Raw genomic sequence first — 56,211 nt, forward strand, 5'->3', positions numbered from 1 at the left:
ATTCCCCCGGTAAGACGGTACGACGGACGCGCCGTGTCGCGCCGGGTGACCCGACACGCGCGTTCCGTGCGACCGTCGTACACACCGAAACCGCACGACGTGAGAGGGCTATCCCACGCGGCCCCGGTCTGTAAGACGACCGTCTTACGCGACCGTAATCACAGACTGACGGGTTATAAAGATTACGGCGGTCGTAAGACAATCGTCCGATTCCGGCGTTTGCGGACGTTTCGAGACTGTTTACGACCGTTCTAGCACGTCGGCCGCCGGCGTCCGGCGGCCACACCCCGGGCAGAAGGCCCAGTCAGAGCGCAGTTCGTCGCCGCAGTCACAGAAGACTCGGTGGGTCGCCTTCTCGCCGCAGTTCGGGCAGTAGACGTGCTCTGCACCCATGTTTTCGCCACACTGCCCACACGTCTTACGCGCCGATTCGGGGTCGTTCTTCGGCCGCTCGTCGTCGTTTGCAGGACGTGTCTTACGCGACTCGGCGTCGGTCGTCTGCTCGACGGACGCGTCGGCGTTCTGTGCGGAGACGCCGTCGAGCGAGACGTTTACTGTGAACTCAGGGCTCTGCCGCGCCGGGTGACCGACCGGAGCCTCCCGCGCGTCCAGTCGCTCGGCGAGCAGTTCGTCGATACGGTCGGACAGCACCGCGTCGAGACTGCCCGGGTGTGGCTCCTCGGCAGTGGTCGCGTCGGTCGTCCCGGGCGTGCCGGTCCCACCGGTCGTGTCGGTCGGAGTCGACTCGCTCGGGCCACGCTCCGCGTCGAGGTACGCGCGCAGTGCCTCGCGCATCACCTCGCTCTTGGAGGCGTCGAACTCCTCCAGACGGCGGACGAGGTCGTCGTCCGCTCGGAACGTGATCTTGCTCATCGTCCGACGCATCTGCGTCTGGGTATTTTAATCTTCCTGCCGTGTCTGACGCCTGTCTGTCGAACCGTCGCCGAGGTGGGCTGGCTCCGGTGAGTCGGCCCACGGCGGGAGTGTCACACCGAACCACGCCGACGGCGAAGGGAAATTCTTAAACACACATCGTGTCCTACGTAGGAGTGCGACCGGGTTTAGCTCAGCCTGGCAGAGCAGCCGACTGTAGATCGGCTTGCCCCCCGTTCAAATCGGGGAACCCGGACTCGCGGTGTCACACGCACCGTCTTCTCCCGATTTCCCCCACCACGACCGCAGAGACCGTGGTGTATCGTTTCACGGAACTGCTTTACGGCTCCCCCGCCCAGTCGGCGTATGGACTACGAAGCGAGCCTCGACAGGGCGCTCGACGAGGTGCCGGACCTCGGCGGTTCAGACGAGCGTCTCGTCGTCCCCGACGCTCAGGCACAGAAAGACGGCGCGTTCACACGACTGACGAACCTCTCGGCCATCGCCGACGCACTGGCCCGCGATCCCGAACACCTCCACCGGTCGATCCAGCGCGAACTCGGGACGAACGGCCAGTACGAGGACGGTCGTGCGCGCTACAACGGGAACTTCTCCGGGAGCGACTTCGACGCCACCGTCCGGAGCTACATGGACGAGTACGTCCTCTGTTCGGAGTGTGGCCTGCCGGACACCCGCCTCGTCACCGAGGGGCGCAACCAGATGCTCCGGTGTGACGCCTGCGGGGCGTTCCGCCCGGTCGCCAAGCGCAGTTCCAGCAGCCAGCGCACCGAGCGCCCGGACGTCGAGGAGGGGCGCACCTACGAGGTCAAGATCACCGGCACCGGCCGCAAGGGCGACGGTGTCGCCGAGAAGGGCAAGTACACCATCTTCGTCCCCGGCGCACAGGAGGGCGACGTGGTACAGATCTACATCGAGAACATCTCCGGCACGCTCGCGTTCGCCAAACTCGTCTGATCCGGTTCTCGCAGGCTGTTTTCGCGGAGCGACCACGTCCGACAGCGACGCCTCACCCCCCGACGCGACCGACCGTCACCTCGAACGGGACGACCTCGACGCGGCGGTAGTCGCCGTCGGCCATCTGTCCGACGACCTCGCGGCCCATCTCCCGCCACTCCCGACGGAGGGCGTCGAACTCCGACGACGTGAGCTGTCGCCGGAGTTCGGTCTCGTGGCGATCCAACCCCTCGCCGGTCGCCTTCTGTCTCGCGCTCTCGACGTGGTGTTCGTCGTAGGGTGGCTCGACACGCTTCTCGTGGTAGTAGGTGCGCGTCCGCACGTCCGACAGCCCTGTCTCACGGAAGCGTCGGGCGACCGTCTCGCCGAGTGCCACGTCGGTCTCGACGCCCGCGAGGTACGCCTCGCGGACCTGCGACTCCAGCGTGACCTCCCTGTCGACCGTCGAGTCGACACCCACCTCGGCGTTGTTCGGTTCGACGGCCGCGACGAGATCACTGGAGACGCGGGCGAACTCCCGGAGTGCTGGAGTCGGATCGGGCAGGTTGACCAACAGTGCCTGACAGACGACGAGGTCGGCACAGTCGTCGCGGAGTGGGAGGCGCGTCGCGTCGCCCGCGACCGGGGAGAAGTCCGGCGAGTCGGCACCTCCGAATTCGTCGTCGCTCTCGTCGTCACCCCCACCGAGTTCCTCGCGCGCGACGGCCAGCAGGTCGGTGTCGGCGTCGACGCCGACGACCTCGGCCTCCGACTCCTCGCGCAACACACCGGAGAGTTCGCCGGTGCCACAGCCGACGTCGACGATCCGGTCTCGGCTATCGAGCGCGAGATCGGCGAGCGCCGCGCGGGAGTCGGCCCACATCCCCGCGCGGGTGCGGGCGAGATACTCGGCCGAGAATCTGCGCATCTAGGCGTGCCACTCGCGGACGCGGTCGATGTTCCACGCGAAACTCTTACCGTCCTCGGTCGGCGTCTCCAGGACGAGCGGAACGTCCACGAGGTCCGGATGCGTGAGGAACGCGCGCATCCCGTCCTCGCCGATCAATCCCTCGCCGATGTGGGCGTGTTCGTCCTTGTTGGTGCCACAGGCGTGTTTCGAGTCGTTCAGGTGGATGCACTCGAGGTGGTCGAGGCCGACGACCTCGTCGAACGCCCGGACCGTCTCCTCGACACCCTCCGGGGTCGAGAGGTCGTAGCCCGCCGCGAAGGCGTGGGCCGTGTCGAGACAGACGTCGAGATCCTGCTGGCTCTCCTCGAGGACGGTGGCGAGATGTTCGAAGTCGCCGCCGAGTTTCGTCCCACTGCCGGCGTCGGACTCGATCAGGACGGTCACGCCGTCCGGCACGTCGAGTTCGTCCAGCGCGGAGACGGCGTTCGACAGGCCACCCTCGACGCCCGCGCCGGTGTGTGCGCCGAGGTGGACGTTGACGTAGCTGATGTCGAGTTTGTCGGCGGCGTCGACCTCCTGCTGCATCGAGTCGATCGACTTCTCGCGCAGGCCGTCTTTCGGCGTACAGAGGTTGACGAGGTACGACGAGTGGATGACCCACGGCCCGTCGAGCGAGTCGGCGGTGCCCTCGCGGAAGCGCTCGGCCTCCTCGTCGCCGATGTTCGGGTCCTGCCAGACCTGCGGTGAGTGGGTGAATATCTGTCCGCAGTTCCCGCCCACGTCGAGTTGGTTCTCGACCGCGTTGTCGACCCCGCCAGCGATGGATACGTGTGCTCCGACGCGCATACCGGGGGAATGTGGGTGGTCGGCAAAGGCGCTTCGCTCTCGGGCGTGTCGGCATCGGGTCGGTGTGGCTCGATCGCCGCGCAGTCGGTGTAATACGCCGGTACGCCGCCGAGACGTATCAGTTCGACTTCCGTGTCAGGTGTCGTCGTGTGTCGTGGCCGTATCCGTGGTATCGAGTATCACACGCTCGGCACATCAGCGTCCAAACACATATTATCGCGCCGACCGAGGTGGGAGTATGACCGAGTCAGCCGGCCTCGCGGTCGGTGAGACCGCACCGGAGTTCACCGCCCCGCTGGTGCACCCGGACGGCACGACCACCGACACCCCGCTCTCGGAGTTGCTCGCGGAGCGGCCCGTCCTGTTGTCGTTCTACACCGTCGACTTCAGCCCGGACTGCATCGAGGAGTGGTGTTCGTTCCGCGACTTCGACTGGTTCGCCAGCGGCGAGCAGGTGTCGGTCGTGGGCATCAGCAAGTCCGGTCCACGGCTCCACCGCTCCTTTATCGACCGCCTCGATCTGGGCTTCCCGCTGTACTCCGATCCGAACCTCGACGTGGCGAAGGCCTTCGGCGTGGACTACCGCGCGTTCAAACTGTTCTCGCGGTCGCGCCGGTCCTGCTTCCTGATCGACACCGACCGGACGATCCGCTACCGCTGGGTCGGCGAGCACTGGCTCGACCCGACGCGGGACACCCCGCCCGTGGGCGAGATTCACGACGCCATCCGCGAGGAACTGGGCGACCCCGACACCGAGCAGTTCGGCATGGGTGGCTTCTGACGTTGCTCGTCTCGGCGGGCGGACCACCTCGGCAAGAGGCCGAGGTGTCCGTTCAGACCACCCCGGCATGAGGCCGAGGTGTCCGTTCAGACCACCCCGGCATGAGGCCGAGGTGTCCTCTCAGACCACCCCGGTAAGAGGCCGGGCTGTCCTCTCAGACCACCCCGGCATGAGGCCGGGCTGTCCTCTCAGACCACGTCGCCTCTGACGGTCGTCCCGGTCTGTTCGGCGCGGTAGGCGCGCATCGCGTCGGCCGCGTCGCTCGCCTCGCCTTCCTCGACGCCGAGCATCTCCAGTGCGCCCGAGAGCGTCGGGAACGGGAGTTCGCCGCCGCGTAGTTTCTCGAAGGACTCCTCGGCGACCTGTCCGTCGGCCCAGAGTTGGACGCCACGGGGATCGAGAATCTGCTCGTAGCGGTCGCGGGTCAGCGCGCCCTTCAGTCGCTGGGTCACGTTGTCGTCGAAACTCGCGTTGCAGACTTCGAGGTGGATCGGTTCGTCCTCGTCCAGCAGGTGCGCGGCGAGACAGCGCTCGGGTGCGGCGTGGCCGTTGTCGTTCGCCCGGACGTACTCGGGGTACTGCTCGGCCCACTCGGCGCGGACCGACCGACCGACGCCCTTCACGCCGAGTTCGCGCTCGAAGCGCTCGGCCGCCTCGCCGTCGCCTCGCAGGAGGATGTCTTTGGTGACGTACACGTCGAGGCGGTCGATGGGATCGAGGCCGAGTGCCACGTCGCCGTAGACCCACACCTCGCGGATCGGGACCGGCAGGGTGTCGGACTCGACGGTCTCGATCAACTGCGCTACGCGGTCGAGGGCGGCGTCACGGTCCATACGGGTGGTGGGTGGTGGGTGGGGAAAACGGTTTCCGACGATACTCGGAGGGATACGTTTTCGATGTGGATTCTGGTGGCTCGGTCGTCGGCACGAACTCGGTCGAATCGGTCGTGGAGAAATCGGTCGAATCGGTCGTGAACAACTCAGTCGAATCGGTTACAGACAACGAGGGGTGAAAGCCCCCGACCGCTCGACCCGCCGCGACTTGGTGCGCGCTTCCCTCACGAGGGCGCGTCGCTTCGCTCCGCGCCCTCGTTCAGTCCAGTGCTACCGGCGTCGGGGCGGGGTCGAGCGGTCGGCCCCTTTCAGTCCCACCCGGAATTTGGCGACCCATCGTGTCGTCACTAGTCGTCACCCGGAATCACGTCGAGATTTGGAACCCGGTTCTCTCGTAGTCCCCACACCTCCCCGACTGCTGAGCGACCGACCTGCGAGCAGGCCCTCGCTGTCGCTCGGACACTGCTCGGTGTCGGTCGCCACCAGATCGCGTCCTGTCGGGGTTCCGGAATCGGCCGGAACGGGTGACGAACGGGCTGTCTGTGAGTGGGATAAAAGTGTCCGAGTTTTTTATAAACCCCGAGTTGCATGCGATTCGGCTCACAAATCGGCGCGCGCGAGGAACGTGCGCGAGGGAGGGGACCGGGCAGTGCGGAGAGGTCCCCGAGGCTGGGGAGGATCGAGGTGCGGTGCTGTCGCGGATGCGGTGGCGGGTGCGGTGCGGGGCTGTGCTGTCGCGGTCGTCTCGTCGGTGTGCTAGCAATCGTAGCGGTGCTGGTGCTGTCGCGGTTCACGGTGCGGTTCCCTGCGCTAGCAATCGTCGCGGTGCTGTCGCGGTCTGCGGTACTGTCGACGTAGCAGTCAGAGTCACAGTCCCAGCCAGCAGTCACCCCACCACGATCCCACCACACCGAGTATCACGAGTATCACGAGTATCACGAATCACGCCGAACGTACAGCGTCTTCTCGCAGGTCGCGTGCACAACACCATCCTCGTCGACCACCTCCACCTCGTACACCCGGTCCATCGACTCCCCGCGATCCAGCGAGGTCCGAATCTCCCGAATCTCGCTCGTCGTCAGTCGAAAGTCGGCGTACAGCGTCGACTCGCCGGGCTTCCGGAACTCGATCTCGGCGGACTTGTCCCAGACGGTGAACGCCGACCCCAGCCGACGCTTCAGCATCACCATGTAGATCGGATCGACCGCGCCGTAGATGCTCCCGCCGAAGGTGGTGCCGACGAGGTTCCGGGTGCGCCAGTTGCGCGGGATCACGACCTGCACGCGCGACCAGTCCTCGGCGATGTACCGGACGCGAGCGCCGGTGCCGCGATAGGCCGGAAAGCGGTTGAAGACGTGTCGCCAGAGGCGGGTCCGGAGGGATTCCATGCGGGCACTGCTCGCGGTCGCCGGAAAACCACACCGATCTGTCGAAGGCGAAACCGTCATGCCCGCCGGCGGGCAACGCCGGGGTGATGGAGTGCGACAAGTGCGGCCGCGACGCGGTGATGCACGCCGGCTACTCCGGGGCACACCTCTGTGGCGACCACTTCTGTGCCACCGTCGAGAAGCGTGTCCGCCGACGAATCCGCGAGGACTCGCTCCTCCCGGACGACGCCACGCCCGACGACCCGGTGACGTGGGTGATCGGCCTCTCCGGCGGGAAGGACAGCGTCGTCCTCACCGAGATTCTGGCGGACACCTTCGGCCGAGACCCCTGCGTCGAACTGATCGCGCTGTCGATCCACGAGGGTATCGAGGGCTACCGCGACGAGTCGCTCGACGCCTCGAAGGAACTCACGGCCGATCTGGACATCCACCACGAGGTCGTCACCTACGAGGAGGACCTGGGCGTCCGGATGGACGACGTGGTGGAGAAGGACCCCGAGAACATGGCCGCCTGCGCCTACTGCGGCGTCTTCCGCCGGGACCTCTTGGAGAGCTACGCCGAGGAACTCGGCGCGGACCTCCTGCTCACGGGTCACAACCTCGACGACGAGGCCGAGACCGCGCTGATGAACGTACTGGAGGGCGACGTGAAACAGATCGCCAAGCACTTCGACGCGAGTCTCGGCCCGATGGACGAACGCGCCGAGACCGAGCACTTCGTCCCGCGGGCCAAGCCCCTGCGGGACGTGCCGGAGAAGGAGGTGGCGCTGTTCGCCCACCTGCAGGATCTGCCGGCCCACATCACCGAGTGTCCCCACGCCAGCGAAGCGTATCGCGGCGAGGTGCAGGAGGTGATGCTCGGGTTGGAGGAGAACCATCCCGGCACGCGCCACTCGATCATGGCCGGCTACGAGGAACTGGCCGAACTGGCGGCGAGTCGGTACGGCGAAGATTCCGACGGGAGCGACCTCGGTGAGTGTGAACGCTGTGGCTCGACGACGGGGCGGGACGTCTGTCGGAAGTGTCGGCTGATCGAAGCTGTCGAAGCTGTGTGAGACGTGTTGGTTTTTGATCGGGAGACGGTCGGTGGATGCTGTCGAACCGTCGACTGCGACTGAGACTGCGACTGCACCGCGAACCGCGACCGTGACTGCTACGTCGACAGCACCGCAGACAGCGACAGCACCGCGACGATTGCTAGCGCGGGGAACCGCACCCGCACCGCGACTGTTAGTAGCGCATCTACCAGCGGAACCGCGACCGCACCCGCACAGCACCGCAATCGCACGAGCCACGAACCCCCAACCGACTGCGTGACTCACGGGAGCGCGCCCACGAGGGGCGCGCTCGGTTGCGTTACTCGTCCCTCGCGTGCGCGTCGGGGTCGCGCACGCGCCGACCGCACCGCAACAGCACTGCCAACTCTCCACCACAACTCACGACACACTTACCAGTCGCATGGGCTGGCGCGACCTCTGTGTCGCGCCGACGGTCGCAGGGAGGCGTTCACGCTGAAACCGACTGGTCCACCGGGAGTTGCGTGCGCCTTCACAAACTCGGGTGGGACTGAAAGGGGCCGGCGGTCTCGTGAGGGAACCGAACGAGACGTTGGAGAGCTTTGCTCTCCAGTACTCTCGACTGGTCCCCGACGCCGGTAGCAGAGCGAGACCTCCGGTCTCGCCAGCAGTCGGGCGACTCCCGTGTCGCCCGACGACACGGGACTGAACGAGGGCGCGGAGCGAAGCGACGCGCCCTCGTGAGGGAAGCGCGTGGTTCGAGAGACGCCGAGGGCGTCTCTCGTCATCACGAGAGAGCTTCGCTCTCTCGAACGACACCAAGTCGCGGACCATCGAGAGCGCGGGGGCTTTCACCTCTCGTTGTCCGCGACTCACTCAGCAGAAATTGCGTCTCACGGGGGCTTTCACCCCACGTTGTCAACAACTATCTCGACCGAGTTCACCGGAGAGTCGTGTTTTCCGACTCCAGAGACTCGAAAGTCCTAGTCGTCCGCCAAAGCTTCCACACTGTCGACATCCAACAACCCGTCCGCATCCAACCGCGCCACCGTCGCAAGTCGAAGCGCGTGCGGCCAGCCCAGCGGGGTCGCGCTGTCCGGCGTCCCGTCGTCGAAGAACTGCTCGGGGAGATACCCCCCGGCGGTCGAGAGCGCCCCGCCGACCGACACGAGCGAGAGCAGGTGGCGAGCGCGCTCGGCGAATCGCTCGGCACGCGGGTCGTCGTGTTCGGCCAACAATCCAGCGAGCTCTGCGGCCGCGTTCGCACCCCACGCGGTCGAGACGGTCCAGACCTTCTCCCGACCCTGCGTGCGAGTCCGCCAGTCGTCGCCCTCGAACCGGATCAGGCCTTCTATCTCTGGGGTCTCGCGGTGCAGACCCTCGATGGTCGTCTCGACGTGCGAGACGAGTCGGTCCAGTCGCTCTGAATCCACACTACGCGTCGCGTCCGACTCGTCGTACGCCCGGTGCGCACCGACCAGCGCGAGCGTCGAGGAGTCCAGCCTGTCGTCGAGCGCGGACTCGTCGTCCGCACCGGCGGTCGCGTGGTCCTGATCCGGCGGGGCCTCGGGGTCGTGTTCCCGGAGGGCGAAGACGCCGCGTTCCGGCACCCACAGGTCGTCGACCGCGTCGTACACCGACTCCGCACTCTCGGTAGCCTGCTCACGCGCTGCTCCCGAGACCGGCGCGTCGGCCAGTCGGGCGTAGGCGTCGAGGAACGTCGCGGTCGTGTGGGCGAACCGACCGGTCATGTTCTCCCAGGCGTTCTGGCAGGTGATCGGCCGGCCGTCCTCGGCGAGCGTCTCGTCCAAGCCAGCCAGCGCGTCGGCGAGCGTCTCCCGAATCTCGCCGTCGAGGTCGGCGTCGAGATCGTCACCCCGCTCCGCGAGCAGTTCCGCGAGGAAGCCCACCACGCTGCCGGTCTGGTCCGCCTGGTAGTCCACGTCGTCGCCGGCCTCCAGCCGACCGTGTGCCCACCCCGGCGCGAGACGCCCGTCCCGTGCCCAGACGCGGTGGGGCCACGAGCCGTCTGCACACTGCGTTCGGCAGTACATCCGGGCGCTCCGGGCGTGCCAGTCCGCCAGGGCGAGGTCGTAGGTCGCGTCCGCCGAGAGCAGGAACCGGGAGATCTCGCCGTCGTCGCGGAACCAGGTGTAGCCGTAGCCGCCGGAGTAGACGTAGAAGGGGTCGAAGTCCGGCCCGGCGATGCGGAGACCGGTCTCGGCAGAGAGCAGCGAGACGACCCGCAGATCCGGGACGGCGGTGTCCGGGACGTCGTCCTCGCTCGCCCGCCGGAGTACGTCGCTCCGGGCGTTCTCGGCGGCGGTGACCAGCGCGTCCGTGTCGTGGTGCGCGTCGGCCAGCGCGGTCAGTCGACCCAGCGCGGCCTCCCGACCCGTCTCGGTCGCGTCGGTCGGGAGCGTGACCAGCGTGGCACCGCCCGACTCGACTGGGACCTCGCCGACCAGATCACCACTCAGCCGACCCTCCTCGTAGCGACCCTCGGTCAGCGGTCGTGGGAGGTCGACGGCGTCCGGTCCCAGCACCTCCTCGAACCGGATCGGCACGCGCCCCTGCAGATCGGCGAAGCCGGTCGCACTCCCGAAGAAGTCGTGTTCGTCGGCGTGGAACACCTCGCACGCGTCGTCGTGTCGGAGCTGACCCAACTGGGTCTCCTGTCGGTCCGGCGCGAAGCCGACGTAGGCGATCAGCGTCGGCTTGGTCCCGTCGTCGCCGGCCGTCAGTCCGTCGCAGTCGAAGTGTGTCAGGTGCGCGTCGTCGAGCGTCAGATCGTACTGGACGACCTCGCCGTCGCCCGCGCGGTGGCGCGTGACGACCATCGCGGTGTCGGCGTGGTACGACTGCTCGACCGTCTCCCAGTCGTCGAGCCACGTCACGTGCGGGTCGTCGGAGTCCGCCTCGCCCGGGTCGGCATCGCTCGTCTCGACTGGCTCACTCGAATCCGCGACACACAGCCCGAACCGGGAGCGTTCGATCCCGTTCAGCCCGGAGAGTGGATAGCCGAAGTCCCGCACCCGCCCGTCGGAGTCGACGTGGACCAGTCGCCCCGCGTCGCCCGCGAACAACCCCCGTGTCGTCCGCCGCTCGCCGGGGAACCGTGCCGCCTCCCCACGATGGCGTTTGTAGTCGTTCAACGCGTCGCGCAGTTGCATTGCCTGTGGCGATGAATCGCCCCGTCATAAAATTTGGTGTAATTGTAGTTCACAGCTCGCCGGAAGGGGAAGCGTCAAGCCGGTCGCCCGTGGCAACCCGGTATGCACCACCCCGGCCCGCCCCGGTTCACCTCGGTCGGCCGACCGGTCGAACTCGCGCCCCGTGCTCCCGAGCAGTCGGTGACAGCCGTCGAGTTCGACGATCCGACCGACCCTGCCGAACTGGCCCACCGCATCGACGGCGACGCCTTCGCGTGGACGCTCGTTGACACGCCCACCGAGAGCGACGTGACCCTCGGCGACGGGCCGGTCGTCCACCTCACGCCGGACGAGTCTGGCGTCTACCGGTGCCGACTCACGGCACCAGATGGAGACCACACGGTCGTCGTCCGCGCGTTCCCCGACGAGCGCAGACCGGCAGCGTTCGCCGTGCCGGTCGCGGACCTTCCCACACCCGCACACCGCATCGACCGCGTCTCGCTCGTGGGGCCGTTCAACGAGCACCGACCCGGACGGGACCGGCCCGAACTGGTCGACGGCGAGTACGTCGCCGAGACGCGACTGCTCCCCGGCGTCCACCGGTACAGCCTGCTGGTCAACGACGACTACGAGGAGGCGTACCACGACGAACTCGTCGTGCCGGGACCGGGCCGTCCCCGCGTCGGTCTCGACGCCGAGGTCGATTCGGACGAGGTCGTCGTCACCGCCGACGCCGAGCGCCCGCCGACTCGCATCGGTGGCGGTGCCGGGCGGTCGACCGACTCGGCGTCGGTAGCGGGCGACGACGAGTCGGTCTCGGAGACACCACTCTCGGTCGAGTTCCACCTCGACACGCGCGACGGCCTGACGCGCGAGAACGTGACCGTCGAGGGCGAGACACTCCGGATTCCACGGTCGGCACTGCCGGGGGACGCGGAGTCGGACACGGCCGACGCGAGCGACGCAGTCGACGAACCCGTCAGAGTCCACGCGGTCGCAGTCGGTCAGCGCCACAGCGTGGCCGACACGGTGGCGATCACGGCGGACGACGGGGGTGAGTCGGCGGCAGACGACGGGAGCGACGACCGGTCGACCGACGACACCGACACGGCTCTCCCCACGGTCCACCGGCCGAACGACCCGCCCGAGTGGGGCGAGTCGCCGACCATCTACGAGATCTTCGTCCGGACCTTCGCGGGCGGGACCCTCGACACCACCTTCGCGGAACTCGAACGCAGAGTACCGTATCTCGACTCACTCCACGTCGACGCGGTGTGGCTCACGCCGGTCGTCGCCAGTCCGACCCGGCACGGCTACCACGTCACCGACTACTTCGACACCGCCGCGGACCTCGGCTCTCGCGCCGAGTTCGAGTCGTTCGTCGCCGCCTGCCACGACCACGACATTCAGGTGATCTTCGACCTCGTGGTCAACCACACCTCGCGGGACCACCCCGCGTTCCAACTCCACTCGGCGGGGGTGCCGAACTACGAGAATCTCTACGACCGGGTCGACGAGACACCCTTCGCGCCGAACGGGGCGACCGTCCCGAGCGAGGACCGCGACCCCGACTGGGCCGGACCGGGCGCGCCGGACTTCTACTTCAACTGGACGCGCATCCCGAACGTGAACTACGACTCGCTGGCGGTCCGGGCGTGGATGCTCGCGGTGATCGACGAGTGGGCCGCGGTCGTGGACGGCTTCCGGTGTGACGTGGCGTGGGGCGTCCCCCACGGCTTCTGGAAGGAGGTCGCCGACCGACTGCCCGACGACTTCCTGCTCTTGGACGAGACCATCCCGGCGGATCCCGCCTACCACGAGTCGGAGTTCGACGTCCACTACGACACGCGGCTCTACCACACCCTGCGCGAGATCGGCGACGGCGACCGCCCCGCGACTGCCGTCTTCGACGCGCTGGACCGCGTCGCGAGCGACGGCTTCCCGCGCTCTGCCGTCCAGATGCGCTACGTCGAGAACCACGACGAAACCAGATATCTGACCGACTGCGGCCGGAGTCAACTCGCGGCCGCGACCGCGATCACGTTCACCCTGCCGGGTGCGCCGATGCTCTACGCCGGGCAGGAGCGCGGCGTCCCGGGCCAGCGCGGCCGGATGCGGTGGCACGACGGCGACGACGACCTCACCGCGTTCCACCGGGCGTGTGCCCGCCTCCGTCGGGAGTTCCCCGAACTCGGCACCGCCGACGACGAGTCGGTCGAACAGGTGGCGCTGTCGCCCGCGCCGGACCACCTCGTCGCGTTCCGGCGCGAGGTCGGCGGGAGGGGAGACGCCGGCGACAGTAGCGAGGACGCGGACGCACTGGTGGTCGTCTGCAACTTCGACGACGATCCGGAGACGACGACCGTCGTGGACGCGACGGTCGGCGAGACCGACCTGCTGTCGGGCGAGTCGGTCGTCGTGGAGGGCGTCGTGCAGGTCGAGCGTGCGGTGGTCCTGCGAGCGGTCTGACTCCGACGGCCACCGCGGCCATCACGTGGGTCGCGTCGTCGACACGACGCCCGTCGAGTGTCTCGCGTCACCGAATCTCACCGAGCGATGTAAGTAGACCCGTGAGACAACACGTCGTATGGACGATTCGTCGCTGGCCGACCTCCTCTCGCAGTTCGGCCTCTCCGACAAGGAGATCGACACCTACCTCACCCTCCTCGATCACGGCGAGGCGAAGGCGAGCACGGTCGCCGACGACGCCGGCGTCTCGAAGCGGTACGTCTACAGCATCAGCGAGAAACTGGAGGAACGCGGCTTCGTCACGGTCGACGACCACGTCGTCCCGACGACCATCCGCGCGAACCCACCGGAGGAAGTCATCGACACGCTCTCTCGCAACTTAGACGAGATGGAACCCGCACTCGCCGACCGGTACACCCGGACCGCACCGGCCGACGCCCGGTTCGAGGTCGTCAAGTCCCGCGTCACGGTGCTGAAGCGCGCCGCGGAACTGATCGCCAACGCCGACGAGGAGGTCACGCTCTCTATCCCCCACGACCGCCTGCCGGAACTCGCCGACGAACTCCGGGCCGCACTCGATCGCGGTGTCCTCGTTCTCTTGGTCGTCTCCGGCGTCGAACCCGGTCCCGACCTCGGACTGGACGGACTGGCGAGTGTCGCCCGCGCGTGGAGTCAGCCGATGCCGACGATGCTGACCGCCGACCGGCAGTCGGGGCTGGTCGCGCCGACCGAGATGATCACCCGGTCGAACGCCGGGAAGGAGGCCATCGCGTTCGGGCAACAGCAACTGGGGCCGATCCTCGTCGGGTCGTTCCTCGGGAACTACTGGCCGATGGCCGAGGAGGTGTACGCCGCCGAACCGACCGCCCTCCCCGCGACCTACCGCGACTTCCGGCACGCCGTCCTCGAAGCGGAACTCCACCGCCGCGCCGGCACACCGATCCGCGCTCGCGTTCGCGGGCGACTCGTCGGCGGCGAGGAGGAGAGCTTCGAGGAGTTCGTCGGCCGCGTGACCGACGTGCGACAGGGGCTGCTCGCGCCGGGGAACAACTCCTTCCCGGTCGAGAACTCCTTCGACATCGAGACCGAGGAGGGTGTCCACCTCGCGGTCGGCGGTCTCGGCGCGTTCGTCGAGGACGTGGAGGCCAGCGAGGTGACGCTGGAACTGATCGAGTGACGACGCGAGACGGGTGACGTCTCGGAGAGACGAGTGACAGCGGACTGGACCGCGAGGCCGACGGCGACGTCGAGCCACACTCGATCGAGGGCGAGATCGACCGGAGGCCAGCGGCGGCCACGGTCGCTGTCGGGGGGTGGGCTCCGTCCGTCTCGTCCGATCTCGGCGGCGACGGTCGCCGGATTCCGTCGCCCTGTATCGGTCACAGTACATCGAAGCCTTGGTACGGGAGGAAATCAACTACTCCGGTAACGCGAACACCACACGCCGGCGTGGTCGGCCGCACTGGCCGGTCGTGTGGGAAAACCCAACGCGGCACCACGTGATTCCCATGACCGAACACTACGATGTCGTCGTCGCCGGGGCGGGTCCTGCCGGCGCGCAGTGCGCGCGGGACCTCGCCGAACGCGGCTACGACACAGTCGTCCTCGAAACGGAGAGCGAGGCGGAGTTCCCCCGCCAGAGCAACAAGTCGACCGCCGGGACGTTCCCGTCCACGATGGGGTCGTTCAACATCCCCGACGACGTGGTGATGAACTACACCGACGAGGTCGTCATCGAGTCGCCGAACGACGCCTACGGCCGCACCCAGTCGGGCGCGGTCCTGGAGTTCGCAGACTTCAAACGCTGGCTGGTCGCCGAGGGCCGCGACAACGGCGCGGAGTACATCTTCGACGCGCGTGTCACCAACCCGATCACCGAGAACGGGGAGATAATCGGCGTCGAGTACAATCGCGACGAGGAGGTCTACGGCGACATCGTCGTGGACGCGACCGGTCCGAACGCACCGCTGGCGAAGAAACTCGGCGTCGTCGACCTCGAACGGGAGAACCAAGCCATCGGGATCGAGTACGAGTTGGAGGGCATCGAGATCGACCACCCGGACTACGCGGACCTGACGGACGCGATGATGCTCCGACTGGACCACGACCTCGCGCCCGGCGGCTACTCCTGGATCTTCCACACCGGCGGCGACACCGCGAAGGTCGGCATCTGCTACATCCAGAACACGGCACACCAGGAGTACGCCCGCGACGGCTTCACGGTGGACGACTACCTCCAGTACTGGCTCGACACCGACCCCCGATTCGCGGACGCCGAGCGCATCGAGGGGAAACAACACCGTGGCTCTGCACACATCCAACTCCCCGAGGGACTGAGCGCCGCGAACTTCATGGCGGTCGGCGACACCGTGCCGACGATCGACCCCCTCTGGGGCGAGGGCATCGGGAAGGGCCTCCAGTCGGGCCGCGCCGCCGCGATCACGGCCGACAACTGTCTGATGGCCGGACTCGACGACACCTCCGCCGAGGCGATGTCCACCTACGACCGCCTCTGGCACGAGACGGTCGCACCGAACGTGAAGAAACGACTCCACATGACGCAACTGCTGTACCGCGGGACGAACGAGCGCTACGACAAACTCGTCCGCGATCTGAACAGTATCGGTGGTGACACCCTCCAGCGCGCCAACGGCGGGGATATTCGCGCACTCCTCCGGATCGTCAAGTCCGAAGACGTGCCGGTGATCGCCCGGTACGCGAAAGAACAGTTCTTCGGGCGGTAGCTACTCCGTCTCGTCGAGTCGCACGAGCAGACTCACCCCGACGCGCTCGAAGCCGAGTCGTTCTGCGAGCGCCACCGACGACGACCACTCCTCCAGCGTCCGGTACTCCGGCACCAGCCCCGCGTCCAGCGCGTGGGCCGTCGCCGCAGAGACAGCGCGCGTCGCGTTCCCCTCGCCACGATACGCCGGACGCGAGACGACCGCGATGCCGGCGGTTCCGTGCGCGATTGAGTACTGTGTCGCCGCGACCACCTGTCCGTCACGTTCGACTGCGAAGGCCGGTCCGTCGTCGTCGGTCCGCACACCCGACCGGTCCCACTCGTCGGTGGGTGTCGCATCGCGTAGCGAGGTGAGTGACTCGGGTTCGATCAGTCCGACGGGAGACTGCTCGTCGTGGACCGGCGTGAACGTCGAGTCGTCACAGTAGCCGACGAACTGCGGCCCGAGTACCTCGGCGACTGCGGGGTCGTCGCTATCGACCAACCCACTGGCGGCAGCCTCGACCACATCCCGTGCCTCGGTCGTGGTGGGGGCGACAGAACGTTGTGAGAGGGCCGACCGCAGTTCGTCGGTGAGTGCTGGTGGCGCGGAGACGACCACACCTTCTGGATGGACGAGGATGGCGACCGACCCGGTATCGCTCGCCACGACCGACGCGCCGAACGTGAAGACGCTCGCAGGCTCACAGTCCAAGAGTGCCGCCCAGTGGTCGCTGATCGTCTCGTGGGTCGCGTGCTTCACACCGCTGGTCTCGACAGGCACGGATGAAAGCGTACCGCCGGTGTGAGACGGAGCCACGAGTCGTCGCTGAACCGACTGTATCGGTTTTGATATAGCACCATACAATTTATTGCGGCTCACAGCGACTCGACTCGGTCGCAGACGGGACCCGCAGAATCGGTCGAAGAGACGTCCTCGTGGCTACTCACGGAGATATTGGCAGAAATCGGACGAGAAACGCGTGAGTCCTCAGTCGTCGATCTCGCGGATCGACGTGAACTCGGCGGCGGCGATGGACTCGGCGACGGTCCGGGCGGTCGGTGTCTCGGGGATGTCGCTCGGATACTTCCGGCGGAACCAGCCGAGCAGGTTCTCCACGTCGCGTTCGAGCAGTTCGTTGGCGTTCTCGTGGTCGGTCGCCACTGCCTGGGGCCAGTCGAAGATGGTGATGCCGTCCTCGTCGACGAAGACGTTGTACTCGCTCATGTCGGCGTGGACGTAGCCCGCGTCGTAGGCTCCGGCGACCTCCCGGAGGATCAGATCGAGGACGCCGACGACCTGCCCCGAGTCGAAGCGGGCGCGGGCGAGTTCGACACCGGGGAGTTTCTCCATCACGATGGCGTGGCGGTTCTGGTCGATGGGACGCGGAACCGAGACATCGGGGTAGAGCGTCTCCAGCACCTCGTGTTCGCGCTCGGCCGCTTTCCGGGCGGTGTAGAGCCACGAGACGTGGTTCTTGTCCGAAGTGTAGTCGCGTTCCTTGTTCACCGCCCGGAAGTTCGTGTACCCCTCGCGGTGGAACTTCAGCGCCATCGGCTTGTACGACTGGACCTCGTAGACGTCCGACTCCTTGCCCACCCCGAGCGAGGAGCCGACGCCTTCGACCGTGTCTCGCTGGGCGAACGTCCGCAAGGCGAGCGCGTCGTACCCCTCGAAGGTGAGCTGGTAGCCCTCGTACTGGATCGTCTTCCGCTGGATCAGTTCGCGTTGCATACAGCGATCCAGCCGGTAGTCGACGTTCTCCGGCGTCAGATCGGAGTAGTCGGGCAGTTTCTCGCGGTTCACCCATCGGCTGAACCGCATCCCCTGCTCGACGCCCGACAGGAGATAGAAGTCGCCGGGTTCGAGGTCGGCCATCACGGCCGCGATGTTCCGCACCATGGCTCTCCGTCGGTGCGCAGGGCGTAAAAGGGCCGCGAGTCGGCCGACAGGGGGAGCACGTAAATCGTATGTCGCGATAGCAAATCTTCGGGTGGACGAATCGGGGCACACAGATTGCCCCGTGGGTGGCGGGGTCGTCCTACATCCCCATCGACATCGTGAACGAGATGGGCAGATCCGGCTGGACGACGAGCACGAACAGGCCGGCCAGCAGGCCGACGATGCCGGTCGAGACCGCCAGCTCCCGCCCCCACGACGGGAGTCGTTCGACGGTGACGACGGTCGTCAGCGCGACCATCCAGAAGAAGTTCATCTCGCCGAAGAAGGGCATCAGGAGGAAGAACGGCGCGAAACAGACGAGGATACAGCGCGTGCCGTGCCGCGCGCCCTCGCGGAACGCCTCGGGGATGTCGTCGGTGTGCGGGGCGACGTGTCCACAGCAGTCGCGGAGGAGGCGCTGTTTGAACGCCGTGAGTTGGTAGAGTCCGGTGAGCACGAGGACGCCACCGATCACGAAGCGGGTGTGCGCCTGTGTGAAGCCGTGGATGCCACCGGGGAGAAGCAGGTGAAAGCCGAGTGGGATCACCGCGGAGAGTGCCCAGACGATGTGGTAGCTCGTGAGGAAGGAGGTGACCGAGAGCGCTGTCTGGGTGGTGGAGCCACGGTGGGCAGCGGTGTAGTCGCGGGCGAAGCGAGTCATCGGCGGGTGCATCATCGCCCACATCATCACGCCCCACATGACGGTGTAGTCGATCACCGCACCGACGGTACCGACGTGGAAGACCCCGAGTTCCATCGCGCCCGGCGCGGCCATCGGGACGCTGGCGTCCTGCATCAGCCACATCATCCCCGGCATCGGGACGTGGCCGTCCCACAGCAGCACCCACCACAGGGCGTCGAGACCGATCATCGCGACCACGGCGGTCGTCGCGCGGTCGAGCGAGAGGTCGAAGACGCCGTCCAGATCGACGTCGGGGAGGTAGTCGCTCGCGGTGCTCACGCCGAGACACCTCCGGCGGCTACCGGGACTCGGCGAGCAGTCGGCTGTCGGTCTCCCGAGAAGCGGGCGGGAGGGTCGTCGATACAACACGGCAGAGAACAGGTCGGACACATTGCGTCCGCAGAGACGGGGAGCAGGCGGAAAAGCGGGGGCGACGTTCCGGAGTTCCGTCACGTCGGGTCGGTCGTCGGGCATCGTCCCACGACGGCTCACGTCACCCCACGTCGCCGTGGCTTTATCGGGGGATACCGTAGCCCGGATCATGACAGACAGCGCGATCATCGTCGGTGCCTCCTCCGGGATCGGCGAGGCACTGGCCTACGAACTCGCAGACGAGGGGTACGAAGTCGGACTCGCCGCGAGACGACTCGAACGACTCCAAGAGATCGGAAGCGATCTGCCGACGAAGGCGTACGTCGCCAAGATGGACGTGACAGAGGTGGAGGAAGCCCGCGACCGCCTCCGGCGACTGATCGACGCGATGGGTGGCTGTGACCTACTGGTGCTCTCGGCGGGCGTCGGCGACCTGAACCCGGACCTCGACTGGGAACCGGAGCGACAGACCGTGGACGTGAACGTCCGGGGGTTCACCGCGCTGGCGACACTGGGGATGCAGACCTTCGCGGAACAGGGATCGGGCCACCTCGTCGGCATCTCCTCGGTCGCGGCGAACTTCGGCAACGGCGGCGCGCCGGCGTACAACGCCTCGAAAGCCTACGTCGCCCGGTATCTGGAGGGGCTGCGCTACTGGGCCGACAACGCGGACGCCGACATCACCGTGACCGACGTGGAACCGGGGTTCGTGGACACGAAGATGGCCATGGGCGACGAGTTGTTCTGGATGGCGAGTCCGGAGACGGCGGCCGAACAGATCGCGAGCGCGATTCGCGCGAAGCGCCGGCACGTCTACGTCACCCGACGCTGGCGGCTGGTCGCGTGGCTCCTCTCGGTTCTGCCGGAACGCGTCCTCTCGCGGCTGTTCGACTGACGTCGGGGACGACCACCGGAGGACAACCGCTTTGCCCCTCGCGGGCCGACCGACGGGCATGGACGACCTCGCGGACCGGGAGTGGCGCGTGATCCCCGAGGAGCCACGCCCCGGTCCGATGCAGATGGCACTGGACGAGATCGCCGCCGAGACGGCCGGCGCAGGCGGTCCGCGGACAGTTCGCGTCTACCGGTGGGAGCCGAGTTGTCTCTCGCTGGGCTACCGGCAGGCGGCCGACACGGTGGACTGGGACTACTGCGAGTCGGCCGGCGTCGACGTGACGCGCCGGCAGACCGGCGGCGGCGGCATCTACCACGACGCGGTCGGCGACATCTCCTACTCTATCGTCGCGCCGAAGTCGGAGCTACCGGGCGACCTCATGGACTGCTACCACCTGCTGTGTGAGCCGATTCTCGCGGCGATTCGCCGGATGGGCGTCCCGGCGCGGTTCGTCGACTCGGAACTGCCGGCGCTGTACGACCCGGCCTGCTACCTCCGGGCGCTCCACCCGGCACACGACGTGGTGGTGCCGGATTCGAGTGAGGCTGACGAGGACGACGAGTCCGATGGTCGCGTTCGGAAGTTGGCCGGGAACGCGCAGTACCGCCGGAAGGACGCGGTGATCCAGCACGGCTCGATCACCTACTCGGTCCGGCCGGAGGCACACCTCGGCGTGTTCGCCGATCCGGGTGTCGATCCGGCGGGGTTCCGAGAGCGCGTGACCGGCGTCGACGAACACGCCGACTGCTCGCGGGCAGCGGCTGTGGACGTGCTGACCGAGACGCTGACCGAGTGGGCCGACGCCGAGGTGGGTGGGTGGAGTGAGGAGGAGGTGTCGCGGGCGCGAGAGCGCGTGGAGACGAAGTACGACGACGAGGAGTGGGTTCGGGAACGAAGACGAACGTGAGACGGTTGCGACGTGGCTGTCGTGAACTCGGTCCAATACGTCGGAGAGAACTCGGTCGAATCTGTCGCAGACGACGAGAAGTGAAAGCCCCCTGCGTCTCGACCCGCCGCGTCTGGCGAGAGCGAAGCTCTCGCTGAGTCTCGTTCGGTTCCCTCACGAGACACTCGGTGCGCGCTTCCCTCACGAGAGCGCGTCGCTTCGCTCCGCGCTCTCGTTCAGTCCAGTGCTACCAGCGTCGGGGCGGGATCGAGATTCTTGAGAGCGAAGCTCTCCAACGTCTCGTTCACTTCGTTCACGAGACCGCCGGCCCCGTTCAGTCCCACCCGTGTGCGACCCATCGTGCAACGCCCGGTGGACCAGTCGCTTTCAGCGATGCCCTACCTGCGACCGTCGGCGCGAGATGAACTCGCGCCAGCCCACTCGACTGGCAAGTGTGACGTGAGTCGGGCTTTCAGTTCGGTTGTCGCTGTGTGGTCGGCGTCTTCGTGAGCGTGCGAACAGGGCGAGACCGAGGGTCTCGCTGGCAATCGGCGCGGCGCGCCGACGACAGAGCGGGACCAGAGGTCCCGCCAGCAACCGGCGCGGAGCGCCGGTGACGAAGGTCAGCGAGAGCGTGTCTCTCGCCAGACGCGAGAAACGCGCGAGGGAGGCTTGCGGGCGGTGCGGAGGGCAAGCCGAGGTTGGGGAGGACCGCTGTGCGGTGCAGTCGCGGAAGCGGTTCCTCGCGCGAGCACGAGTAGCGGTGTTGTCGCGGTCTGCGGTGCTATCGCGGTCGTCTCGTCGGTGTGCTAGATCGAGTAGTGGTGCTGGTCCGCGGTACTGTGTCGTCGCGGGTGCGGTCGAACAGTCCGGTTGTCCCCGAGAGCGTAGCGGTGGTGTCGCAGATCACAGATCCACGGTACTGTCGCAGGTCCCAATCCACACCCAAACCACGGTCCACTCGGCGACTCCAGACACAACCCAAACAAAAATCCAAAATTCGATCGATTCAGGAGCGCAGTCGCCGACCGAGCGCCGCGAGAACCGCGACCCCACAGCCGACCAGTAAACCGGAGAGCGCGATAGCAAATCCGTACGGACTCACGGCGAAGCCCGTCTCGGAGAGTTCGACGGCGAACACCGGCCAGCCGAGGACCGGGACCGTCACCGACAGCGCCGCCGACGTGTCGGAGTCCGGGGTGAACCGTGGTTCGGCAACGCGGCGGACAGAACTGTCGTTCTGCGCGCAGTTATCCCGACTCCGTCCCTCTGCCGTGGTATGCACCCGAAGCGTCGCCGGACACACACTGCCCGGCACACACCTCCGGTGAACCACCTGCTCGCCGTCTTCGCCCGCGTCCGGCCACTCGTCGTCCTGTTGGGACTGTTCGCAGGCGTCGGTCTCCTCCTCCTGTCGCTCCCGTCGGCTGTCCTCGGTGTGTTGACCCTGACCGGCGGACTGGTCGCCGGTCTACTGATCGCCTGCACGGTCCCCTTCGCGGTCGTCCGACTCGTGGTCGCCGGACTCGACACGGCCGCGGCCGGAGTCGACCACGACCGTCACCGACAGGACTGACTGCCGACTTCGCCGGGGACCGCACGACTTTACCACCCCGCCACACCACTGCCGGTATGCTCGTCAGAAACGCCACGCTGGCCGACGGTCGCGTCCGAGACGTCCGGATCGACGGCGAAACGATCGACGCGGTCGCCCCCGGCCTCACCCCCGAGTCGGACGAACGACTGCTCGACGCCGACGGCGACCTCCTCCTGCCCGGTGCGATCGACGTCCACGTCCACTTCCGCGAACCGGGCTACTCGCATAAAGAGACGTGGACCACCGGCTCTCGGTCGGCGGCGGCCGGCGGCGTCACGACCGTCGTCGATCAGCCGAACACCGACCCGGCCACGGTGACGGGTGACGCCTTCGACGGGAAGGCCCACCTCGCGGGCGAGTCGCTCGTGAACTGGGGGATCAACGGCGGCGTCACGCCCGACTGGGACCCCGACTCGCTCTTTTCGCGACCCCTGTTCGCGCTCGGCGAGGTCTTCCTCGCGGACTCGACCGGCGACATGGGCATCGACGCGGACCTGTTCGGCGAGGCGGTCGAGCGTGCGACCGACGCGGGCGTGACCGTGACGGTCCACGCCGAGGACGCAGACCTGTTCGACGAGGAGGCGCTGGCCGAGGCGGAGGCGGACGCTGGCGTCGGCCGAGACGCGAACGCCGACCTGTGGAGTGCGTACCGCACACCCGAGGCCGAGGCCGCCGCAGTCGAGCGCGCAGTGGGAGTGGCCGAGAACGCGGGCGCGAGAATCCACGTCGCCCACACCAGCACGCCGGAGGGTGCCGACATCGCCAGCGACGCGGGGATGACCTGCGAAGTGACCCCACACCACCTCTTTCTGTCGCGGGACGACCTCGCCGATCTCGGTACCTACGGCCGGATGAACCCGCCACTGCGCGACGAGACGCGGAGAGAGGCGCTCTGGGAGCGTGTCGTCGACGGAACCGTCGAGATGGTCGCCACCGACCACGCGCCCCACACCCGCGACGAGAAGGAGACGACACTGCTCGACGCCCCGAGCGGCGTCCCCGGCGTCGAGACGATGCTCCCGCTCCTGCTCGAACGCGCCCGACGGGGTGAGATCGACTACGAGCGCATCCGCGACCTCACGGCGACGAACCCCGCCGAGGTGTTCGACCTGCCGGCGACAGGCAGAGTCGAGGCCGGCGCGGACGCCGATCTGGTGCTAGTCGACCCCGAGTCGAGCCGCGAGATCCGCGGCGAGAACCTCCACTCGAACTGTGGCTGGACGCCGTTCGAGGGGAAACAGGGGGTCTTCCCGCGACTGACGATGGTCGGTGGGCAGGTGGTGTACGAACGCGACGGCGACGGCGAGCGATTTGCAGACGAGGCGGTCGGTGAGAACGTCAGAGCCTGATCGGTCGCAGGCTCACCTGGCGTCTCACCGCGCTTCGACGTCGGCGGGCGTGAAGATCTCGACGTCGCCGTCGGGCGCGACGAGTAGCAGATAGAGGTCGAGCAGTTCGAACATCCCGCCGGCCGCCGCACTGTCGAAGTAGTCGAGATACTGGTTCCGGCCGTCACGACGCTCGGGGAACGCGACGGCCCACCGCTCCGTGTCGCTCCGTGTCGAGTCGGCGGACATTCCGTACACGACCTGTCCGATAGCGGTGTAGACGCGATCCTTCGGACTCCGATTCTCGCCTTTCACCTCGATGTACCACGCGACCTCACTGTCGTCGGCGTCGGCTACCACGTCCGGAATGTCGCGGTTAGTGTCGATGTCGGTGGCGTCGAAGCCCTCCGAACGGAGAAACTCGATCACGAACTCCTGGACTGCGTCCTCGTCGGGGTAGCTCACGAGCAGCAGTGAGTGGCTCCGCGACTAAGCCGTTCCGCCCTACAACACCGTCGTCGTCACGATGACCCCGACCATCCCGCCGGCACCGAACCCCGAGATGCGGGCCATCGCCCGGCGGGAGTCCGCCTCGGTCCAGTCGGTGCCCGTGTCGAGGTGTCGCTGCATCTCCTCGAAGCCGCGCCCGGCGAAGATAGAGCCCGACCAGCCGAGGACGCCGAACCCCAGCGCGATAGCCGCCAGCGAGAAGGCTCTGGCACTCGCCCGCGAGAGGTCGTCCGGGTGGACGAGGAGGAAGAAGGCGAGCGTCGCGACGACGCCGGCGACGACACCGACCACCGCAGCGCCGACGACGAGACGGACACGGGGCCGGAGCCACGCCGAGAGTGGCAGATCGACCGCCGACTCCTCGGTACTCGACATCCTCAGTCGACGGCCTCGCGCATCCGGGGGTCCAGCGCGTCCCGCATCCCGTCACCGAGGAGGTTGAAGCCCAGCACGGTGATAGCGAGGAACAGGCCGGGGAAGAACGACATCCACCACTTCCCGGTCAGCAGCCCGTTCGAGACGCCGTTCGAGAGCATCAGCCCCCACGAGGGCGTGCCGGCCTCCGCGCCGAAGCCGAGGAACGACAGCGCCGCGAGGTCGATGATGGCCAGCCCGAAGTTGAGCGTCGACTGGACCGTGATCGGCGCGAGCGTGTTCGGCAGGACGTGTCTGGCGAGCACGCGCGGATCGGTCGCGCCGAGCGCGACGGTCGCGTCGATGTACTCGTCTTCCAGCACCTTCAGCGCCGCACCGCGCACGACACGGGCGAACCGGGGCGTGTAGACCAGCATCAGCGCGATGACCGCCTTCCACAGACCCGCACCGAAGATGGCGACCAGTGCCAGCGCCAGCAGGAGCGACGGAAAGGCGAGCAGCACGTCCATCGTCCGCATGATGACGTTGTCCGTCACGTCGCCGTAGTACGCGGCGAGGATACCGAGACTGACACCGACCACGGTAGAGACGCCGACCGTGATCGTCCCGAACTTCATCGCCAGCCACGCGCCGTACATCGTCCGCTTGAAGATGTCGCGGGCGGCCGCGTCCGTGCCGAACAGTTGCTCGTTCGCGGGCGCGGGGCCGGCCCACCCCGGCGGTGCGCGGTCCGGCACGCCCTCGCCGAGTCGGGAGAGGGTGATCGCCTGTAAGTCGAGGCCGAACCGGGCGATCAGCGCGATGCCGACCATCGTGAAGATGATCGAGAGGCCGACCAGCGCGAGGCGGTTCGAGAGCAGTTCGGTGAGGAACGGCGAGGAGCGCAGTCGTTCGAGAAAGCCCCGGCCGACCTCGCGTGACGCGTCGTCTGTCTCCGTGCTCATTGTTGGATCCGTGGATCGAGGTAGCTGTAGGTGATGTCGACGCCCAGGTTGACCAGGGTGAACAGCAGCGCGAACGTGAGGACGGTCCCCTGCACCAGCGGGTAGTCGGTCGCGCCGATGGCGGAGACGAGCATCGTCCCGATGCCGCCGATGCCGAAGACGGTCTCGGTCAGCACCGCGCCGCCGAGCAGACTCCCGAACTGGATGCCGATGACGGTGATGACCGGGATCAGCGCGTTCTGGAAGCCGTGTTTCATGACGGTGATCTTCGCGCCCTGCCCCTTCGCGCGGGCGGTCCGCATGTAGTCCTGCCGGACGACTTCGAGCATCGACGACCGCATCATCCGGGAGATGAGCGCGGTCGAGTAGATGCCGATGACCGCCGCAGGCAAGAACAGGTGGTGGACCGCCGACCCGAAGGCGTCGAACCGACCGAGAATCAGCGTGTCGATGGTGACCATCCCCGTCAGCGGCGCGGGCGTCTCGGCGGTCAACTGGACGATCTCGACGAACGGGAGCGTCACGCCGGCGACCGTGATCGACCCGATCCACGGTGCGGGGAGGAACCGGTCCGGCCCCAGGATCGTGAACGGGTACCACTGGTTGTCGAGGAAGATGGTCGAGCCGATCCGCCCACTGGTCGGGAACACTCCGAGATACGTCGACAGGAGGAGGATCAGGATCGGACCGGACCAGTAGATCGGCACCGAGATACCGCTCAGTGCGCCGATCCGGGTCGCCTGGTCGGTCAGCGTGTCCTGTTTCACCGCCGAGAGGATTCCCAGCGGGATACCGACGAAGATGCCCATCGCCTGGCCGAACAGCGCGAGTTCGATGGTGACGGGGAGTTTGTCGGCCAGCACCTCACGGACCGGCGTGCCTTTGGCGATCTGGTAGGAGTCGCCGAACTCGAAGGTCGCCGCCTCGCCGAGGAAGCGGACGTACTGGACCCAGATCGGATCGTTCAACCCGAGGTCGGTGACACACTGCTGGATCTGCTGGCTGGAGGCTCGCTGGCCGAGGATGATCCGGCAGGGGTTCCCCGGTGCCGACTGGAGAATGGCGAACACGAGCGTCCCGACCCCGAACAGCACGGGGATCAACAGCAGGAGTCGCTTGAGGACGAACCGTTTGGATACCATGCGCGTGTAGAGTGTGGATGTGTGACAGTGGGTGTTAAATCGTGCGTTCGAGTGACGTAGTGGTCGTCGTCAGCGGGCCAGCAGAAACGGTCCGCCGGGACCGCGCGAGTGGCCGCCGCGTCCTCAGTTGTCGAGCGAGACCGTGTTGAGGAACGGTCCACCGACCGAGGAGACCGTGTAGCCCGACACCGCCTGGTTCACCGCACGCAGTGTCTGGGCGTAGTCGATGAACACCCACGGCGCTTCGTCGTGGGCGATCTGGTTCGCCTCCTGGTAGGCGCTCGTGCGCTCGCTATCGTCGTAGGTGGCCTGTGCGTCACGGACGAGCTGCATGTACTCCGTGTTGGCCCACCCGGCCGCGTTGAGCGTCGAGTAACCCTCGGTGTCGTAGCTGACCCAGTCCTGCCCGTCCGGCACCGCGTCCAGCGGGACCTTCGGATCGAGCAGGACGTACAGGAAGTTGTCCGGGTCCGCGTTGTCGGTGTACCAGCCGAGGAAACAGGCGTCGTGGCGACCCTGATCCGTGTAGTCGAGGTACGACGAGAACGTGGAGAACTGGTTGATGTTCACCGTGATGTCCACGCCGGAGAGCCCTTCGAGGTCGGACTTCACCTGGTTCGCCGTCTCGATGGGACTCGGGTTGTAGCCGCGGGGGTTCGAGAACGTCGCCAGTTCGAACTCCAGTGAACTGATGCCGGCGTCCTCGAACAGCGAGAGCGCCTCGTCGGTGTCGGTCGGATACGGGTCCAGATCCTCGTTGTAGCCGGCCACGTCCGGGGGGAGCGGCTGGTCAGCCTGAGTAGCGAAGCCCTGGTAGATCTGATTGACGATGGCCTCGGTGTTCACGGCGTAGCTGATGGCCCGCCGGACGCGCCGGTCGCGGAACTCCTCCTTCCGGGCCATGTTGAACGCCATGTAGCCGACGTTGATCCCGTTCTTCGACTCCAGCGACGCCGTGTCGGCGTTGTCCGCCTGCTGGGACGACTGGGAGTCGAGGTTGTCGGTGATGTGCGAGTCGCCGTTGATGACGTCCTGCACGCGCGTCGAGTTCTGGCCGATCGTCTTGAAGACGACCTGCTCGACGTTCGGCCCGTCGCCGAAGTAGTCGGTGTTGGCCGCCAGCAGGACACGCTGGTTCCCGTTGTCGAGCTGGTCGAACGAGAAGACGCCGGTCCCCTGCGGGTTCGCGCCGAGGTCGGCCTGCGAGGAGCCGAGCGACTCGATCTGTTGCTGGGAGAGGATCGACGCCGCGAACATCGCCAGGTTCCGCAGGAACGGGGCGTACTGCTGGGTCAGTTCGATGGTGACCTCGTAGTCCGAGGAGTCGTCGACGCTGTCGACCCAGTTGCCGAAGGTGAACGGGCCGTAGCCCGACCGGGTGTCGTCGCCGAGGTAGTACTCGTACTCCGAGTCGATGAAGCGTCGGATGGTCGCGCGGACGTCGGCGGCCGTGAACTCCGCCCCGTTGTGGAACGTGACGCCCTCACGCAGAGTGAGCGTCGCGGTCGTTCCCTCCAGCGAGAAGTCCGTCGCCAGCCCCTCGGTCAACTCGCCGCCACTGCCGGGGACGAACCCGACGAGTTGGTCGAAGATCTGGTTCGTGACCTTCGCCACCTCGCCGCTGGTGGTCTGCTGTGGGTCGTAGTTCGTCGGGTGGTCGCCACGGGCGTAGACGAGCGTCCCGGAGACGTCCGCCGAGTCGTCGCCGTCGTCGGTCTCCGTCTCGGTGTCGTCCATGTCGCCGTCGGTGTCCGTCCCGGTGTCCGTCTCCGTACCGGGGTCCTGCTGTTGACAGCCTGCGAGCGCCGCCGTGGCCGTCGCGCCGCCGACCGCCTTCAGGAACCGCCGCCTGTCTACGCTGTCATCCTGTGACATAGGAAACCCTCCCGAGCGACCGCTTGTAAGTGTGACGGAGTGTGTGACCAGGATTTTACTCACCGGCTTCCTGCGAGTTACCCAGTTTCGAGCCGGTTTTTACCGACCACCTGCCGACCGGCTACATCCACGAGTCGGCCGACTACCTACGTCGCGAGACGACGAAAACAGCCGAGTCTCACTCGTCGGGTTGCTCGTACTTGTGACACGCCGAGGGGTGTGGCTCGTCCTGCAACACCGGGTTCGACCGCTCACAGACGCTCTCGAACCGGTCGCGGAGCGTCTCGGCCGCTTGCTCCCACTCCTCGTCGACGACCTGTTCGAGCGCCCGCCGAACCGTCGCATGGTTCTCGCCCGAGAGGGGCATCTCGAAGAAGTCGTTGTAGATGGTGTCCACCACCGCGTCCGTCGCCACGCCGTCCGCCTCCTCGGTCGTCGTCGCCACGCCGCCGTCCGTCGTCGCCACCCCCGCGGACTCCCGCACCGACTCGCGGGCCGACTCCACCGAGATGCGTTCCGCCTCGACGCGCTGACGGAGGTTCATCACGTTCCGGTAGGCCTCCTGGTCGATCTCGATCTCGTCCGGCGGGATGACCTCGGGACAGCGCGTCCGGAAGTGACAGCCAGAGGGCGGGTCGATGGGCGAGGGCACGTCGCCCTCCAGGATCGTCCGGTCGGTGGTCGTCGTCGGGTCGGGTTCCGGGATCGACGAGAGCAGGGCGCGGGTGTAGGGGTGTTTCGGATCGCCGAACAGTTCGTCGGTCTCGGCGATCTCGACGATCTCGCCGAGATACATCACGGCGACGCGGTCGCAGATGTGCCGGACGACGCTCAGGTCGTGGGCGATGAACAGGAAGGTGAGGCCGAACTCCACCTGCAGTTCCTCGAGGAGGTTGAGAATCTGGGCCTGCACGCTCACGTCCAGCGCGGAGACCGGTTCGTCACAGACGATGAAGTCCGGGTCGACCGCCAGTGCGCGGGCGATACCGACGCGCTGGCGCTGGCCGCCGGAGAGTTCGTGCGGGTAGCGGTCGAACTGGTCGGCGCTGAGCCCGACCGCCTCCAGCAACTCGAAGACGCGGTCCCGGCGCTGTTGGCGACGACCGGTCTCGTCGTCGGCTTCCTCGGCCGGGAGGTCGTGGATCTTCAGCGGTTCGGCGACCGTCTGGCCGACCGTCATCCGGGGGTCGAGACTCGACAGCGGGTCCTGGAAGATCATCTGGAGGTCCCGGCGCTTCTCCCGCAGGCCGTCCTTGTCGAGCGAGGCGAGGTCGTCGCCCGCGAACAGGACCTTGCCGTCGGTCGGTTCCAGCAGTCGGAGGATGGTTCGCCCGGTCGTCGACTTGCCACAACCCGACTCCCCGACCAGTCCGAGCGTCTCGCCCTCGTAGATGTCGAAGCTCACGCCGTCGACCGCCTTGACGGTGCCGGGGTTCCGGCCGAGATACTCGTCCAGCAGGTCGTCGGCCCGCGAGAAGTGTTTCTTCAGGTTCTGGACCGACAGCAGTTGGTCGTCGGTTCTCGTGGATTCGCTGGCGGCGATACCGCCTCTGTCGGTGCCGTACTCCGTGGTGTCGAAGTCGTCGAGGATGCACTTCGATCGGTGGTCCACGTCGTCCGGGCCGTGCTGGAGGAACGGCACGTCACCCTCCCGGCACTCCGGTTGGGCCCACGGACAGCGGTCGGCGAAGTGACACCCTTCGGGCATGTCGATCAGACTCGGGACGTTCCCTTCGATGGGGACGAGACGCTCCGAGTCCTCGCGCGGGATAGATTCGAGCAGGGCGTAGGTGTACGGATGCGAGGGGTTGGCGAAGATCTCCTCGACGGGACCCTCCTCGACGATCTCGCCGGCGTACATCACGGCCACGCGGTCACAGACTTCGGCGACGACACCGAGGTCGTGGGTGATGAAGAGGACGGACATCCCGAGGTCCGCCTGGAGGTCGTCGATGAGGTCGAGAATCTGCGCCTGGATCGTCACGTCGAGCGCGGTCGTCGGTTCGTCGGCGATCAGCATCTTCGGCTGACAGGCCAGCGCGATGGCGATCAGGACGCGCTGGCGCATCCCGCCGGAGAACTCGTGGGGGTACTCGTCCAGTCGGGAGGCGGCCTCGGGGATGCCGACCTGTTCGAGCATCTGGATCACGTCCCGGCGGATGTCGTCGTTCAGTCCGTCGCCACCGGGGAGAATCTCCCGAACCGCGTTCAGCCACGAGTCCTTCCGGCGACCGCCGTAGCGGTGGAGACGGAGCGACTCGGCGACCTGCTCGCCGACGGTCAGCGCCGGGTTGAGCGAGGTCATCGGGTCCTGGAAGATCATCCCCATGTCGCCGCCCCGGACCTGCCGCATCACGTCTTCGGGGGCGCGGGTCAGATCGACGTAGCCGTCGGTGATCTCGATCGCCCCCTCTCGGAGGAAGGATGGGTCGCGGCGGATCAGTTCGCGTGCGAGGTCGGTCTCGGTGCGGTCGTCGCCGCCGGCCGACTGGCGGACGTCGCTCGGGACCGCGCTCGTGTCGACGGTCGCCGACTCGACGTGGACGAAGCCGTCCCGTCCGTCACCGGCGACCTTCGTTGGGTGATCGCCGGCGAAGCGTGCGACCGTCTCGGGGGCGTGGAACTTCACCTGTCCGCCCGCGATGCGGCCGGGGTCGTCGATCAGTCCCATCGTCGAGAGCGCGGTGACGCTCTTGCCGGACCCGGACTCGCCGACCAGGCCGACCGTCTCGCCCTCGCGGATCGTCAGGTCGACGCCGTCGACGGCCTTCACCGCCCCGCGTTCGGTGTCGAACTGTGTCCGGAGGTTCGACAGCGAGAGGAGGTCACTCATTGTCATGGTGTGTCCCCCCGTCGCGCAAATAGCTTTCCACTCGGTGGAAGCGAACGATTTACCCGACTCGGCGCGGGACGGAGTAGCATGGACGAGACGGACCCCGCCACGCAGGACCCACGGGAGGCGCATCCCCTGTCGGGCGTGCTCGCCTTCTGGGAGGACGTGACCGACGACATGGAGGCGACCGCCGAGGAGTACCGCGAGGCCGGGTGGGACGTGTTGGCGCTCCACCCCGGCGACGTGACCGCCCTGCCGGCGACCTACGCCGACGGGACCGAGAGCGACGAGTTCGGCCTCGACGTACTGGTGCCGGGCGACGAGTTCCGCGAACTGGAGTCGCTGGTGGCCGACACCGCCTTCGACGCCTACGAGGCCTACCGCGCCCTGCAGAACGACACCGTCTTTCTCGTCGTCGTGATGCAGGCCGAGTCGGCGGGGAAGGCGGTCGTCTTCCCGGTGTACTACGCCACGAGCGAGGCCGACCGCATGATCGAACTCGCCCGCGAGGCCGGCGAGATGCACACCTTCGTCCGCCCGCTATCGAACGACCGGCGGGTCGAGTTCACCCAGCGGGAACCGGCGTCGTTGCTCCCCCCGAGTGGCGGCGAGTGAGGCGTCGAACAGCAACGGACGAGAGGTCGAACAACAACGGACGAGCGGTCGAACAGCGGCGAGTCGGGGCCGGGCAGGGAGGACGACGGCGGCCTCGCACTACAGTTCGTCACGATACCGGAGGCTCGCACGGTTCAGTTCCGCCACCCGGTCCGGGTCGTCCAGCATCGACTCCGCGATGGCGATGGCCGCCCGCAGTTGGTCCGCCGTGAGCGACTCGACGGCCGGTCGGTCGGCGACGTGGTCGTACCAGACGTCCCCGAACAGCGTGTCGAGGACGATCCGCTGGAAGCAGTGATCGGCCCGAACCGGCCACGCCGGAGTCGCCTGCGCCGGCAGGCGCTCGCCCGTCAGTTCCCGGTACTGCCGCCGGAGCGCGGTGGTGTCCTCCAGCACGGGCGGGACTCGGGACCAGACCGACGAGTCGGTTACGGTCCGGCGGGTCGCCGCGTCCCGAACACGGTCGCACCGTCGCCGACTGCACGATCGACAAGCCCACTTTGCTCGCGCCCCTGTCACGAGTATGGCGGACGACTCCGACACGCGGACCCGGACCGACGCGGGCGGTCCGACTGCCGAGGACACCGCGAGCGACGCCGACGGCACGGCCGACCGACGTGACGACGATCTCGACGAGTACCTCGACCCGGAACTCGACCCCGTGAGCGAGTCGGGGTCGGACGACACCATCCCGGGCCCGTTCTCGCTGTCCCAACTCGTCCGCGGCCTGCACTTCCTCGTGGCCGGTCTCCTCACGCCCTTCGTCTGGTTCGCCTACCAGGACGGCAACCTGCCACAGGTCGCCTCGTTGGGACTGCTCGTCGCGCTCCTCCTCGCCGCCGGCGTCGTCACCGGTCGGATCACGGAGCGACGGTTCGGCTGAGTGCGCCCCGGCGGCCCGGCGGCGCGGTTCCCGCCGACACGGAGACAACGGTTTGTACCGGGAGGCCGAACCGACCGGCCAGTGGTGACAGCGCGAGCGCGTCCAGCCGACGAACCGGGTCCACGAGTGGCGAGCAGTCGGGGTGAGGGGCGGCCGTGACCGTCCGTGTCGACTGGCGCGTCAGCCTCCGGTTCGTCGGCACCGTCCTGAAGTGGCTCTGGGTGCCACTGCTCGTCCCCCTGCCGGTCGCTCTGCTCGACGGGACACCCCTGTTACCGTTTCTCGGCACCATCGCCGGGGCCGTCCTCCTCGGTCTGGGACTCGAACGACTCGCCGACCCCGAGGACCTGCGGGCACGCGAGGCGTTCCTGATGGTCGCGCTCACGTGGCTCTCGGTCGCGGTCGTCGGCGCGGTCCCCTTCGTGCTGGCCGGGAACGGGACGCTCGCCGCGCCGGTGAACGCGCTGTTCGAGAGCATGAGCGGGATCACGACCACCGGCGCGACCGTGGTCGTGGACTTCTCGGCCCACTCGCGGGCGATCATGCTCTGGCGGGCGACCCTCCAGTGGCTCGGCGGCCTCGGTATCCTCGTCCTGGCGACGGCCGTCCTCTCGCAGTTGTCGGTCGGAGGGGCACAGCTGATGGAGACCGAGAGCCAGACGCGCGACGTGAACAAGCTCACCCCCCGCATCTCCGAGACCGCGACCATCCTCTGGAAGCTCTACATCGGCCTGACCGCCCTGCAGGTGGCGGTGCTGTACGGCCTCCGACTCGTCGGGCTGGCCCCCGAGATGACGCTGTACGACGCGGTGGCCCACGCCTTCACGACAATCTCGACGGCCGGCTTCTCCCCGCGCGGCGACAGCATCGCCGCCTTCTCGCCGGCCGTGCAGTGGGCCGTCACCCCGTTCATGATCGTCGGCGCGACGAGTTTCGTCCTGCTGTACTTCGTCCTGCGCGGGGACTTCGGGCGACTCCGCCGGAGCGACGAGTTCCGGTTCTACCTCGGCCTGCTCTCGCTGTTCACGGCCGGCGTGACCGCCGTCCTGCTGATCGACGGGACCTTCGCCGGGCCGACGGAGACGGTCCGCCACGCGCTGTTTCAGGTGGTCTCCATCGTGACGACGACCGGCTACGCGAGTACCGACTTCGACGTGTGGTCGCCGGCCGCCAAGCACCTGCTGTTCGTCTGCATGTTCGTCGGCGGGATGGCCGGCAGCACGACCTGTTCGATCAAGGCCCTGCGCTGGCTGGTCGTGCTGAAGGCGTTCCGCCGGGACCTGTTCACCGCCGCGATTCCGAACGCGATTCGCCCAGTTCGCCTCAGCGGGCAGGCCGTCGACGAGGAGACGATCCGGGACATCTACGCGTACACGCTGATCAGCCTGCTGTTCTTCATCGTCGCGACGATCGTCGTCGTCATCGACGCCTCCCGGAACGGACTCGCCCTCACGGAGTTCGAGGCGATGGGTGCGGCCGCCTCGACGTTCTTCAACGTCGGCCCGGCGTTCGGCATCGCGGGGCCGTTCGCCTCCTACGTCACCTTCCCGACCGAGACGAAACTGCTGATGACCTTCCTCATGTGGCTCGGTCGGATCGAGATCATCCCCGTTCTCGTGCTGTTGACGCCCTCCTACTGGCGGTCGTGAGCGTCTGCACGACCGTCTCGCGGTCGGTCGCGACCCGTCGCCTCGACCGCCGGTTCCAGCAGGCCTTTGCCACTCGCTCTCGCACCACATCGTATGTCAACGGACGACAGTAACTCGGCGGAGTCGGCGGCCACGACAGACGACCCCGAGTCGCCTGACGCCTACGACGCCCTCCTCGACCGGTACCGTCGGATCTCGAACCTCCAGCAGTCCGCGATGTTCCTCAACTGGGACCAGCAGGTGACGATGCCTTCCGGCGGGGCACCCGGTCGCGCCCAGCAACTCTCGGCGCTGACCGAGACGAGCCACGAACTCCTCGTGGACGACGAGGTCGGCGACTGGCTGGCCGACCTCGCGGACGCCGAGTTGTCGGACGAGCAGTCTGCGACCGTCCGGGAAATTCGCACGGACTACGAGCGCAGCGAGGCGGTTCCGGGCGAGTTGATGGGCGAGATCAGCCGCACCGCCGCCGAGAGCCAACAGATCTGGCAGGACGCGAAGGCCGACGACGACTTCGACGCCTTCGCGCCGCGACTCGAACAGATGCGGGAACTCCAGATCGAGCGTGCTCGGCACATCGCACCCGAGAAACCGCCCTACGAGGTCATGTACGAGGACACGTACCAGACGTTCCCCATCGAGAAGATGGCGGCGCTGTTCGACACGCTCCGGGCGGAACTCCCGCCGCTGATCGCCGACATCGAGGCGTCGGACACCGACCTCGCGGACCCCTTCGAGGGCGAGTATCCCGAGGCCGACCAGCGCGCGCTCTGTGAGGCGGCGCTGGACTTCCTCGGCTACGACCGCGACCGCGGACGCCTCGACACCGCGCCGCACCCCTTCATGGCCGGCAACCAGTTCGACGCCCGGGTGACGACCCGGTTCAAGCCCACGGACCCACTGGACGCGCTGACGGCCACGATCCACGAGTTCGGTCACGCGACGTACCAACTCGGCCTCCGGCAGGACAAGTACGGCGAACCGCTGGGGCAGTCACGCGGGAGCGTCCACGAGTCGCAGTCGCGCTTCTGGGAGAACCACGTCGGCCGCACGAAGCCGTTCTGGGAGGAGTTCCTCCCCACGCTGCAGGAGCATCTCGACGGCCACGACGATCTGACGGTCGACGAGGTCTACGAAGCGGTCAACCGTGTCTACCCGGACAACCTGATCCGCGTCGAGGCGGACGAGTTGACCTACCACATGCACATCATCCTGCGGTGTGAGATCGACCGCGCCTACGTCGCCGGCGACGTCGAGGTCGCAGAGATTCCGCAGGTGTGGAACGAGAAGATGGAGGAGTACCTCGGCGTCGTCCCCGACACCGACACGGAGGGCTGTCTCCAGGACATCCACTGGACTTCGCGGTACGCGGCGTTCCAGACGTACACGGTCGGCAGCGTCGTCGCCGCGCAGTTGAACGCCGCGATTCGCGAGGATCTTGACGTGGATGGGCTGATTCAGGACCGGGAGTTCGAGCCACTGCGCGAGTGGATGACCGAGCACGTCCACCGGTACGGCCAGCGCTACGAGACGCCGGAACTGATCGAGGTGGCGACCGGCGAGCCGCTGACGGCGGACTACTTCGTCGACTACGTCCACGAGAAGTTCGGCGAGTTGTACGATCTGTGAGTTCGGTCGAGTGACTCGGTTTACTGGGTCGAACACGTCGCGAACGACGAGCGGTGAGAGCCCCCGGCGTCTCGACCCTCCGGGTCTGGCGAGAGCAACGCTCTCGCCGAGTCTCGTCACCGGCGCGTTCACCCGCGTCTCGATGCCGTCACGCCTCGAACAGCTCTCGGTACACGCGCCCGAACACCTGTCGGCGGAGCGTCCCGGCGGCGGCCTCCGGTTCCTGCTGGTAGGTCGCCGCGAGCACTCGATCCGCGAACGGAGCGTGGTGCCAGACGACGTTGTCCACGTCCTCGCTCCCGACCGTCGTCACCTCGGCGTCGCGGTCGGCACACCACGCCTCGAACTCCTCGCGGTCGCCCCGGTGGACGACCAGCAGGGAGGCGAACAGCGCGTCACGCGCCGTCTCGATCACCTCGCCGGTGACGCGCTCGCGGTACTCCGCCCGGTCGAAGTCCATCGCCTTGGCCGTCTCGCGGACGACCACCTGCGCGGTCGGGCCGACCGACTCGTACAACTCGCGTGCCTCGGCCGCCGTCTCGGGTGCGAAGACGCCCTCGCGTTCCATGTCTCGTGCGTCCGCCGCCTCCGGTTTAGCTGTTCCCGTCCGCGTCCTCGTCCGGCGTCTCGGCGTCGGTGGACGCCGCGTCCGCTCGCCCGTCGGCGCTCGCGTCCGCTTCCTCGTCGTCGCCGTCGTCCAGCATCTCTCGCGTCATCGCCCGCGCCTCCTGCAGGACCGACTGCGCCTCGGCGTCCAACTCCGCCGACGCGGCCTGCCTGCCGGCGGCCGCCGGGTCGACGCCGAGGTCGTGGCCCGTCCGGTCGCCGTGCTGGTGCGCGTGGTCGGCGTGTCCGTGGCCGGCGTGGTCGTCGGTCGTGTCCTCGAAGACGGCGTCGTAGTCCGACTCCTCGGCGAGGTCGGCCACCTGCGGAGCGAGGTCCTCGGGGCCGCCCTCGCGCCAGTCCGGCACCGACTCGTCCAGCCAGTCGGCGTGGTCGTCCTCGTGGAGCAGTGCGGTGAAGGCGAGGTGGTTGGCGAGGTGTTCGGCGTCCTGCTGTGGCACCTCACAGACCGGACAGGCGTATCCCATACCCCCGCGTTCGGCCCGCAGGCTCAAAACGAGTCTGCCTTCGGAACTGCTCACTCACTGGGCGTCGAACCACTCGTCGACGTCCAGCACCATCACCAGCGCCGTCTCGCCGTCCTCGTAGTAGCCCGGCACGCGCCGCAGGAGTTCGAAGCCCTCGTCGCGGTACAGCGCCAGTGCCGGGTCGTTGTGCTCGCGGACTTCCAGTTTCACCAGCGTCGCGCCGTCGGCCGCCATCCGCCGGATCGCCTGCGAGAGGAGTCGCCTGCCCAGTCCGGCACCGCGCGCGTCCGGCCGAACCGCGAGGTCCTTCACGTGGCCGATATCCCGCCCGTAGTTCGGCGTCACGTCCGCGACGACGTAGCCGACGATCTCCGGTCCCCGCACCGCGACGAGAAACGCCGGTTCGCCGAGGAAGCGCTCGAACGCCGAGAAGGGCCACGGCTGGGGGAACGCCGACTTCTCGATCCGGAACACCGACAGCAGATCCGCCTGACTCGCCGCCCGGAGTTCGACCGACTCCTCGGTCTCGTTCGCCTCCGGGTCGGCGTCCGGCGGGTGGGACGTCACACGTCAGCATAGGCCGTGCCGACGCAAAAAGCCGACGGCCCGCGGTCGCTCAGATCGGCTCGACTCGCACCGCACTGTGCTTGTACTCCGGAATCTTCGCCACCGGGTCGAGGGGGTCGTCGCTCGTCAGTGCGTTCACCAGCGGATCGGCGAAGTGGAAGGTCATGAACACCGTCCCGCGCCGGGTCGCCGGGGTCACGTCGACCGCGACCGCGACCTCCTTGCGGTCGTTCCACACCCGCACCCGGTCACCGTCCGAGATGTCGCGCGCCTCGGCGTCGTCCGGGTGGATCTGGAGTGCGTCCTCCCGGTACATCCGCGTCAGCGTGTCCGAGCGCCGGGTCAGCGCCCCGCTGTTGAAGTGCTGGAGGACGCGGCCGGTCGTCAGGACCAACTCGCCGTCGGCGAGGTCGTCTGCCGGCGGGACGTGCTCGATGGGGACCAGCGGCGCGGTCGCCTCGCCGTTCGCGAACGTCTGGGTGTGGAGGACGCCGACCCCCTCGTCTGCACCGGCCGGGAAGGGCCAGCGCTGGCTCCCGTGGCCGATCCCCTCGTAGCTCATCCCGGCGTAGATCGGCGTCACGTCGGTCAGTTCCGCGAAGACCGACTCGGGCGTCGGGAAGTCGAACCCCGGTCCCGCGAGATCGGCGGCGACGCCCAGTCGCTCGGTGAGTCGGCGAGCGATCTCGGTGAGCACCGTGAGGTCCTGCCGCGCCTCGCCGGGCAGATCCGCGTTCTCCCGCATCCGCATGACCTGCCGGTCGGTGTTGGTGACGGTGCCCGACTTCTCGGCCCACGCACTGCCCGGCAGCACCACGTCGGCGTGTTCGGCGGTCTCGGTCTCGAACAGGTCGAGGACGACACAGAGATCGAGTTTCTCGAACGAGTCCCGGACGCGGGTCGCGTTCGGTTCCGTCATCGCCGGGTTCTCGCCGAAGACGAACGCGCCGCGAATCTCGTCGCCGAACCGGTGGGTCATCTCGACTTCGGTCAGTCCCGGTTCTCCCGGTGGGTCGACGCCCCAGACCGCTGCGGTCTCGCGGCGGGCCGCCCCGTCTGTCACCTCGCGGTAGCCCGGCAGAACGTCCGGGAGTGCGCCCACGTCGCCCGCACCCTGCACGTTGTTCTGGCCCCGGAGGGGGTTGACGCCGGTGCCGCGTTTCCCGACGTTGCCCGTCACCAGCGCGAGGTTCAACAGGGCGTGGACGTTGTCGGTCCCGCAGTGGTGCTGGCTCATCCCCATCCCGGTGAACGCGGCCGCCTGGTCCGCCTCGGCGTAGGTCCGGGCCGCCTCGCGCAGGTCGTCCGGATCGACCCCCGCGAGGTCGGCGTTCGCGTCCACGTCCACCTCGGCGAGGTGCGCCCGCAGGTCCTCGACCCCGGTCGTGCGCTCCGCGAGGAACGCCCGGTCTTCGAGTCCCTCCTCGAACACGACCGTCGTCATCGCGTTCAGCAGCGGGATGTCGTAGCCCGGTTCGACCGGGAGGTGGACGTCGGCGTGTCTCGTCGTGGCGGTCGCCCGTGGGTCGACGTGGATCATCGTCGTCCCGTCTTTCAGCGCCGGGCCGAGGTACGACTGGAAGATGATCGGGTGCTGTTCGGCGGGGTTCGCGCCGCAGACGAGGAAGGTGTCGGCCTCCCCGAGGTCGTCCAGGGTGTTCGTCATCGCGCCCGCGCCGAACCGGGCGCTCATCGCCGCGACGGTCGAGGAGTGACAGAGCCGCGCGCAGTTGTCCACGTTGTTCGTCCCGAGGACGCGGGCGAGTTTCTGGAAGACGTAGTTCTCCTCGTTCGTGCAGTTCGACGAGGCGAAGAAGCCCAGCGCGTCCGGGCCGTGCGTCTCGACGATGTCGGCGACCCCCGCCACGACGCGGTCGATGGCCTCGTCCCACGGCGCGGTGACGAGGTGGCCCGACTCCCGGACGAGTGGCTGGGTCAGTCGGTCGTCGTGGTCGACCACGTCGAAGGCGGCGACCCCTTTCGGGCAGACCTCGCCCCGACGGTTCACCGGCCCCTTCGTCCCGGTCGCCTTCCCGGACGCCTCGGCGTACTGGATCGTACAGCCGACGCCACAGAACGGGCAGACGCTCTGTGCCGGCCGGAAGGTGCGGTCCTCGGTCGGCGCGGCCGCGTCGGGGCCACCGTCAGTCGCCGCGTCCGGGCCGTCGGCGTCGGACTCGGACTCCTCGGAGGGCGTGTCACGCATACTCCCGCGTTCGGCGCAGAGTACAAAGACGTTCACCCCCGATACGCCGGGTGAGAGTCCGGCGACGACGGAGTCGGTCCCGCTGGCGGCGGCGACCGAGGAACGAACTCCTTTTGCCGTGGGTCCCGTAGGGCGGAGTATGACTGGCTCCGTCACGCCACCGACGCCACCGACGAACAAGCTGGAGATCACGCTCACCGGCTACGTGCTCGCGGCCGGGATCGGCCTGCTGATGCTCCCGATCCTGCCGTTCCTCGCCCTGCTGTGGGTGTTCCAGCGCATCGGCGGGAAAGACGAACCCGAGCACGCCGGCGACGCCTGAGCCGACGGCGACGGGAATCGCCGGGGTCGTCCGGCCGTGAGTGTGCGCCGGGCGTCCCGACGGCGACCGAGTGCCGCGACCGGTAGCGGTTTCACGCCGACCCGCGAAGCCCCGAGCGATGAGTCTCGCCTCGTTTCTGACGCAGATGCCGTACGCCCGCCACCTCGGGATCGAGGTGACCGAGGCCGACGACGGCTACGCCGAGGGTCGCCTCTCGCTGGAACGGGAACACTCCTCGGTCCCCGGGGGCGGGGTCGCCCACGGCGGGGTCGCCTACTCGCTCGCGGACACGGTCGGCGGCGCGGCGGTGATGTCGCTCCACTGGGCACCGACACCGACGGTCGACATGCGGATGGACTACCTCGCGCCCGGGACCGACGACCTCGTGGCGGAGGCCGACGTGATCCGGAACGGCGACAGCGTGGCGGTGGCGACCGTCACGGTCCGGGACGTGACCGGGACACACGTCGCCGACGCGCGCGGCGTGTTCAAGACCGGGCAACCAGACGGCGGGAGCGCGTGGGACGGCGACCACCTCGGCAGCGTGGCAGACGAGGACTGACACCCCCGGAACCGGTGAGAGAATCGAGTACGGTCGAGAGCGACGCGGTCAGTTCAGCCGATCCAGCACCGCGTCGGGATCGTACGCCAGCGTCAACGACCGGGAGCGTCCGCGCCCGTCCACGTCGGCGTAGGCCGCCTCGATGACGCCGAGTTGGTCGAGTTTGTTGATGATCTCGGAGTAGCGCGTGTAGCCGAGGCCGGTCTCGTCGTGGAACGCCTCGTAGACGACGCCGGCCTGTTCGCCGTCGTGTTCGGCGATCACCTCCACGAGGGCGCGTTCGGAGTCCGACAGCCCCCGGAGACTGCGCGAGAGGTGGACGTACTTCGACTTGTCGTAGGCCTCGTCGACGTCCTCGACGCTGATCGTCTTGCTCGCGCGCATCTCGGCGTTCAGACCGGCGCGGCGCAGGAGGTCGATGCCGACCCGGAGGTCGCCGCTCTCGGCGGTCAGTTCGGCGACGCGGTCGAGTTCCGGCGCGCCGACGACCCCCTCGTGGAAGCCGCGCTCACTCCGCCCCCGGAGGATGTCCACGATCTCGTCGGTGTCGTACTTCGGGAAGTACACCTCCTCCGGCCGGAAGACGCTCTGGACGCGGGAGTCCAGTTCCTCGATCACGTCCAGATTCAGGTCCGAGGAGACGATGATGACGCCGATCTTCGCGCCGGAGTGGGCCTCGTGGGCCCGGAGCAGGGAGTAGAGGGTGTCGGAGGCCTCGTTCTCGTAGAACAGGTAGTTCACGTCGTCGAGTGCGACGACGAGCACCTCGTCCTCCTCGACGAGGCGGTCGGTGATCTGGGAGAACAGCTTCTTGAAGGAGATGCCCGAGGAGGGCGGTTCGTACTCGAACAGCCCCTGGAAGACGCGGGAGAAGACGGCGTATCTGGTGGAGTCCACCTGGCAGTTGACCCGGACGGTCTGCACGTCGGTCTCGGCGGAGAGTTCGCCGAACAGCTTCTGGACCGCGGTGGTCTTCCCGGTGCCCGGCGGACCCCGGACCATCGTGTTCAGGGGCCGCGAGCCACGGACTGCGGGCCGGAGCGCGTACTGGAGACTCTGGAGTTGTGTCTCCCGGTGGGCGAACGTCTCCGGCACGTAGTCGATCTCGAAGACGTGTTCGTCACGGAAGACGGACTCGTCCCACGAGAGCATCCCCTCCTCGGGCCCATCGCTCATCACTCATACGACGCTCCGGGGAGGCCTTAATCGTTTGCCACCACCGGACCGGAAGTGGAACTGACCTGTTCACGTCCCGAGAGGCCCGGTGGCGAGGGGTGCACGCCTGCCGCGCGACCGCCGAGAATCGACCCGCAGTCGCCCGGATTCGCCGAGAACCGACAGCGAGCGTTCGGCTCGCTGGTGTGTCGTTTCCGCGACGGGTGTCAGGCGTTGACAGGCCGGTGGAAGTGAACTCGCTCGGTGTATCGTCGACGAAAAGTCGGTCGGGTTCGGTCGCTCCGAGCACTCGGTCGTTCCGGGGAGTCGGCCGGGTTCGGTCGCTCCGGGGAGTCGGCCGTGTCAGGTAGCCTCGGCTCAGGCGGCCTGCATCCCCTTTCGCACGTCCTTGTCGCTGACGGACATGCCGTGGCGGTCCTGGGCGTGTTCCCGGACCATGTGGATCACTTCGCCCTCGTCGTCCGAGGAGACGGAGAAGTGACAGTCCTCCTGTGTGCAGTCGAATCGTCGTGTCATCGCACGTACCGAGAGGTCGCCTGCGAGCCTAACGCTTGCTCGGCTGGGCGTGTGCCGTGCCAACGTGACGCAGGTGTGTCGAAACTGCGCTGATGAGGAACGAATTCTCGCCAGGACAGGGTTCAGACCGTGACTGTTACTGCATCCGGACCGCAGACCGCGACAGCACAGCAACCGCTACGATTGCTAGCGCGAGGAACCGCACCGCAGACAGCACAGCACCGCGCCTCGTCCTCCCCAGCCTCGGGACTGCTCTCGGCACCGCCCGCAGTCCCTTCCTCGCGCACGTTCCTCGCGCGCGCCGAATTTCGGACGAAAGCGCACGACTCCACCCGTCACCCGACAACTCCGACAACCCGGAATCCGACAGGACGCGATCTGGTGGCGGCCGGAACCGAGCAGTGTCCGAGCGACAGCGAGGACCTGCGCGCAGTCCGAGTCGCCAGCAGTCGGGGAGGGGTGGGGAGTACTGCGACTGCCGGGTTCCAGACCTGCGACGACTCGTCGGGTGACGACCCACGCGACGTGATGGGTCACGACGTCCGGGTGGGACGTTCACCTCTCGTCGTCTGCGACTACTTTGTCCGAGTTGTCTCCAACTCATTCACCCGAGTCCCCTACAACGTATCCACCCGACCTCTCTCCGGCAGGGCCGACCACCCGCTCTACACCGTATCCGACCGCGTCCACGTCACGAGACCCACGCCGAAAGAGACAGCGTCGAGAACAGTCGCGTCGGTCTACAGTTGGCCCGCCAACAGCCCGCTCGTCCGGACGAAGAAGTAGAAGACGAACGCGCCGGCGAGCGCCCAGTGGCCCATGCGCACGTCGTCGAGGTCGCCCGTCGCCGCCTTCACCAGCGGGTAGGAGATGATCCCGGCCGCGATGCCGTAGGCGATAGAGAAGGTGAACGGCATCACGAGCATCGTCATGCCGGCCGGCACCGCGTTGGTGATGTCCGACCAGTCGATATCCGTGATGTTCTGGAGCATCAGTACGGCGACGACCACCAGCGCGATGTGTGAGGCGTGCAGTGGGACGGCGGCCGCCAGCGGCACGAGCGCCAGCGACGCGAGGAACAGCAGTCCGACGACCAGCGCGGTCATCCCGGTGCGGCCGCCCTCCTCGACGCCGGTCGAGGACTCGATGTAGGTCGTCACCGTCGAGGTGCCGAGGATGCCGCCGACCGTCGTGCCGACCGCGTCGGCCATCAGCGGCTTGTCGATGTCCGGCAGGTTGCCGTCCTTGTCGAGGAAGCCCGCGATCTGGGAGACGCCGGTCAGCGTGCCGGCGGTGTCGAAGAAGTCCACGAAGAAGAACGTGAAGACGATCAGCGCGAAGGAGAGGCCGTCGATGTTCTGCAACCCGGTCAGGAACGCGCCCACCAGTGGGGTGATGTCGTAGCCGGCGAGGCTGTAGGTCAGCGTCCCCGACCCGGTCAGCGAGGCCGGTTCGTACAGCAGGTTGATCCCGCTCTCGGGGATGACCTCCTGGTTCGTCGCGGAGTAGCCGAGGAAGTCCGCGAGGTAACTGGCGACGGTCGTGAGGAGAATCCCGATGATGATCGACCCGCGGACGCCGCGAGCGTACAGCGCGAAGGTGACGAACAGGCCGATCACCGAGATGATGGCGATGGGGTCGCTGGCGAAGATGGGGTTGAACTGCACGAACGTCGCCGAGTCGATGGCGACCACGTGCATCGCCTGTAAGCCGATTATCGCCAGGAAGAGGCCGATCCCGGCACCGACCGCGAACTTCACCGGTTCGGGGAACAGTTTGATGACGTACTCACGCGCGCCGGCCGCCGTCAGCGCGATGAACAGAATCCCCTCGACGACGACCGCCGCGAGTGCGGTCTGCCACGGGACGCCCAGTCCGAGGACGACCGTGAACGCGAAGAAGGCGTTCAGGCCGAGGCCCGGTGCCTGCCCGAACGGGCGGTTCGCGTAGAACGCCATGATCAGTGTCGCCACCGCCGCCGAGATGAGTGTCACCACGGCGAGCATCTGGATGGTCTCGGCTGTCGTCCGACTCGGTACGTCGATGGCGGCGACGAGGATCGAGGGGTTGACGACGACGATGTAGCTCATCGTCAGGAACGTCGTCAGCCCCGCCACGACCTCCGTCCGGAGGTCGGTGTCGTGTTCCTCGAAGCCGAAGTAGTCCGCGAGTTGCTCCGTGAGGCCCATGTACGGCTACGAGTAGCCCGAACGTGCCACTTAACGATTCCTATCTCGGAGTCGGCAGTATGCGTGTTCGTGTATTAAATTCGGATGAGAGCGAGCCGAACCCGCGAGAAGTTGGCGAGTCGTGCATAGACTCGTGTGAGCACACTGCTCGTTCGACACCGGGGACGGGTGACGTCGAACCGCGCGTCACTCCATCGTCGTCAGCGCGCCGACCGGGGCGTCCGCGAGCGTCTCGGCGCGGGACATCCCCTCGTCGCCGACCGCGATGAGCGCGAAGACGCCCGTCACCTCGGCGTCGGCCTGTTTCGCGATGTCGAGCAGGAGTTCCTGGGTCTCGCCGGAGCGGATCAGGTCGTCGACGACCAGCACGCGCTGACCGGCCGAGAGTGCACTGGCCGGGAGGTAGTAGGTGAGTTCGATGCCCGAGGCGAGTCGCTGGCGGGACTCGATGAACTCCTCGACGGCCGTCTCCTTCGACTTCTTCGCGTAGGCGAGGCGGGCGTCGAAGTACGACGCCATCGCCGCGCCGAGGGTGATGCCGTCGGTCGCGGCGGTCAACACCACGTCCGGGCGACCGAACTCGAAGCTGTTCGCGGCGACCGGTGCGACCAAGTCGAGAAAGGACTGGTCGAAGACGACGTCGGAGTTGTCGACGTAGCCCTCGTCGTCGAAGCGAATGCGGTCTTCCAACTCGTCGGCGAGCGCCTCGCGGCCGACGCCTTCGACGACCTCGCCCGCCCGTTCCGCGCCGGGCAGGACGTGCCCGTTGACGTACCGGTTCAGATCGCCAGCGGGGAGGCCGGTCACCTCCGCCAGTTCCTCGTAGGTCCGCGTCTCCTTCAGCATCCGGAGGACGGCGACGGCCTGCAACTGGAGGGCGGCCTTCTCTGCTCTGTTCATGTCCCTCGAAAGTCGGTCGCACGAACATGAACACTTCGATTCACTGCTCTCCTCGATCTGCGCAGTTCCGTGGGTATCTGCCACATCCACCGACGACGCCCGCGAGCGCGTCGTCCGGCGGCAGGTCGCCCCGATCGGGAGCCGAAACCCTTTCGGCCGGGCCACCCGCGCCACACGGTATGGCTGTACTCCCCGAGGGGTTCGCGCTCCCGCCGTTCCCCTACCTGCTCGCGGTGCTCGGCGGTCTCGCGGGCGTCGGCTGGCTGGTCGTCCAGCGCCGCCCGCCCGTCACCGACCGGACTATCGCCGGCTTCGCGCCGTGGATGCTGGTCGGCAGTGCGAGCCACGTGCTCTCCGTCGTCGGCGCGCTCCCCCCGGTGGTCGACCCGCTGGCCGGCACACCGACGGTCTACGGCACGGTCGCGGTGCTCGCCGGTGGAGTCTGGCTCCTCGCGGACGCGCAGGCGGACGGCACCGACACGACCGCCCGACTGCTCGGCGGACTCGGACTCCTCGCGCTCGCGGTGCCGGTCGCACTGGCACTCCTCGACGGACTCGGCCGTGGCTCGCTCCGACTGTTCTGGCCGACGGTCGGGCTTCTCGGCTCCATCGTCCTGAGTGCCGGCGTCTGGCTCCTCCTCCGCCGGCTTCGGCCGGTCGTCGAGGTGACGGGCGCGGCGGGCGCGCTGGCGGTGTTCGGCCACGTCCTCGACGGGGTCTCGACAGCCGTCGGCATCGACCTGCTCGGCTTCGGCGAGCGGTCGCCGCTCTCCCGGTATCTGATCGAGTTCGCCGCCGAGTTGCCGACCGCGAGCGTGATCGGCAGTGGCTGGCTGTTCGTCGTCGTGAAGGTCCTGCTGGCGGGCTTTCTGGTCGTCCTGCTGTCGGACTACGTCGAAGAAGAACCGACCGAGGGCTACCTGCTCGTGGGGTTCGTCGCGGCCGTGGGTCTCGGACCGGGGGCGCACAACCTGCTGTTGTTCACGGTCGCCTGAGAGAGAACAATCCGAGTTTAGGCTCAACGTGTGAAATGGGCCTGTGATTATTCCTTCTCGGGGGGCGATTCAGGAGTTTCGTGTTCCCAATCCGGAATTAGTCTCATCCCATCCGACTGGACCCTTTTCCAGTACGAAGGGTGTAGCTCAGAGAGGTGTCTACTGAAGCCTTGCTTCGTCTGGAACTGTTTGTCACAGGTTGGGCATCGGAACGTATCCCGACGCACCAGTGATTCGTCGTGTGAGTGTGCGTGGTGGATTCGCATTGCCTGTTTGGTGTCGAAGTCGTCTCCGCAAGTCGGACAAGAGATCGTGGCGTAGTGACTGAGGTTCCGCTGATTCATACTCTGCCCCCTGTCGTTTCTTCAAGTGGTCTTTCCAGCTTCGGATGGTTCGAGACTCCGCACCAGCCAGTGTCGGCCGTCTGTGAGTCGTTCTTTGTGTCAGACATCCTGTGGATAGTGCACAGACTCCCACATGTATATACAGAAGGAAAAGACTAGAGACATTATAGGACAATATGTCTCAAGCATTTATTGAGTATATTGGGCGTCCTGGTTCGGAATTAGAGTTGCTCAAAGTACACGACGTAGTCGAGATTGGAGGCTCGTCTATCTGCTTCGGCTCGGTCATTTGGAAGGACAGACCGCGTTATGCTTTATATATTATCGGCCCGAACTCAGATGTCTGGATTACAGACCCTAGGGACTTCAGCAGAGGTATCCAAAACCGTCAGCTCTTGGAATCACGAATCAGGATAACAGCAGATATGGCTCAAAAGGGCTGTTACAAGTATGAGGACGATGAGGAGGCAATCCCGATTGAGATAGCCACAATGGGTTCTTCTGGAATCGCGGCATACCTGTTTGCTGTCTCGGGATATACACTGCAAGAAATTAGCGAGGTGATGGGCCTAAACTCTCGTGATAGTGTACGAAAGTACCTCAGAAGGTACCAAAGAAACGAGAATATCGCGGGGATTTTTCCGGATTACGATCTAGAAATGATGTCACGGTGAAGGTTTTGCGGTGGTTCTGTGCAGTCGTGTGCACTTTGTTTGCGTAACAGGAGCTCTGACTGCCTGAAATCTACTGGCGATCTATCAAACATCTCTGTCACTCGGACGCCTCGATCCGACGCAACTCCTCTGCCAGCGACGCCATCGCCGGGTCCGGATCGCTGTCACCGGCGAGGAGTTCCGAGAGCGTGTCGTCGATGGCGCGATACTGCTCGGTCCACGCGCGAGTGACGGGGAGCGTGAGTCCGGACTCGTTCGCGTCGCGGACCGGTCGTGCGAACTGCCGGAGGTCGTCCGCCTCGCCGGTCGTCCGTGGATACGCCGACCGGCGCGCCGGGAACCAGACGTGTCGGTCGCCCGCTCCGAGAGCCGCCTCGAACAGTCGACGCTGGAAGGTGTCGGTCGCCATCGCCCGCAGGACGGCGGCGGCCGCATCGCGCGTGCCGCCGGTCGCGTTCGGGTTGAGGACGGCGTACTGCCCGAAGTAGCTACTCGGCGGGCCGCCGGTCCACGGCAGGGGGCCTTCGATACCGCTGACACGCGGAACGCGGGTCACGCCGATTCGGTCCACTGCCGGTCGGCCGAGCGTGCCGAGTCGTGACGCGAGCGTCCGGCAGGCGACCGCCTCGCCGGTCGCCACGCGTTCGAGCGCCGCCCGCTCAGAGACCGACTCGTCGGGACCGAGTCCGGTGACGCCCGTCTCGCCGGACTCGACGAGCGACCGGAGGTGGCGGGCGGCCGCGACTCCGGCGGCGTCGCCGACCGTCACCGGGCGGTCGCCGACCGGGCCGAACAGGAACTGCGAGGGGTCGCCGAAGTACCCCCCGCCGTAGCCGGCGAGCAGGTCGTGAAACAACCCGGTGGGGTAGTCGCCGCCGTCGGTCTCGAACAAGAATCCCTCGACGTCTCGTTCGTCCCGCACGTCTCGCACTGCCTGCGCGAACGTCGTCCACGTCGGCGGATCGTCGTCCCAATCGGCGACCGGATACCCCTCTTCTGCCACCCAGTCCCGGCGGTACGCGACGACCGAAGGGACCGCGAACAGCGGGAGTCCGACGAGGCTGTCGCCGACCGTCATCGCCCGGCGACCCATTCGGAACGCTCCCTCGGCGATATCCGACCCGGCGACCGATCGCAGGTCGGGTAACTCGTAGTTTGCGGCGGTGAGTCGCAGGTCCTCGCCGGCCGTGTTCCCGCCGTAGACGAGCAGTTCCGGCGTACTGTCGCCGTCGTCGATGGCCGACTCGAAACGGTCTCGCGTGTCGGCCATGAAGCCAGCACCGACCGACAGTTCCACGTCGGTCGGCAGGCCGGCGTCGGCGAGGGCGTCGCCGACGAGGGCTTCTCGGCCGGCCGCACGACTCCAGACGAGTCGAACACGGGTCGTCGTCAGCGAGCCGAGACAACCGCTCGTCGCGGTCACACTCGAGGCGAGTACCGCACACGCCTCTCGTCGCCCGATTCGTGGCACAGTCGCCGGCAGTTCACTCGGCGCGAACAAAGCTCTTGTCGCCGCACCGATGGTCGTCCGGGTCGTCGGAGGCCCGGCTTTTTCACCCCGGCGGTCGTCTCTCCGGATCATGGCTCGCGTCATCTGCGTCGGGCACGTCAACTGGGACGTGACGCTCCGGGTCGACCGCCTCCCCGAACCGGACGGTGAGTCGGTCATCGAGGAGCGGCGGACCGCCGGCGGTGGGAGCGCGGCCAACGTCGCGGTCGGCCTCGTCGGTCTCGACACGCCGGCGACGCTGCTGGGGAGTGTCGGCATCGACGACCACGGCCGCTCTGCCCGGCGGGAACTCGTCACCGCCGGGGTGGACTGCGGGCCACTCGTCGTCACCGAGTCGGGACCGACCGCCGTGAAGTATCTCGTGGTCGATCCGACCGGCGAGGTGATGGTGCTCTCGCGGGGCGGCGCGAACGAAGCGTTCTCGGCGGACGACCTGCCGGCCCGGACGCTCGCCGGCGCGGAGCACCTCCACCTGACGAGTCAGCATCCCGGGACGGCCGCCGAACTCGCCCACCGGGCGCGTGCCGAGGGCGTGACGGTCAGCATCGACCCCGGCCGTCGGGTCGCGGACCGGGACTTCGACGCCGCCATCGAGGCGTCGGACCTCGTCTTCCTGAACGACCGCGAGGCCGCGGCCGGGTACGCCGGCGACCTCGTCGCCGACGGGCGAACCGTGGTCGTCAAGCACGGCCCCGAGGGAGCGGAGATCAGACGCGAGGCGACGTCGCCCGCGGTCCACGAGGGGTTCCCGGTCGAGTCGGTGGACACGACCGGCGCGGGCGACGCCTTCGCGGCCGGCTTCCTCGCCAGTCGCCTCCAGGGAGCAGACGACGACCGCGCGCTCGCGGTCGCCAACGCCTGCGGCGCGCTGACGGCGGGCGAGACCGGTGCTCGGGTCGGACTCGACTGGGACGTCGTGGAGTCGGTGCTCGCGGGCGACTGACTCGCTCAGAACTCGGAGGGACCGCCGTCGACGTACCGGAAGTCGATGCCGGCGCGTCGGGCCGTCTCCTCGTCGCGCCGGGAGTCGCCGACGAACAGCACCGGATCGTCGCCGGTGAGGCCGAGTCGGTCGACGGTCGCCAGCAGCGGCTCGGGGTTCGGCTTCCGGGTCGCCACCGAGTCCCGGCCGACGACCGCCCGGACCGCGTCGGTCAGATCGTGGGCGGCGAGTGCCTCCCGGCACGCGGCTTCACAGTTCAGCGAGCAGATCCCGACCGGGATCGAGTGGCCGGAGAGGCAGTCGGCGAGTGGGAGTCGCTCGGAGGTGCGTGCGCCCTCGCGTTCGTGGTCGACGAGGACCGCCTCGATCTCGTCGCGCAGGCCGCGCTCGTCGGCCAGATCGAGCATCGCCCAGAGGTCGCCGTCGGCCTCGACCCCGTGGTCGGCGAAGACGCGCACCGCCTCGCGGGCCGTGGCGTCCCAGTCCACCGCGAGGCGGACGACCGTCCCGTCGAGGTCGTAGACGACCGCGTCGTAGCCCGTCACGTCGCAGGTGTCGGCTGTCACACCGCACAGTCGGCGGGGGAGGGGCTTCGGTGTGGCGGTCGAACTGCCCGCTTCAGTCGGAAATGCGAGGTGTTTTCGGAGCCTGAAACCGCTCGGCCCCTTTTAACACCGACCGGAGCGACCGGGTGGTATGCGCCGACTCGTCGGCTTCGACGCCGCCCTCCCCTCGCTCTCGGAGTCGTTGGTTCCGACCGGCACGAGCGTGCCTGGTTACACGAATCTGCCCACGGCCACGAGCGTCCCCGCCGGCACGGCAGACGTGCTCTCCGGGTCGCCACTCGCCGGACAGCCCGCCTTCCTGTTGCTCGCGCTGGTGACGATCACCGGCGCTGGGTTGGGACTCCTGATCTCACTGCAGGCGTATCAGGGCTACCGGCAGGCCCGGAGCACCCGACTGCTGTCGCTCGCGGTCGGGGTCGTTCTCCTGACGCTGGTTCCCTTTCTGCTGACGGTCGTCGGGGCCGTCCTCGCCGGGGCGACGACGCTGACGAACCTCTCGTATCCCGTGGCGCTCGTCACCAGGACCGCCGAGGTGCTGGGCCTGCTCGCAATCCTCTACTCGCTCCAGCAGGGGTGACCTGCCCCGGAGAACACGCGGAACGAGCGGAGCGCGATCGGCAGGAACTGCGAGACGTCGACGACTGCGAGATGTCGGCGACTGCGAGGCGTCGGCGACCGCCGAGAGCCGACGCCGACGACAGGACCGCGACCGGGCCGCACGACAGTCGTCGCCCGCGTGGAGTCGGCGACCGCCGGGAGCCGACGACCGTGTTCACGCCACCACACCGAGGAAATCGCTCGCGCTGGCTCAGTCCAGCAACCCACGCGCGATGATCTTCTTCTGGATCTCCGTGGTCCCCTCGTAGATGGTCGTGATCTTCGAGTCGCGGTAGAAGCGCTCCACGTCGAACTCCGACATGTAGCCGTAGCCGCCGTGAACCTGGACCGCCTCGTTGGTGATGTCGACCGCCGCCTCGCCCGCGAAGTACTTCGCCATCGCCGCAGCGATGCGGGGGTCCTCGCCCGCGTCGTCCAGTCTGGCCGCTTCCCGAACCATCAGCCGCGCGGCCTGTAGCTGGGTGCCCATCTCCGCGAACGTGTGCCGGATGCTCTGGATCTCCGCGATGGGCTGGTCGAACTGCTCGCGGTCGCCCGCGTACTCTCTCGCCTCGTCGAAGGCGGCCTGCGCCAGTCCGACCGCCTGCGAGGCGATGCCGATCCGACCGCCGGTGAGAATCGAGAACGCCGCAGAGAGGCCCTTCCCCTCCTCTGTCAGCCGGTTCTCGGCGGGGATGCGCGCGCCGTCGAAGGACAGTTGGGTGGTGTCGCTGGCCCGCAGGCCGAGTTTCTCCTCCTTCCGGCCGACCTCGACGCCCTCGGTCGACTTGGGCACGAGGAACTGCGTGATCGACCCGGGGTCGTCGCGGTCGGTCTTGGCGAAGAGGATGCAGACCTCGCCGCGTTCGCCGTTCGTGATCCACTGTTTCTTCCCGTCGATCACGTACTCGTCGCCCTCGCGGCGGGCGACCGTCTCCATCGCCGCCGGGTTCGATCCGGCCTGCGGTTCCGAGAGCGCGAACATCCCGACCGGGCGACCGTCGACCATCTCGGGGAGCCAGCGTTCCTGTTGGGCGTCGGTGCCGAACTCGGCGAGACAGGAGGTGGCGAGACAGTGGACAGACAGGGCGGTGGCGACCGCGAGTTGGCCGTAGGCGACCTGCTCGTTGACGATGCTGTAGGTGGTGCGGTCGGCGTCGAAGCCGCCGTACTCCTCGGGGACCGTCAGGCCAGTGAGGTCCAACTCGGCGAGACCGTCCCACACGTCCTCGGGGAACGACTCCTCGGCGTCCGCCTCCCGTGCTGTGGGGCGGATCTCCTCGACGGCGAACTCGTGTACCACGTCGCGGATCGCGCGCTGTTCGTCCGTCAGCGCCGAGTCCGCGTCTGCGAGCGACATACTCGGTGATTCGGTTCCGCATCAAAAAAGATGGCTTTTCCCACTACGCTCAAGTTACTGCAGGAGACAGTTACCCCCATGACACGGTCTCCCGGCCGCACAGTCGTGTTCGTCGTCACAGCCCTCCTCGTCTCCTCGGTCGTCGCCGTCCCACTGCTCGCAGCGCCCGCCAGTGCCCAGTCCGGTGGGTTCACCGTGGTCGTCACCGACGACACCGGCGAGCGACTCGCGGACGCGACGGTGAACGCCTCGTGGGGTGGCGAACGCGACTCGAAGACGACGACGAGCAACGGGACGGTCGTCTTCGACGTCCCGCGCGGCGAGACGGTCTTTCTCACGGTCACCCACCCCGACTTCGCCAGCGACGAGCAGCGCGTCGTCTCCGACACCGGCGACCCGGCACGGATCGAGTTCCGGACGACCGGGACGCTGGTCGTGACCGCCAGTGCCGGCGGCGAGCGACTCGCCAACGCCCGCGTGACACTCACCGACGAAGAGGCGAACGAGACGATACTGGAAGGGCGAACCGGCGACGACGGCCGGTTCACCTCCGAGACCATCCCGCAGGGCGTCTACAACGTCACGGTCTCCCGAACCGGCTACTTCGCGGTCGAAGAACGCGTCGCCGTCTACGGCCGGACGACGGTCGACACCCAGCACCAGCGCGGCTCCATCGAACTGCGCGTCAGGGTGGTCGATCCGTACTTCTCGTCGCCGGAACCGGTCGCCGAGGCGAACGTGCGCTACGACGCCTACGACGGCGACACGACGACCGGCAACGGGGTCGTCCGTCTGCTCGCCCCGCTGAACAGCCGTGACTCGCTGATCGTCGAGAAGGAGGGGTATCAGACAATCGAGCGCACCATCTCGGTCGGAGAGTCACCCCGCGATCTGACGGTCACCCTCTCCCGGACGCCGACGCTCGACACGAGTCTCTCGGCGACCAGTGTCGAAGCTGGCGAGTCGGTGACACTGACGGTCCGGAACGCCTACGACGACCCCGTGACGGGCGCGACCGTCAGTCTGGACGGCGAGGAGGTCGCCACGACCGACAACGGGACCGCCGAGTTCGCGGTGCCGCCGGGTGAGCACGAGGTCGTCGTGGCGACCGACGAGACCGAGACGACGCTCTCCGTGACCGGCGAGGGGACGCCGACCGCGACCGTGCGCTCGGAGCCGACGCCGACACCGAGTGCGACGCCCGAGGCCCCGACGACCGAGACGACCGGTCCCGGGTTCGGTGTGCTGGCCGCGGTGGTCGGACTGCTCGGACTGATCCTGCTCGCTGTCGGTGGCCGGCATCGCAGTCGCTGAGCGACCCTGCGCCGGTCACGACCGGCGGGTAGTCCTCACTCCCGCAGGAACGCGACGACCTCCTCCGCCTCGGCCGACAGCCCGCCACCCTGCGCGAACGTCGGCCCGCCGCCACCGCCGCCGCCGAACTCGGTCGTGACTCGGTCCACGATCTCGCCCGCGTCGGCGTCTCCCTCGCCGGTGGCCGCGACGACGACGAACCGACTGTCCCCCGCACCGACGACCGCCAGCACGTCGCCGGCCTCGCCGACGAGCGACTTGAGTCGGTCGCCGACCGTGTTCGCGTCGAAGCCCTCGACGGTGCCGACGCGCCACGTCAGCCCGTCGCGTTCCTCGCGCGGGAGGTCCGCGAGTCGCGCGTCGAGCACCTCGGCCTGGAGGTCGCGCACCTCGGCTTCCAGTCGGTCGCGCTCGTCGCGGAGGTCGGCGACGCGCTCCGGCAGGTCGGCGACACCGACGCCGAGATCCCGGCTGGCGTCGAGTGCGGCCCGCTTCGTCTCGGCGCGGCCGTCGATGCCGGTCGGCCCGACCGCGAACTCGACGCGGGTGAGGCCCTCGCCCGGATTGGAGCGGGACAGCACCTCGACGGGTCCGATCTCGCGCGTGTTCGAGACGTGCGTGCCGCCGCAAGCCGCCACGTCCCAGTCGGCGACGGTGACGACCCGGACCGTGTCGCTGCCCGAGAGGACGCCCTCCTCGGTCTTCGTGTTGAACGCGATGCCCTCGCGGTCCATCGCCTCCCGTTTCGGGAGTCGCTCCCACGAGACGTCGCGGGCGTCCCACACCGCGCGGTTCGTCAGGCGTTCGAGTTCCACGAGCGTCGCGTCGTCGATGTCTGTCGTCGTCGAGAAGTCGACTCTGACTTTCGACTCGTCGATGTCGAAGCCGCCGTAGCCCAGGTCGTCCAGCAGTCGGCGGCCCGCGCCGTAGAGGACGTGGCTCGCGGTGTGGGCACGCATACAGTAATCCCGGAAGGCGTCGTCGACGTGGGCGGTGACGCTGTCGCCCTCCGCGCAGTCGATCGGGTCGGCGAGGTGGTGGACGACGGCGTCGGCCTCGGGGTCCCGTTGGACGTCCACGACCGGCACGTCGTCGATGGTGCCACGGTCGGCGGGTTGGCCGCCGGACTCGGCGTAGAAGTACGTCCGGTCGAGGACGAGTCGGTCGCCCTCGCATCGTTCGACGGTCGCCTCGAAGCTCCGCACCGCCGGGTCGTCGGCGGCCAGCGAGTCGCTCATGAGAGACGCGAGGCCCGGCAGGTGGAAAAACGAGTGGGTCCGGGCAGGTGCCGCCGGGGAGTCTGTCGGGGGCGACCGTGGGCCGTCGCCTACTCGTCGGCCAGTTCCACGTCGAGGCGGGCTTCGAGTTTCCCGATGACGCTGCCGCCGACGCCGGCTTGCGTCGCACGGCCCTGTTCGATCGCGAGCAGGTCGGATTCGTCGACGTCGAGTTCGGCGGCGAGTTCGGCGAGTTGCAGACCGGCCGCTTGGCGGGCCGACTCCACGACGTCACCGTAGTCCTTCACGAGGTACGGGAGGCGGTCCTTCTCGTAGTCGGTGCCCTCCTCCTCCCAGCGCTTCGCGTCGCCCTTCTGGGCGTCGTACAGCTTCGCGGCCTGCTGGGCGGCGCGCTTCTTCCGGCTGACCTCGCCGGTGTCGCGGTCCTGCTGGGACTCGCGTTTCTTCCGGTCCTTGTGGGCGGTGTCGTCGTGGGGGGCGCAGTCGGCACAGACGAGGAGGTTCGCGCCGGCGACGTTCGCCTTGCGGAGTTTGCCCGTCTCCTTCCCGCAGAGTTCACAGCTGTCGCCGTCGCCGCCGCCGCCACCGGACCCGGTCGAGTACTTCGGCATGCCACGCTATACGTGGCCGGAGGTTGTTAAATCGCGTCGTTGCACTCGCAGGAAGTCCGTCGTGGTCGTGGTCGCGGGGCTGTCGGCCGGTGGTCGCAGGGAGGGGCGAGCGACAGCGTCGGCTGGTCGGTGTAGCGTCGGAAGGATGTGCGTGGGTGATGTCCGTGTAGGGACGTCACCTGCATCGTCACCCTCGGCGGCGATGCCGCCTCGGTGTCGGTGGTCGTCCGACCACCTCGAGACCCGTGTGGATCTCGCGTGCGATGCGTGGGACCGGATTTGAACCGGCGGACCTCTACAGGACAGCGCCCTCAACGCTGCGCCGTTGGCCTGGCTTGGCTACCCACGCTCGCGTGTGTCTGTTTCCGCACCGGGACTACCGCGTGGGTAGATAAAAGCGCTTTCCTTTACTACCGGCACGTGGATTCG

Annotated in this window: 53 protein-coding genes and 2 tRNA genes; 22 read left to right on the forward strand and 33 right to left on the reverse strand. The window is 67.6% G+C overall.

The window, feature by feature from the left end:
• Positions 1-240 precede the first annotated feature (240 nt).
• Positions 241-873: a CopG family transcriptional regulator gene (locus LI337_RS07655; RefSeq protein WP_227229214.1), complete on the reverse strand. Its 633-nt coding sequence runs from the start codon at positions 871-873 to the stop codon at positions 241-243.
• Between the two features lie 182 nt (positions 874-1,055).
• Here LI337_RS07655 and LI337_RS07660 point away from each other — a divergent pair.
• Both LI337_RS07660 and LI337_RS07665 read left to right on the forward strand, forming a co-directional pair.
• A tRNA-Tyr gene (locus LI337_RS07660) sits at positions 1,056-1,129 on the forward strand.
• A 110-nt stretch (positions 1,130-1,239) separates the two neighbouring features.
• Positions 1,240-1,848, forward strand: a complete 609-nt coding sequence (locus LI337_RS07665) for a translation initiation factor IF-2 subunit beta (protein WP_227229215.1) — start codon at positions 1,240-1,242, stop codon at positions 1,846-1,848.
• A 52-nt stretch (positions 1,849-1,900) separates the two neighbouring features.
• Here the strand turns inward: LI337_RS07665 and LI337_RS07670 are convergent, their stop codons facing one another.
• Together LI337_RS07670 and LI337_RS07675 are read right to left on the reverse strand one after the other, a co-directional pair.
• A complete protein-coding gene (locus LI337_RS07670; protein WP_227229216.1) occupies positions 1,901-2,755 on the reverse strand; it encodes a class I SAM-dependent methyltransferase in 855 nt (284 codons plus the stop codon).
• Positions 2,756-3,583 carry a deoxyribonuclease IV gene (locus LI337_RS07675; RefSeq protein ID WP_227229217.1) on the reverse strand — a complete coding sequence of 276 codons (828 nt, stop codon included), beginning with the start codon at positions 3,581-3,583 and terminating at the stop codon, positions 2,756-2,758. It lies immediately after the preceding gene.
• Between the two features lie 238 nt (positions 3,584-3,821).
• Here LI337_RS07675 and LI337_RS07680 point away from each other — a divergent pair, with 238 nt between their 5' ends.
• Complete coding sequence (locus tag LI337_RS07680) at positions 3,822-4,364, forward strand: redoxin domain-containing protein (protein WP_227229218.1); 543 nt, start codon at positions 3,822-3,824, stop codon at positions 4,362-4,364.
• 188 nt (positions 4,365-4,552) lie between these two features.
• Here the strand turns inward: LI337_RS07680 and LI337_RS07685 are convergent, their stop codons facing one another.
• Together LI337_RS07685 and LI337_RS07690 are read right to left on the reverse strand one after the other, a co-directional pair.
• Positions 4,553-5,197, reverse strand: coding sequence for a DUF7095 family protein (locus tag LI337_RS07685; RefSeq protein WP_227229219.1), 645 nt, complete (start codon positions 5,195-5,197; stop codon positions 4,553-4,555).
• Between the two features lie 935 nt (positions 5,198-6,132).
• The gene (locus LI337_RS07690; RefSeq protein ID WP_227229220.1) at positions 6,133-6,585 is read right to left on the reverse strand and encodes a DUF4442 domain-containing protein; all 453 of its coding nucleotides are present in this window, start codon (positions 6,583-6,585) and stop codon (positions 6,133-6,135) included.
• Positions 6,586-6,671: 86 nt separating this feature from the next.
• On the opposite strand from LI337_RS07690, the gene ncsA reads away from it, so the two are divergent.
• Complete coding sequence (ncsA, locus tag LI337_RS07695; RefSeq protein ID WP_227229221.1) at positions 6,672-7,640, forward strand: tRNA 2-thiolation protein NcsA; 969 nt, start codon at positions 6,672-6,674, stop codon at positions 7,638-7,640.
• Positions 7,641-8,584: 944 nt separating this feature from the next.
• Here the strand turns inward: ncsA and LI337_RS07700 are convergent.
• Positions 8,585-10,774, reverse strand: coding sequence for a DUF7997 domain-containing protein (locus LI337_RS07700; RefSeq protein ID WP_227229222.1), 2,190 nt, complete (start codon positions 10,772-10,774; stop codon positions 8,585-8,587).
• Between the two features lie 102 nt (positions 10,775-10,876).
• Here LI337_RS07700 and LI337_RS07705 point away from each other — a divergent pair, with 102 nt between their 5' ends.
• The 3 genes from LI337_RS07705 (at position 10,877) to LI337_RS07715 (ending at position 15,966) form a co-directional block, all read left to right on the forward strand.
• Entirely contained in the window at positions 10,877-13,222 is a 2,346-nt protein-coding gene (locus LI337_RS07705) for an alpha-amylase family glycosyl hydrolase (RefSeq protein ID WP_227229223.1), read from the forward strand.
• Between the two features lie 118 nt (positions 13,223-13,340).
• The gene (locus tag LI337_RS07710) at positions 13,341-14,399 is read left to right on the forward strand and encodes a TrmB family transcriptional regulator (RefSeq protein ID WP_227229224.1); all 1,059 of its coding nucleotides are present in this window, start codon (positions 13,341-13,343) and stop codon (positions 14,397-14,399) included.
• 331 nt (positions 14,400-14,730) lie between these two features.
• Positions 14,731-15,966: a digeranylgeranylglycerophospholipid reductase gene (locus LI337_RS07715; RefSeq protein WP_227229225.1), complete on the forward strand. Its 1,236-nt coding sequence runs from the start codon at positions 14,731-14,733 to the stop codon at positions 15,964-15,966.
• On the opposite strand, the gene LI337_RS07720 is transcribed toward LI337_RS07715, so the two are convergent.
• From LI337_RS07720 to LI337_RS07730, 3 genes are all read right to left on the reverse strand, one after another.
• On the reverse strand, positions 15,967-16,707 hold the full coding sequence (locus LI337_RS07720) for a GNAT family N-acetyltransferase (RefSeq protein WP_227229226.1): 741 nt from the start codon (positions 16,705-16,707) through the stop codon (positions 15,967-15,969).
• 228 nt (positions 16,708-16,935) lie between these two features.
• Complete coding sequence (locus LI337_RS07725) at positions 16,936-17,847, reverse strand: serine/threonine-protein kinase RIO2 (RefSeq protein WP_227229227.1); 912 nt, start codon at positions 17,845-17,847, stop codon at positions 16,936-16,938.
• Between the two features lie 139 nt (positions 17,848-17,986).
• Positions 17,987-18,847 carry a DUF2182 domain-containing protein gene (locus LI337_RS07730; protein ID WP_227229228.1) on the reverse strand — a complete coding sequence of 287 codons (861 nt, stop codon included), beginning with the start codon at positions 18,845-18,847 and terminating at the stop codon, positions 17,987-17,989.
• A 262-nt stretch (positions 18,848-19,109) separates the two neighbouring features.
• On the opposite strand from LI337_RS07730, the gene LI337_RS07735 reads away from it, so the two are divergent.
• Both LI337_RS07735 and LI337_RS07740 read left to right on the forward strand, forming a co-directional pair.
• Positions 19,110-19,835 (forward strand): SDR family NAD(P)-dependent oxidoreductase, encoded by a 726-nt coding sequence (locus tag LI337_RS07735; RefSeq protein ID WP_227229229.1) that lies wholly within the window; start codon positions 19,110-19,112, stop codon positions 19,833-19,835.
• 58 nt (positions 19,836-19,893) lie between these two features.
• On the forward strand, positions 19,894-20,742 hold the full coding sequence (locus LI337_RS07740; RefSeq protein WP_227229230.1) for a lipoate--protein ligase family protein: 849 nt from the start codon (positions 19,894-19,896) through the stop codon (positions 20,740-20,742).
• Positions 20,743-20,957: 215 nt separating this feature from the next.
• Here LI337_RS07740 and LI337_RS19880 read toward each other — a convergent pair whose 3' ends face one another.
• Positions 20,958-21,080 (reverse strand): hypothetical protein, encoded by a 123-nt coding sequence (locus LI337_RS19880; protein ID WP_264474858.1) that lies wholly within the window; start codon positions 21,078-21,080, stop codon positions 20,958-20,960.
• 650 nt (positions 21,081-21,730) lie between these two features.
• Complete coding sequence (locus tag LI337_RS07745) at positions 21,731-21,889, reverse strand: hypothetical protein (protein WP_227229231.1); 159 nt, start codon at positions 21,887-21,889, stop codon at positions 21,731-21,733.
• A 111-nt stretch (positions 21,890-22,000) separates the two neighbouring features.
• On the opposite strand from LI337_RS07745, the gene LI337_RS07750 reads away from it, so the two are divergent.
• The gene (locus tag LI337_RS07750; protein WP_227229232.1) at positions 22,001-22,297 is read left to right on the forward strand and encodes a hypothetical protein; all 297 of its coding nucleotides are present in this window, start codon (positions 22,001-22,003) and stop codon (positions 22,295-22,297) included.
• 56 nt (positions 22,298-22,353) lie between these two features.
• A complete protein-coding gene (locus LI337_RS07755; RefSeq protein ID WP_227229233.1) occupies positions 22,354-23,667 on the forward strand; it encodes a dihydroorotase in 1,314 nt (437 codons plus the stop codon).
• A 24-nt stretch (positions 23,668-23,691) separates the two neighbouring features.
• Here the strand turns inward: LI337_RS07755 and LI337_RS07760 are convergent, their stop codons facing one another.
• From LI337_RS07760 to LI337_RS07785, 6 genes are all read right to left on the reverse strand, one after another.
• The gene (locus LI337_RS07760; RefSeq protein ID WP_227229234.1) at positions 23,692-24,111 is read right to left on the reverse strand and encodes a hypothetical protein; all 420 of its coding nucleotides are present in this window, start codon (positions 24,109-24,111) and stop codon (positions 23,692-23,694) included.
• Positions 24,112-24,150: 39 nt separating this feature from the next.
• Positions 24,151-24,531 carry a DUF7268 family protein gene (locus LI337_RS07765; RefSeq protein WP_227229235.1) on the reverse strand — a complete coding sequence of 127 codons (381 nt, stop codon included), beginning with the start codon at positions 24,529-24,531 and terminating at the stop codon, positions 24,151-24,153.
• Between the two features lie 2 nt (positions 24,532-24,533).
• Positions 24,534-25,475 (reverse strand): ABC transporter permease, encoded by a 942-nt coding sequence (locus LI337_RS07770; protein WP_227229236.1) that lies wholly within the window; start codon positions 25,473-25,475, stop codon positions 24,534-24,536.
• Entirely contained in the window at positions 25,472-26,617 is a 1,146-nt protein-coding gene (locus tag LI337_RS07775; RefSeq protein ID WP_227229237.1) for an ABC transporter permease, read from the reverse strand. The genes LI337_RS07770 and LI337_RS07775 overlap by 4 nt, the downstream gene beginning before the upstream one ends.
• 123 nt (positions 26,618-26,740) lie before the next feature.
• On the reverse strand, positions 26,741-28,492 hold the full coding sequence (locus tag LI337_RS07780) for an ABC transporter substrate-binding protein (protein WP_227229238.1): 1,752 nt from the start codon (positions 28,490-28,492) through the stop codon (positions 26,741-26,743).
• A gap of 178 nt (positions 28,493-28,670) precedes the next feature.
• Positions 28,671-31,325, reverse strand: coding sequence for an ABC transporter ATP-binding protein (locus tag LI337_RS07785; RefSeq protein WP_227229239.1), 2,655 nt, complete (start codon positions 31,323-31,325; stop codon positions 28,671-28,673).
• A gap of 87 nt (positions 31,326-31,412) precedes the next feature.
• On the opposite strand from LI337_RS07785, the gene LI337_RS07790 reads away from it, so the two are divergent.
• On the forward strand, positions 31,413-31,940 hold the full coding sequence (locus LI337_RS07790; RefSeq protein ID WP_227229240.1) for a DUF7529 family protein: 528 nt from the start codon (positions 31,413-31,415) through the stop codon (positions 31,938-31,940).
• Positions 31,941-32,039: 99 nt separating this feature from the next.
• On the opposite strand, the gene LI337_RS07795 is transcribed toward LI337_RS07790, so the two are convergent.
• Positions 32,040-32,336 carry a hypothetical protein gene (locus LI337_RS07795; protein WP_227229241.1) on the reverse strand — a complete coding sequence of 99 codons (297 nt, stop codon included), beginning with the start codon at positions 32,334-32,336 and terminating at the stop codon, positions 32,040-32,042.
• Positions 32,337-32,463: 127 nt separating this feature from the next.
• Between LI337_RS07795 and LI337_RS07800 the strand changes: the two genes are divergently transcribed.
• The 3 genes from LI337_RS07800 (at position 32,464) to LI337_RS07810 (ending at position 36,101) form a co-directional block, all read left to right on the forward strand.
• The gene (locus LI337_RS07800) at positions 32,464-32,823 is read left to right on the forward strand and encodes a hypothetical protein (RefSeq protein WP_227229242.1); all 360 of its coding nucleotides are present in this window, start codon (positions 32,464-32,466) and stop codon (positions 32,821-32,823) included.
• Positions 32,824-32,978: 155 nt separating this feature from the next.
• Positions 32,979-34,472 carry a TrkH family potassium uptake protein gene (locus tag LI337_RS07805; RefSeq protein WP_227229243.1) on the forward strand — a complete coding sequence of 498 codons (1,494 nt, stop codon included), beginning with the start codon at positions 32,979-32,981 and terminating at the stop codon, positions 34,470-34,472.
• A 93-nt stretch (positions 34,473-34,565) separates the two neighbouring features.
• The gene (locus LI337_RS07810) at positions 34,566-36,101 is read left to right on the forward strand and encodes a carboxypeptidase M32 (RefSeq protein WP_227229244.1); all 1,536 of its coding nucleotides are present in this window, start codon (positions 34,566-34,568) and stop codon (positions 36,099-36,101) included.
• 148 nt (positions 36,102-36,249) lie between these two features.
• On the opposite strand, the gene LI337_RS07815 is transcribed toward LI337_RS07810, so the two are convergent.
• From LI337_RS07815 to fdhF, 4 genes are read right to left on the reverse strand one after another with little or no spacing between them, the layout of a single operon-like run.
• Positions 36,250-36,669 (reverse strand): DUF5809 family protein, encoded by a 420-nt coding sequence (locus LI337_RS07815; protein ID WP_227229245.1) that lies wholly within the window; start codon positions 36,667-36,669, stop codon positions 36,250-36,252.
• Between the two features lie 25 nt (positions 36,670-36,694).
• A complete protein-coding gene (locus LI337_RS07820; RefSeq protein WP_227229246.1) occupies positions 36,695-37,192 on the reverse strand; it encodes a DUF5810 domain-containing protein in 498 nt (165 codons plus the stop codon).
• 54 nt (positions 37,193-37,246) lie between these two features.
• Positions 37,247-37,759, reverse strand: coding sequence for a ribosomal protein S18-alanine N-acetyltransferase (gene rimI / locus LI337_RS07825; RefSeq protein ID WP_227229247.1), 513 nt, complete (start codon positions 37,757-37,759; stop codon positions 37,247-37,249).
• Positions 37,760-37,808: 49 nt separating this feature from the next.
• Positions 37,809-39,965, reverse strand: coding sequence for a formate dehydrogenase subunit alpha (gene fdhF, locus LI337_RS07830; protein WP_227229248.1), 2,157 nt, complete (start codon positions 39,963-39,965; stop codon positions 37,809-37,811).
• A gap of 139 nt (positions 39,966-40,104) precedes the next feature.
• On the opposite strand from fdhF, the gene LI337_RS07835 reads away from it, so the two are divergent.
• Both LI337_RS07835 and LI337_RS07840 read left to right on the forward strand, forming a co-directional pair.
• Positions 40,105-40,287 (forward strand): DUF7535 family protein, encoded by a 183-nt coding sequence (locus LI337_RS07835; RefSeq protein ID WP_227229249.1) that lies wholly within the window; start codon positions 40,105-40,107, stop codon positions 40,285-40,287.
• A 118-nt stretch (positions 40,288-40,405) separates the two neighbouring features.
• Positions 40,406-40,849: a PaaI family thioesterase gene (locus LI337_RS07840; protein WP_227229250.1), complete on the forward strand. Its 444-nt coding sequence runs from the start codon at positions 40,406-40,408 to the stop codon at positions 40,847-40,849.
• A gap of 48 nt (positions 40,850-40,897) precedes the next feature.
• Here the strand turns inward: LI337_RS07840 and LI337_RS07845 are convergent, their stop codons facing one another.
• From LI337_RS07845 to LI337_RS07860, 4 genes are all read right to left on the reverse strand, one after another.
• A complete protein-coding gene (locus tag LI337_RS07845; RefSeq protein ID WP_227229251.1) occupies positions 40,898-42,025 on the reverse strand; it encodes an ORC1-type DNA replication protein in 1,128 nt (375 codons plus the stop codon).
• Positions 42,026-42,382: 357 nt separating this feature from the next.
• The gene (locus tag LI337_RS07850) at positions 42,383-42,541 is read right to left on the reverse strand and encodes a DUF1059 domain-containing protein (RefSeq protein WP_227229252.1); all 159 of its coding nucleotides are present in this window, start codon (positions 42,539-42,541) and stop codon (positions 42,383-42,385) included.
• A gap of 740 nt (positions 42,542-43,281) precedes the next feature.
• Positions 43,282-44,730, reverse strand: coding sequence for an NCS2 family permease (locus LI337_RS07855; protein ID WP_227229253.1), 1,449 nt, complete (start codon positions 44,728-44,730; stop codon positions 43,282-43,284).
• A 186-nt stretch (positions 44,731-44,916) separates the two neighbouring features.
• Positions 44,917-45,630 (reverse strand): phosphoribosyltransferase family protein, encoded by a 714-nt coding sequence (locus LI337_RS07860; protein ID WP_227229254.1) that lies wholly within the window; start codon positions 45,628-45,630, stop codon positions 44,917-44,919.
• A 179-nt stretch (positions 45,631-45,809) separates the two neighbouring features.
• Here LI337_RS07860 and LI337_RS07865 point away from each other — a divergent pair, with 179 nt between their 5' ends.
• Positions 45,810-46,625 (forward strand): DUF63 family protein, encoded by an 816-nt coding sequence (locus LI337_RS07865; protein WP_227229255.1) that lies wholly within the window; start codon positions 45,810-45,812, stop codon positions 46,623-46,625.
• A gap of 47 nt (positions 46,626-46,672) precedes the next feature.
• Here the strand turns inward: LI337_RS07865 and LI337_RS20275 are convergent, their stop codons facing one another.
• Positions 46,673-46,969 carry a C2H2-type zinc finger protein gene (locus LI337_RS20275; protein ID WP_425600772.1) on the reverse strand — a complete coding sequence of 99 codons (297 nt, stop codon included), beginning with the start codon at positions 46,967-46,969 and terminating at the stop codon, positions 46,673-46,675.
• A gap of 176 nt (positions 46,970-47,145) precedes the next feature.
• On the opposite strand from LI337_RS20275, the gene LI337_RS07870 reads away from it, so the two are divergent.
• Positions 47,146-47,643, forward strand: coding sequence for a hypothetical protein (locus tag LI337_RS07870; RefSeq protein ID WP_227229256.1), 498 nt, complete (start codon positions 47,146-47,148; stop codon positions 47,641-47,643).
• Positions 47,644-47,740: 97 nt separating this feature from the next.
• Here the strand turns inward: LI337_RS07870 and LI337_RS07875 are convergent, their stop codons facing one another.
• Positions 47,741-49,114 (reverse strand): ABC transporter substrate-binding protein, encoded by a 1,374-nt coding sequence (locus LI337_RS07875; RefSeq protein WP_227229257.1) that lies wholly within the window; start codon positions 49,112-49,114, stop codon positions 47,741-47,743.
• A gap of 109 nt (positions 49,115-49,223) precedes the next feature.
• Here LI337_RS07875 and LI337_RS07880 point away from each other — a divergent pair, with 109 nt between their 5' ends.
• The gene (locus tag LI337_RS07880; protein WP_227229258.1) at positions 49,224-50,096 is read left to right on the forward strand and encodes an ATP-dependent ribose-1-phosphate kinase; all 873 of its coding nucleotides are present in this window, start codon (positions 49,224-49,226) and stop codon (positions 50,094-50,096) included.
• Between the two features lie 5 nt (positions 50,097-50,101).
• Here the strand turns inward: LI337_RS07880 and LI337_RS07885 are convergent, their stop codons facing one another.
• Complete coding sequence (locus LI337_RS07885; RefSeq protein WP_227229259.1) at positions 50,102-50,662, reverse strand: HAD family hydrolase; 561 nt, start codon at positions 50,660-50,662, stop codon at positions 50,102-50,104.
• A gap of 130 nt (positions 50,663-50,792) precedes the next feature.
• Between LI337_RS07885 and LI337_RS07890 the strand changes: the two genes are divergently transcribed.
• On the forward strand, positions 50,793-51,239 hold the full coding sequence (locus LI337_RS07890) for a hypothetical protein (protein ID WP_227229260.1): 447 nt from the start codon (positions 50,793-50,795) through the stop codon (positions 51,237-51,239).
• Between the two features lie 231 nt (positions 51,240-51,470).
• Here LI337_RS07890 and LI337_RS07895 read toward each other — a convergent pair whose 3' ends face one another.
• Positions 51,471-52,619 (reverse strand): acyl-CoA dehydrogenase family protein, encoded by a 1,149-nt coding sequence (locus LI337_RS07895; RefSeq protein WP_227229261.1) that lies wholly within the window; start codon positions 52,617-52,619, stop codon positions 51,471-51,473.
• Positions 52,620-52,697: 78 nt separating this feature from the next.
• Between LI337_RS07895 and LI337_RS07900 the strand changes: the two genes are divergently transcribed.
• Entirely contained in the window at positions 52,698-53,933 is a 1,236-nt protein-coding gene (locus LI337_RS07900) for a carboxypeptidase-like regulatory domain-containing protein (RefSeq protein ID WP_227229262.1), read from the forward strand.
• A gap of 35 nt (positions 53,934-53,968) precedes the next feature.
• Here LI337_RS07900 and LI337_RS07905 read toward each other — a convergent pair whose 3' ends face one another.
• The 3 genes from LI337_RS07905 to LI337_RS07915 form a co-directional block, all read right to left on the reverse strand.
• A complete protein-coding gene (locus LI337_RS07905) occupies positions 53,969-55,171 on the reverse strand; it encodes an alanyl-tRNA editing protein (RefSeq protein WP_227229263.1) in 1,203 nt (400 codons plus the stop codon).
• 89 nt (positions 55,172-55,260) lie between these two features.
• The gene (locus LI337_RS07910; RefSeq protein ID WP_227229264.1) at positions 55,261-55,782 is read right to left on the reverse strand and encodes a helix-turn-helix domain-containing protein; all 522 of its coding nucleotides are present in this window, start codon (positions 55,780-55,782) and stop codon (positions 55,261-55,263) included.
• Between the two features lie 264 nt (positions 55,783-56,046).
• Positions 56,047-56,131: transfer RNA gene (locus LI337_RS07915), tRNA-Leu, on the reverse strand.
• Positions 56,132-56,211 lie beyond the last annotated feature (80 nt).

Origin of the sequence: Salinirubrum litoreum, assembly GCF_020567425.1 — an archaeon.
Classification (GTDB): Archaea; Halobacteriota; Halobacteria; order Halobacteriales; family Haloferacaceae; genus Salinirubrum; species Salinirubrum litoreum.

Excerpts from the sequence above, each read along its gene's own strand:
- LI337_RS07860 (WP_227229254.1), bottom strand. The coding sequence starts at position 45,630 with ATGAACAGAGCAGAGAAGGCCGCCCTCCAGTTGCAGGCCGTCGCCGTC.
- LI337_RS07675 (WP_227229217.1), bottom strand. The coding sequence starts at position 3,583 with ATGCGCGTCGGAGCACACGTATCCATCGCTGGCGGGGTCGACAACGCG.
- LI337_RS20275 (WP_425600772.1), bottom strand. The coding sequence starts at position 46,969 with ATGAATCAGCGGAACCTCAGTCACTACGCCACGATCTCTTGTCCGACT.
- LI337_RS07670 (WP_227229216.1), bottom strand. The coding sequence starts at position 2,755 with ATGCGCAGATTCTCGGCCGAGTATCTCGCCCGCACCCGCGCGGGGATG.
- LI337_RS07810 (WP_227229244.1), top strand. The coding sequence starts at position 34,566 with ATGTCAACGGACGACAGTAACTCGGCGGAGTCGGCGGCCACGACAGAC.
- LI337_RS07755 (WP_227229233.1), top strand. The coding sequence starts at position 22,354 with ATGCTCGTCAGAAACGCCACGCTGGCCGACGGTCGCGTCCGAGACGTC.
- LI337_RS07880 (WP_227229258.1), top strand. The coding sequence starts at position 49,224 with ATGGCTCGCGTCATCTGCGTCGGGCACGTCAACTGGGACGTGACGCTC.
- LI337_RS07850 (WP_227229252.1), bottom strand. The coding sequence starts at position 42,541 with ATGACACGACGATTCGACTGCACACAGGAGGACTGTCACTTCTCCGTC.
- LI337_RS07685 (WP_227229219.1), bottom strand. The coding sequence starts at position 5,197 with ATGGACCGTGACGCCGCCCTCGACCGCGTAGCGCAGTTGATCGAGACC.
- LI337_RS07700 (WP_227229222.1), bottom strand. The coding sequence starts at position 10,774 with ATGCAACTGCGCGACGCGTTGAACGACTACAAACGCCATCGTGGGGAG.
- LI337_RS07865 (WP_227229255.1), top strand. The coding sequence starts at position 45,810 with ATGGCTGTACTCCCCGAGGGGTTCGCGCTCCCGCCGTTCCCCTACCTG.
- LI337_RS07665 (WP_227229215.1), top strand. The coding sequence starts at position 1,240 with ATGGACTACGAAGCGAGCCTCGACAGGGCGCTCGACGAGGTGCCGGAC.
- LI337_RS07790 (WP_227229240.1), top strand. The coding sequence starts at position 31,413 with ATGGACGAGACGGACCCCGCCACGCAGGACCCACGGGAGGCGCATCCC.
- LI337_RS07770 (WP_227229236.1), bottom strand. The coding sequence starts at position 25,475 with ATGAGCACGGAGACAGACGACGCGTCACGCGAGGTCGGCCGGGGCTTT.
- LI337_RS07845 (WP_227229251.1), bottom strand. The coding sequence starts at position 42,025 with ATGAGCGATGGGCCCGAGGAGGGGATGCTCTCGTGGGACGAGTCCGTC.
- LI337_RS07785 (WP_227229239.1), bottom strand. The coding sequence starts at position 31,325 with ATGAGTGACCTCCTCTCGCTGTCGAACCTCCGGACACAGTTCGACACC.
- LI337_RS07780 (WP_227229238.1), bottom strand. The coding sequence starts at position 28,492 with ATGTCACAGGATGACAGCGTAGACAGGCGGCGGTTCCTGAAGGCGGTC.
- LI337_RS07740 (WP_227229230.1), top strand. The coding sequence starts at position 19,894 with ATGGACGACCTCGCGGACCGGGAGTGGCGCGTGATCCCCGAGGAGCCA.
- LI337_RS07765 (WP_227229235.1), bottom strand. The coding sequence starts at position 24,531 with ATGTCGAGTACCGAGGAGTCGGCGGTCGATCTGCCACTCTCGGCGTGG.
- LI337_RS07680 (WP_227229218.1), top strand. The coding sequence starts at position 3,822 with ATGACCGAGTCAGCCGGCCTCGCGGTCGGTGAGACCGCACCGGAGTTC.
- fdhF (WP_227229248.1), bottom strand. The coding sequence starts at position 39,965 with ATGCGTGACACGCCCTCCGAGGAGTCCGAGTCCGACGCCGACGGCCCG.
- LI337_RS07820 (WP_227229246.1), bottom strand. The coding sequence starts at position 37,192 with ATGGGATACGCCTGTCCGGTCTGTGAGGTGCCACAGCAGGACGCCGAA.
- LI337_RS07690 (WP_227229220.1), bottom strand. The coding sequence starts at position 6,585 with ATGGAATCCCTCCGGACCCGCCTCTGGCGACACGTCTTCAACCGCTTT.
- LI337_RS07715 (WP_227229225.1), top strand. The coding sequence starts at position 14,731 with ATGACCGAACACTACGATGTCGTCGTCGCCGGGGCGGGTCCTGCCGGC.
- LI337_RS07910 (WP_227229264.1), bottom strand. The coding sequence starts at position 55,782 with ATGCCGAAGTACTCGACCGGGTCCGGTGGCGGCGGCGGCGACGGCGAC.
- LI337_RS07835 (WP_227229249.1), top strand. The coding sequence starts at position 40,105 with ATGACTGGCTCCGTCACGCCACCGACGCCACCGACGAACAAGCTGGAG.
- LI337_RS07905 (WP_227229263.1), bottom strand. The coding sequence starts at position 55,171 with ATGAGCGACTCGCTGGCCGCCGACGACCCGGCGGTGCGGAGCTTCGAG.
- LI337_RS07800 (WP_227229242.1), top strand. The coding sequence starts at position 32,464 with ATGGCGGACGACTCCGACACGCGGACCCGGACCGACGCGGGCGGTCCG.
- LI337_RS07710 (WP_227229224.1), top strand. The coding sequence starts at position 13,341 with ATGGACGATTCGTCGCTGGCCGACCTCCTCTCGCAGTTCGGCCTCTCC.
- LI337_RS19880 (WP_264474858.1), bottom strand. The coding sequence starts at position 21,080 with ATGGGTCGCACACGGGTGGGACTGAACGGGGCCGGCGGTCTCGTGAAC.
- LI337_RS07840 (WP_227229250.1), top strand. The coding sequence starts at position 40,406 with ATGAGTCTCGCCTCGTTTCTGACGCAGATGCCGTACGCCCGCCACCTC.
- LI337_RS07655 (WP_227229214.1), bottom strand. The coding sequence starts at position 873 with ATGAGCAAGATCACGTTCCGAGCGGACGACGACCTCGTCCGCCGTCTG.
- LI337_RS07895 (WP_227229261.1), bottom strand. The coding sequence starts at position 52,619 with ATGTCGCTCGCAGACGCGGACTCGGCGCTGACGGACGAACAGCGCGCG.
- LI337_RS07815 (WP_227229245.1), bottom strand. The coding sequence starts at position 36,669 with ATGGAACGCGAGGGCGTCTTCGCACCCGAGACGGCGGCCGAGGCACGC.
- LI337_RS07705 (WP_227229223.1), top strand. The coding sequence starts at position 10,877 with ATGCACCACCCCGGCCCGCCCCGGTTCACCTCGGTCGGCCGACCGGTC.
- LI337_RS07775 (WP_227229237.1), bottom strand. The coding sequence starts at position 26,617 with ATGGTATCCAAACGGTTCGTCCTCAAGCGACTCCTGCTGTTGATCCCC.
- LI337_RS07870 (WP_227229256.1), top strand. The coding sequence starts at position 47,146 with ATGTCTCAAGCATTTATTGAGTATATTGGGCGTCCTGGTTCGGAATTA.
- LI337_RS07725 (WP_227229227.1), bottom strand. The coding sequence starts at position 17,847 with ATGGTGCGGAACATCGCGGCCGTGATGGCCGACCTCGAACCCGGCGAC.
- LI337_RS07855 (WP_227229253.1), bottom strand. The coding sequence starts at position 44,730 with ATGGGCCTCACGGAGCAACTCGCGGACTACTTCGGCTTCGAGGAACAC.
- LI337_RS07890 (WP_227229260.1), top strand. The coding sequence starts at position 50,793 with ATGCGCCGACTCGTCGGCTTCGACGCCGCCCTCCCCTCGCTCTCGGAG.
- LI337_RS07750 (WP_227229232.1), top strand. The coding sequence starts at position 22,001 with ATGCACCCGAAGCGTCGCCGGACACACACTGCCCGGCACACACCTCCG.
- LI337_RS07735 (WP_227229229.1), top strand. The coding sequence starts at position 19,110 with ATGACAGACAGCGCGATCATCGTCGGTGCCTCCTCCGGGATCGGCGAG.
- ncsA (WP_227229221.1), top strand. The coding sequence starts at position 6,672 with ATGGAGTGCGACAAGTGCGGCCGCGACGCGGTGATGCACGCCGGCTAC.
- LI337_RS07900 (WP_227229262.1), top strand. The coding sequence starts at position 52,698 with ATGACACGGTCTCCCGGCCGCACAGTCGTGTTCGTCGTCACAGCCCTC.